This window comes from Ancylobacter sp. Lp-2, assembly GCF_020523795.1.
In the GTDB taxonomy this organism is placed as follows: Bacteria; Pseudomonadota; Alphaproteobacteria; order Rhizobiales; family Xanthobacteraceae; genus Ancylobacter.
In genome coordinates, this window is sequence record NZ_JAJALI010000002.1 from 59690 (window position 1) to 115205 (window position 55516).

The window sequence follows — 55516 nt, forward strand, 5'->3', positions numbered from 1 at the left end:
CGCACGGACTTGCCGCACGGACTTGCCGCACGGACTTGCCGCACGGACTTGCCGCACGGACTTGCCGCACGGACTTGCCGCACGGACTTGGATGCGCGGTTCGGCCGGAGCGGCCATGTCGTGGGCGGGGGTGCCCACGCGGTGGCGCGAGGCGCGGGCAAGCGAACTCGGCATGAGCTGGCAGGTGGCCGTAACAGGCCGACGTCACCCGCGCGGCGCGCGCAGGAGGGCGACGCGACCGACCGCCTGTCACGCAGGCCAAGCCGCCGTCACCTGCGGCCGTCACCCGTCGGCGTCATTTGCCGGCGGAGGCGTCGCACTTGATCGCGATCTGGCGTGCACGTCGCCGGAAACCGCCTGGGAGCCGCCGCGTGCCTTCAGTTCGGTGGACATGCATTTCTTAAACGCCGTCTGCGCCGCCGGCGAGCGGGCCTTGTCGCCCATCGGCTGCACCATGTTGGCGTGAGCGGCGGGGACAAGGGCAAGGCTCGTGAGGACGAGGCTCGAGAACAGTATGGCGGTGCATTCCAGCAGGCGTGAAGCGGGCCGTTCGGGCACTGGACGCATGACATCCTCCCTGGCTGGCGGGTGGCACCAAGCTACCATATCCGCGCGGGCGGCGGAATTTCCCCTTGCCGGCCGCCGCGCGTTCCGGCCGCCGCCGGGGGCCAGGCGCACACCGGGGCCGTGCTTCCGCAGTTGCCCTCGCTTCGCCGCTGTTGCAAAGACTGCGCTGTCGCAAACCCATGCGCGCTGAATGTCCCGCGCCGGCCGAGACGGGCCGGGCGGGGTGAAGGAAAGGCCCATTCGATGAAACGCCGCGATCTTCTCACCGCCGCCGGCCTCGGTGCGCTGGCGCCCGCCGCGCTCGCCGCCCCGGCCCTCGCCCAGAGCGCGCCCACCGTGCGCTGGCGCCTGACCGCCAGCGTGCCCAAGGTGCTGGACGCCATCTTCGGCGCCAACGAGCTGGTGGCGAAATATGTGAGCGAGGCCACGGACGGGCGCTTCACCATCCAGCCCTTCGCCGCCGGCGAGATCGTGCCCGGCCTGCAGGCGCTCGACGCGGTGCAGAACGGCACCGTCGAGGTGGCGCAGACGCCGCTCTATTACTACACCGGCAAGGATCCCACCTTCGCCTGCTTCACCACCATGCCGTTCGGGCTCAATGCCCGCCAGCAGAACGCCTGGTTCTACCATGGCGGCGGGCGCGAGCTGCAGAACGAGTTCCTCGCCGGCTACAACCTCGTCGGCTTCCTCGGCGGCAATACCGGCACCCAGATGGGCGGCTGGTTCCGCAAGGAAGTGAAGACGTTGGAGGACTTCAAGGGGCTGAAGTTCCGCATCGGCGGCATCGCCGGGCAGGTGGTGGCCAAGCTCGGCGTGGTGCCGCAGCAGATCGCCCCGTCCGACATCTACCCCTCGCTGGAGAAGGGCACCATCGACGCCTGCGAATGGGTCGGCCCCTATGACGACGAGAAGCTCGGCTTCGTGAAGGTGGCGCCGTACTACTACTATCCCGGCTGGTGGGACGGCGGCCCGACGATGAACGTCGTTGTCAACAAGGCGAAGTGGGACGAACTGCCCAAGGCCTACCAGGCGATCTTCGAGGCCGCCACCGCCTATGCCAATGCCGACATGCTGGCGAAATACGACGCCTTCAACCCGGCGGCGCTGCGCCGGCTGGTGGCGCAGGGCGCGCAGCTGCGTCCGTTCCCGCCGGAATTTCTCGACGCCTCCTACAAGGCGGCGAACGAGCTCTATGCCGAGATCAGCGCCAAGAACGCCATCTTCAAGAAGGTGATGGATGCGCTGATCGCCTTCCGCAACGACGAGTATCTGTGGTGGCAGGTCGGCGAATATCCCTATGACAGCTACATGATCCGCGCCCGCCAGCGCGGCTGATCCGTGCCCGTCCCGCGAGCCACATGTCGCGGGGCGGCCCCCGAACCCAAGGATTGACGACGATGACCCGCTCCCTCGAGCGCCGCACCCTTCTCAAGGGCGCCGGCATCGCCACCGCGACCGCCGCCGCGTCGGTAGCCGCCGCATCTCTTGCTTCCCCGGCGATCGCCCAGACCGCGCCGACCGTGCGCTGGCGCCTGACCACCAGCTACTCCAAGGCGCTGCCGACGCTGTTCGGCGCCAGTGAGCTGCTGGCCAAATATGTGAAGGAGGCCACCGACGGCGCCTTCCAGATCGACGTCTTCGCCCCCGGCGAATTGGTGCCCGGTCTGCAGGCCTTCGACGCGGTGCAGAACGGCACGGTCGAGCTCGCCCAGACGGCGCTCTACTACTACATCGGCAAGGATCCGGCCTTCGCGCCGTTCACCACCATGCCGTTCGGGCTGAACGCCCGCATGCAGACCGCCTGGATGTATCATGGCGGCGGGCAGGAGCTGCAGGACAAGTTCCTCGCCAAATACGGCGTGGTCGGCTTCGTCGGCGGCAATACCGGCGCGCAGATGGGTGGCTGGTTCCGCAAGGAGATCAAGTCGGTCACCGATGTCAGCGGGCTGAAGATGCGCCTGCCGGGCCTCGCCGGGCAGGTGATGGCCAAGCTCGGCCTGGTGCCGCAGAACATCGCCTCCGGCGACATCTATGCCGCGCTGGAGAAGGGCACCATCGACGCCGCCGAGTTCGTCGGCCCGGTGGACGACGAGAAGCTCGGCTTCGTGCGGGTGGCGCCCTATTATTACTATCCCGGCTGGTGGGAAGGCGGACCGACCATCCACTTCATCGCCAACGACAAGGCGTGGGCGAAGCTGCCGGCGAACTACCAGGCGGTGTTCAAGGCGGCGAGCGCCTATGCCAATGCCGACATGCTGGCGAAATACGACGCCGGCAACCCGGCGGCGTTGCGCCGGCTGGTGGCGGCCGGGGCGCAGCTGCGCGCCTTCCCCATTGAGGTGATGGACGCCGCCTACAAGATCAACACCGAGCTGATGGCGGAGATCTCCGGGAAGAACGAGGCGTTCAAGGAGATCTACGGCTCGATGATCGCCTTCCGCAACGAGGGATACCTCTGGTGGCAGGTCGGCGAATATCCCTATGACGGCTACATGATCCGCGCCCGCCAGCGCGGCTAGAGGACGTCCGGTGAACTCCGGTTCACCGGACGTCCTCCAGGGTTTTGTTCGGGCGCGTTTTCTTCACGCGAACCGGACTCCACTTCGCTCGAAAAAGCTCTAGGCACGGCCTCTCGCGGGACACTCCCGAAAGCGGCGCCTCAGGCGGCGCCGCTTTCCACCTCGGCGGCGCCGGCCCGGCGCGGCGGATCGAGGCGCGGGCGGTCATTGTCGCGCACCGTGTAGATGCCGGCGGCGACGATCAGCGCCATGCCGGCCACCGAGACGAGATCCGGCACCATGCCGAACAGGGTGGCGCTGAGGAACACCGCGCACACCACCGCGGCGTAGCGGAACGGCGCGATCACCGCCGGATCGGTGCCGCGGAAGGCGGCGATGGTCAGACCGTTGCCGAGGATCAGCGTGCAGCTGCCGCCGAGAATCAGAAGCAGCGTGTGCAGGTCGAGCGGCTTCCATTCCTCGAAGCCGGCACCGGCAAAGCCGAGCGCCATGCCGCACAGCGCGGTGCCGAAGGTGACGACGAGGCTCGGCACGTGGCGCCCGATGCGCCCGGTGACGAAGTCGCGCAGCGTCATCAGCATCGCGGTGATCACCGGCAGCACCGCGACCGGCGCGAAGCTGGAGGCGCCCGGCTTGATGATCAGCCCGACGCCGACCAGCCCGACCGCCACGGCGATCCAGCGCTGCCAGCCGAACTTGGAGCCGAGCAGCATCACCGCCGCCGCCACGGTGAGCAGCGGCGCGATCTGCACGATGGCGGCGGCATCGGCGATCGACATGACGGCGAGGGCGGTCATGAAGATGTAGGTGCCGGTCGCCTCGGCCCAGGAGCGCACCATGGTGCGCCCGTCCACCACGTGGCGCAGCTGGCGCAGCTCGCCCCGCCACGCCATCAGCGTGATCAGCATCAGCGCCGCGATGAGCCCGCGCAGCGCCATCATCTGCGAGGGTGGCAGGCCCTGGCCGGTCAGCACCAGCTTGGAGAAGGCGTCGTTGCCGGAGAAGAAGGCGGAGCCGCCGATCATCAGGAGGATGCCGCGACGGTTGGTCTTGTGATCGTGCATGGGACGGGCGGGGAGCGAGGGACGCGGACGGAGGGAGGCGGACGGGGATAGACTAGCGGGGAGGTGGCAACAAAGCGTTGCTCAGCGCTCCTCGCAGGCGACTTCGGCGAGGGTAACGTCGGATGTGGCGGCGCCATGGCCGGCGCCGGCCGGCGCTGCGCCCATATGGGCGACCGGCTCGCCGCGCCGCTCCAGATCGCGCGAATAGACGCACAGGCCGAGCGCGCCGAGCGCCAGCGCCGCCCCGACCCAGGGTAGCGACGCATAGTCGACGCCGAAGGTAAGCGCCGCGCCGCCGATCCAGGCGCCGGCGGCGTTGCCGAGGTTGAAGGCGCCCTGGTTCAGCGTCGAGGCGAGGTTGGGCGCGCCGACGGCGGCGTCGACCACCCGCACCTGGATCGGCGCCACCACGGCGAAGACCAGGATGCCCCAGATGAACACGTTGACCACCGCCGGCAGTTCGTGGCCGATGGTGAACACCAGCGCCACCAGCACGAGGGCGAGGCCGACGAAGATGCCCATCAGCGAGGGCATAAGCTTCCAGTCGGCGAGCTTGCCGCCGAGGATGTTGCCGATGGTGATGCCGACGCCGAACAGCAGCAGCACCACGGTGACGGCGTTCGGGGTGAGGCCGGTCACCTCGCGCAGCAGCGGCGCGATATAGGTGAAGACGGTGAACAGGCTGGCCGAGGCCAGCACGCTCATCATCATGGCGAGCAGTACCTGCGGGCGCTTCAGCACCCGGAACTCGCGCAGGATGTTGCCGCTGCTGTGCGGGATCGCCGAGGGCACCCAGACGGCGATGGCGGCGACCGCCGCGAGGCCGATGATCACCACCGCCCAGAAGGTGGAGCGCCAGCCGGCGAACTGGCCGAGCGCGGTGCCGAGCGGCACGCCGAGCACATTGGCCAGCGTCAGGCCGGCGAACATCAGCGCGATGGCACTGGCCCGCTGGTTCTGCGGCACAAGGCTGGCGGCCACCACCGCGCCGATGCCGAAGAAGGCGCCGTGGCAGAAGGCGGTGACGACGCGCGCCGCCATCAGCATCCAGTAGTCCGGCGCGACGGCGCACAGGAAGTTGCCGACGACGAACATGCTGGCGAGGCCGACCAGCGTCGCCTTGCGCGGCAGCGAATTGGTGATGATGGCGACGATCGGCGCGCCGATCACCACGCCCATGGCGTAGCCGGTGACCAGCAGGCCGGCGGCCGGGATGGTCACGCCGAGATCGGCCGCCACCTCGGGCAGTAGCCCCATGATGACGAATTCGGTGGTGCCGATCCCGAAGGAGGCCATGGCCAAGGCCAACAGCGGCAGCTGCATGGGTGACTCGCGCGGTGCTATGAGGTGATTCCGTGCCGCTTCCCTAGCAGTCCGGACCGCTCCCAAAAATGCACAAGCTGTTGCAATGCAGCAAGATCAACTCACGCGCGGCAGCCATGCGGCTTTCGCGCGGGCGGTTAATCGAAGGTGAATCGGGCTGGAATCAGCCGCCGGTCACGCTCATGTGACGGCGCAGCGCCGGCGCCTGGCCGGGGCGGTCGATGACGAAATCGTGCCCCTTCGGCTTGCGGAAGATAGCGTCGTCGAGCGCGGCGTGCAGCTTCTCGTCGCTCTCCGAGGAACGCAGCGGCGCGCGCAGGTCGGCGGCGTCCTCCTGGCCGAGGCACATATAGAGCGTGCCGGTGCAGGTGACGCGCACGCGATTGCAGCCCTCGCAGAAATTATGCGTCAGCGGGGTGATGAAGCCGAGGCGCCCGCCGGTCTCGGCGATCGAGACATAGCGCGCCGGGCCTCCGGTGCGGTAGGCGATGTCGCTCAGCGTCCAGCGCTGCTCCAGCTGTGCCCGCACGGCGGAGAGCGGCAGATACTGGTCGAGCCGCTCGGCGCCGGTATCGCCCAGCGGCATCACCTCGATGAGAGAGACGTCTATGCCGCGGCCATGCGCCCATTCGATGAGCGCGGGGATCTCGTCCTCGTTCTCGCCGCGCAGGGCCACCGCGTTGAGCTTCACCTTGATGCCGGCCTGCTGCGCGGCGTCGATGCCGGCGAGCACCTTGTTGAGGTCGCCCCACCGGGTCAGCGCCCGGAAGCGCTGCGGATCGAGCGTATCCAGCGAGACGTTGATGCGCTTCACCCCGCAATCGGCGAGTTCACCGGCGAAGCGGGCGAGCTGCGAGCCGTTGGTGGTGAGGGTGAGTTCTTCCAGCGCGCCGGATTCGAGGTGGCGGGACAGCGAGCGGAACAGCGTCATCACGTCCCGGCGCACCAGCGGCTCGCCGCCGGTGAGGCGCAGCTTCCTCACGCCCCGGACGACGAAGGCGGAGCACAGACGGTCCAGCTCCTCCAGCGTCAGCAGCTCCGGCTTCGGCAGGAAGGTCATGTGCTCGGCCATGCAGTAGACGCAGCGGAAGTCGCAGCGGTCGGTGACCGAGACGCGCAAATAGGTGACGGCCCGGCCGAACGTATCCACCAGCGGTGCCCGCGGGGTGTCCCATAGGGCACTGTCGATGTGCTTTTCGCTCATCTGGACCAAGGCGTCTGCTCCGCATGCTACCGAACACCGCCCCGTCGGGGCCGGCTCACTACGATATCTAGGGATTCCATGCTGCCATGCCAAGGCGCAGGCTTCTATCGCTTGATCGCTGATATCACTCGATTTTGCTGCATCGCACGTTCAGCATCGCCGCAAGGGGCGGAACCGCGGCGGGGTTGGCGGCGCCCGCGCGCTCGCTTATGTCAGGACCGAGCAACAGAGGAAGCCGACCGTGACCGACGCCTCACCCTGGCCCACCGAACTGAAGGTCCACAAGGACCACCGCACCCTGACCGTCACCTTCGAGGATGGCGCCAGTTTCGCGCTGCCGGCGGAATATCTGCGGGTGGAGAGCCCGTCCGCCGAGGTGCAGGGCCATTCGCCGGCCGACCGCAAGCTGGTCGACGGCAAGCGCGAGGTGCGCATCCAGGAGTTGCTGCCGGTCGGCCACTACGCCGTGCGCATCCTCTTCGACGACGGCCATTCGACCGGCATCTACAGCTGGGAGACGCTGGCGACGCTCGGCCGCGAGCAGGATGAGCGCTGGACGAGCTATCTCCAGCAGCTGGCGGCCAAGAACCTGTCGCGCGACGCGCCGGGCACGCTGCGCCGGCACTGACGGCCGGCGTGGTCTGCGGCGAGGCCGGTTCATCGAACCGGCCCGCGATGTCAGGTCGGCCTTGTCAGTTCAGCACCACCACGCGGGTGCCGACATTGACGCGCTCATAGAGATCGGTCACGTCGTCATTGGTCATGCGGAAGCAGCCCGACGACACCGCCTGGCCGATGGTCTCCGGCTCGTTGGAGCCGTGGATGCGGTACAGCGAGGAGCCGAGATACATGGCGCGGGCGCCGAGCGGGTTGTCGATGCCGCCGGGCATGTAGCTGGGCAGGCCGGGCCGGCGCTTGCGCATCTGCGGCGGCGGCGTCCAGCCGGGCCATTCGGCCTTGCGGGTAATGGTCTTGTTGCCGCCCCAGCGGAATCCGTCGCGGCCGACGCCGATACCGTATTTCAGCGCCGTGCCGTTGGGCTGCACCAGATAGAGCCGGCGCTCGGCGGTGTTGATGATGATCGTGCCCGAGGAATAGGGGCCGGCATAGGAAACCGTCTGCCGGGGAATCGACGAGGCGCCGCGATAGCCGGACTTGGGGCCGACGCCGAAATCGAACGGCTTGGGGAAAATGCCGAGGAGCGGATTGTCCAAGGCCATGGCCGGCGCCGCCGCCAGCATCGCCGAGCCGGCCAGGACGGCCGCGGCGGCAAGTGTCTTCAGTCCCATCATCTGCCCCATGCAACACTCCACCCAAGCGGACGCCTGGCGTCCGCCGTCCCGATCTCGCCGCACGTCTGGCGCGGTGCCACCGGAACATCGGCATGATTATGCCGGCCAATCACAAACGACAGGTTGACGCCCGCATGGTGCGCACGCGAGCGCCGGCTGTGGATGCCCCGGGCGGGGCGCCGGACCGTCAGATGGTGAAGCCGCGCTTCTTCATCTCGGCGCGAACCCGGGTCTCGACTTCCTGGCCGAATTTGGCGCTCCAGGTCTGGATGCCCTTCAGGCCCTCGTCCAGCAGCTCCTGGCGCTGCGCCACCAGCTTGCGGCCGGTGGGCGAGCGGTAGAAGGCCAGCAGCTCGCCGAGTTCGGCCTCGGTGAACTGCGCCGCATAGGTGCGGGCGAGGATGGCGGTGATTTCCGCCTTGCGGGCCTCGTATTCCGGCACCAGCGACTTCGCCACGTCGCGCAGGTCACGGATCAGGTCCGGATTGGCCTGCACGAAGCTGCCGGCGGTCTGCTCGACGATGGTGGGGATGATGGAATCGAAGCTCGACGCCTCGCCATTGGCGACCAGGAGCTCATTGGCGAGCTTCATGCGCTCGGGAGACGGCTGCGCGGCGGCGGCCGGGGCGGCGGACTGGGCGAGCGCCGGAGCGACGGCCAGCGGGCCGAAGGTCAGCATCGCCGCGATGGCCAGCGCGCGCGAGGCGCCGAGGCCGGTCGCTTTGCCACCGGCCGCGCGCCCAGAAAACGGAACGTTCATTCGTAACTCCCTGACGTTCATGCTTCGGCGCGGGTGATGGTGGTTGCGCCGGCGGGATCCGCGAGAATGACGCGGCTCGCCATGTTTATGAAAAGACCGTGCTCGACGACGCCCGGCACGCCCGACAACTGCTCCGCCAGCGCGGCCGGATCCGGGATTGCGCCATAGGCGGCATCGAGGATCAGATTGCCCTGATCGGTGACGAAAACATGACCGTCGGCACGCCGCCGCAGTGTGAGCACACCCTGGCAGCCGGCCGCCTTGGCGGCGCTGGCGATGCCACGGCGGATGGCGGCGAGGCCGAAATCCACCACCTCGATCGGCAGCGGGAAGGCGCCGAGGATCGCCACCTTCTTGGAGGCGTCGGCGATGACGATCATCTCCCGCGAGGCGGCCGCGACGATCTTCTCGCGCAGCAGCGCGCCGCCGCCGCCTTTCACCAGCGCAAGGCCGGGGCCGATCTCGTCGGCGCCGTCGATGGTGATGTCGAGCGCGGGGTGTTCGTCCAGCGTGCCGAGCGGCACGCCGAGCTTTTCGGCGAGGGCGCGGGTCTGCTCGGAGGTGGGGACGCCGACCACTTCGAGCCCCTGCGCCACCCGCTCGGCGAGCAGCTCGACGAAGTGCTTGGCGGTGGAGCCGGTGCCGAGGCCGAGCTTCATGCCGCCACGCACGGATTCCAGCGCCACGGCGGCGGCCTGACGCTTCAGGGTTTCGACATCGGACACGAGAGCGCTCCCGGAGAACTGGACACGCTGCCTAACCCCGAAACGCTGCTCGGACAAGCCCGGGCGCCGGATTTCGCCGACGTCGCGGCGGTCAATGGGCCGGCGCTGTGCACACCACCGAGGCTTCCACGCCTCCGCCTTCCTTCGGCATGTCGCGCACGTAGCAGACGCTCATCGCGCCGGTCTTCACATTGACGCGGAACACGCCGGTCTCGCCGGAATAGCGGGTGGACACCATATCGTAGGTGCCGGGCTCTCCGGGGCCGGCGCTGGCATCGCGCGGGAAGCAGCGGGTAACGCCGACGACGCTGCCTTCCGGCCGCTCGAACTGACAGGCCGATACCTCGCCGGTGTGGGTGTTCACCGAATAGAGCCGGTTGGCCTGCACCGAGGGCGGGGAGCCGAAGACGTAGCCCGCGCCATCGGCCGGCGAGGGCGGTGCCGAGGAGGTGCCGGCCGGGGAGACCGCCGAGGGCGCGGTCGCGCCCTGCGCGAGGGCTACTCCGCCCGTCGCCAACGCCAGCGGCAGGCCGAGCGTGGCGGCCAGCGCGATATGCCGCACGTGGTGAGCCCGGCGCATGAGGGCGGAAAACCGCAAGCACGTCATATGTCTTCTCCCGAATCCGTCGCCCGCCCGGCATTCCGCCATGCGACGCGCACCCGGTGCAAGCTGGACAGGGAAAGCGGCGGGATTGTAGGCAGAATTCATCCGGTTCCGCGTTCTCCGCAACATTCAGGTATCCGCCATGTCCCCTGTTGCCCGCCCGTCCGTCATCGCCTTCGACCTCGACGGCACCCTCGTCGACACCGCGCCGGACCTTCTGAACACGCTCGACGTCATCCTGCGCGAGGCCGGCGTGGAGCCGCTGTCGCATGACGACACGCGCAAGATGATCGGCGCCGGGGCCAAGGCGCTGGTGCAGCGCGGCCTCGACGCCGCCGGCCTCGTGCTGCCGCAGGAGCGGGTGGAGGAGCTCTATCTCAGCTTCCTCGACCATTATGCCGAGCACATCGCCGACGAATCGCGCCCCTTCCCCGGCCTGCTCGACGCGCTCGACCAGCTGGCGGAGCAGGGGCATGTGCTCGCCGTGTGCACCAACAAGCTGGAATGGCTGTCGCGTCGGCTGCTGGAGCGGCTGGAGATGGCCGACCGCTTCGCGGTGATCGCCGGCTCCGACACCTTCGCCGTCCACAAGCCGGATGCCGGGCATCTGATCGGCACCATCGAGGCGGCCGGCGGCGACCGGGCGCTGGCGATCATGGTCGGCGACAGCCTCACCGACGTGACGACGGCCAAGAATGCCCGCGTGCCCTCCATCGTGGTGCCGTTCGGCTATACCGAGACGCCGGCCGCCGAGCTGGGCGGCGACGTGCTGATCGAGCATTTCGACCTGCTGCCGGCGACGGTGGCACGGCTGCTGGCGCGGGGCTGAACTGGGGCGGGGAGCGGGCCGCGCCGGGGTGCGAGACGCCGGCGCGGCGCATCTGAGCCGTGGATGGTGGCGATGCCCGCTTGACACCCATCGGGTGGAGCCAGTAAATCGCGCCACCTTGATGGCGGCGGGCGATTAGCTCAGCGGGAGAGCACTCCCTTCACACGGGAGGGGTCGCAGGTTCAATCCCTGCATCGCCCACCATCAAGCTCTAAGTTCTTCAATCCCTTAAGTTCGATGTTCGCCAGGTGCAGCAAGGCACCGGCGCGCGAACGTTTGCCCGACACAGCGAACGAACTCGTGGAAGATCCGGGGGATCGTTCCACCTGTGTCCTGCCGTAAGCGAAAAAGCGCTGAACGTCTCTCTCCGGAAGAGAGGGGATCAACCCACAGGCATGATGCGGACGCGACGGCGCGGGCGGCGTTCGGTGGTTTGGCGCATGCGATTCTCCTCTGCCGCGGCTGTCAGCTTGACGAGAGATTGGCAGTGCGACGGCCATGTGCAACCTCCACAGCCATAAATCCAACCTCGCCGCGATCATCGATCTGGTCGGGACGCTCCGCTATGGCGCCGGCAACTCGGCGCGGCAGCCGGGCGTCTACCTCGACTATCCGGCGTCCATCGCGTTCCACCGGGCTCGTGGAGATCGAGCCCGGTGGATTTGTCGTCTGCCGCCCCGGGCAAGGCGCGATCGGCGTCTCGTCGGGACGGTTATCGTGGCCGCGTCTGACCCGAAGGCCACGCCGGCGCACCGATGGTCCGCCGGCGCGCAGGCAGGGCAGGGGGAGCCTGCCCTGCTGTCACACCCTGCGGATCGAGGTGGCGCCAGTGATCGGACCGTGCGCGGTCACAGCGCCGAGAACAGCAACCGCCATGCCCCGCCGGAATAGATCATCCCCACGCGGCTGCTCACCGATGTGAGGGTGATGTCGGAGCCGAGCTTTAGGTTGCCGCCCGAGGCGTCGCTATCCAGCGTCACGGGGTAGCTGCCCTGTATCCGCACAGTGAGGATCCTCCCCTCCTGTGCGCCGGTGATCGCGGTGATGGTCTGCGCCGCGCTGGGGTTGGGCTCGGAGATGCGTATCTCGCGCAACGGCACGTCGCCATGCGCCGGGAGGCTGATCACCCCGCTCGCGGCGGTGAGCGTATAGTAGCTGTCGCCGAACTCATTGCCGTAGCGGGAGACGATGAGCCCGCCGCTATCCACCGCCGTGGCCGGTGGCGTGCCGCGCTGACGGTTGTTGACGATCCGCAGCGAGCCGTCGGTCTCCCAGTCCAGGGTGGTGCCGCGCGACAGGCTGACATGGGCGGTCGATATGTCCTCGAAGACGTTGTCGTCGATCTCGATGTCGCTGATTGTCTCCGTCGCCGAGCCTTCGTGCAGGATGCCGTAGGTCCCGTTGGCCAGCCGGTTGCCCCGGATCGTGACATCCGACCCGCTGAGCTTCTGCTGATAGCGGAACCAGATGAGCGGGTTGGTTCCATCGCCTTCGAGGTCGCTGTCCAGCACCGTGACGTGCGACTGGTTCTTGCCGATCAGCTGGATCGGCGTCTTGGCGCGCACCCGGGTATTGACCACTCGAAGGCTCTCGAAGCTTGCGCGGCCCTTGATCGCGTCGCCGAGCTCGCAGTCGACGATGTTGATCCGCCCGGTATAGGGCGTTTCCGGGTACGTGCTGGGATCGGTCGTGATGTAGCCGCCGATGCCGATGCCGCCGCTGCTCATGCGCAGCCCGACGATGTTGTAGTTCTTACCGCGCAGCGTCATCCCTTTGACGTTGCGGGCGATGTGGTTGACGAGCGAGAAGTTCTTGACCTCGTGCCCGCCCGGCGCGTTCTCACACTCGAACGACACGCCGCCGGTGACGACGACATCGCCGCAGATCAGGCCCTCGGCGCTGACCGTCGAGTCCGACAGGTAAGTGACGAGATTGGCGAACCCGCAATCCACCGAGCGCCGGCAATATTTCCCGTCGGGGTCGTTGACGGCTGCCGAGATGCCGCCTTGCAGCACGATCCCGTAGAACCTCTCGCTGACCGGCGTGGTGTTGGTCGGGTCGGTGTAGTCTCGCCCGAACGTCGCGGGCGAATCCACTTTCGCGGACACGTAGATCGCCAGGACGATCGACGATCCCTTGAAGTTCTCGCAGTGCGACTTTTCCACCAGGATTTGCTCGAACCCCGTGATCGACAGCGGGGAAATCGCCGCCGTACGTAGATATTCCTCGTCGCCCTCTTTGATCTCCGATTGGCCATCGCCGGGGCCATAGGCGCGGAAGTTGCGGATCAGGCAAGTGCCGCCGAGCTGCAGCTTGCGCACGTTGACCGGGTCGGCCACCGGGTCGGCGGCCAGGTCATAGTGCTCGAGCAGACCGGAACCCAGCGAAAGCGCGGCGCTGTTCGTGATCTCCCGAATTTGCGCCATCTCTCCAGCATAGGCGATGCCGTAGCCGGCGATGCCGGACACGCCGTTCCAGTACTGGTGCGTGCTGGTCACTGCCAGCCAGTCGCCGATGGAAAAGCCTGTCGTGTCGGCCACGGTGATGTCCGTCGCGCCTTCGGCAACGGCTGCGGTCAGGCGCGTCTTCGTCCCTGCGTAGGTCAGGCCATTGATGCTGAGCCACGGTTCCGCACGCACGATCGAGCCGCCGGAAAGGTCGACGAAACCAGACGTGCCGAAATCGATGGAAATATCCCGGCCCTGAGGAACGAAGAGCTCATGGTAGGCCAACGAGCACTTATAGCGGCCATGGGCTTCGATGACCGGCGCGTAGCCGGCGGCCATGAGGTTGTTGGTGCGCAACACCAGGCGCCGGAAGGCATCGTCGTCGCTGGACGTGGTGCCGGCGCGGAACATCTCCGGCGTCAGTATGCCGGAATTGGGGGTAGCTGCGTCCGCGCGCCAGTCCAGCGGCACCGGCAGATAGGTGTAGCCGAAGAAGCTGGCCTGCCCCTGATCGGTGTATTCGACGAGCCAGAAGTCGTCGATCGTCCGATTGAATGTAGTGCTACCCGAAAGACTCAACCCGTAGTCGCCCTCGCGGATGTAGAAGATAAGCGTGTTGGTTCCCGGATAGCCGACGCTACCCAGCGAGCGGCTCTTTCCCGCATCCAGGTTGAGAACGGTCGCCACCAGGTTCCCCGGATCGCCGGCTGCGCCGATGGTTACCCGCCAGCGCACGGCCTTGCCGGGTGCCGGAAGCGGATTGGTCGCGCCGGCCGCGCGAAAATCATAGGTGATGGTTTCGGACAGGGCCGACCCATTGATCACCCCGCCGCTCCAGGTGCAGTTGACCAGCGTCCATGGGGTGTCCGTGATCGCGGTCGGATCGGTCGTGAAACTCCCATCGACGAGGAGCTGGGAGCCGAGGGTCGGCATCCCGCCCGCCACGATCGGGTTGTTCGACCCGTCGCGGGCCAGCCGGTAGTGCGAGGCGCCGCCGTCGCCGGGGGCGGTGTAGCCGTAGAGGAAGACGTCATCCGGCAACGGGCTCGGCGCGGAAGCTGCCACGGCGTCGGCGAACGTGTCGAAACGTACGGTCGTCATTTTGCTAACCTCGTTGGTTCAGGAAAAACGGCTGGGCACTGCGCCCAACCGCACGGATTTCCGGTACCGGCCTGCGTTCGCGGATGGCACCGGGTAGAAGGGGCTGGCGATAGGGCGGATCGGATCCGCCGACGCGGCAGGCGTCGGGCGGCGCGTTCCTGTCGCCGGAGCGGGAGGGGTTTCGTCCCGGCGAGGCCGCCGGCGTCTCCGACGGGCGCCCGGCGCGAGAGGCGAACCGGTCGATGAAAAGCCGGACAGGGGGCTATCGGGCCGGTTGGAACGCCGGCCGGCGCGCTGCTATGGTCCGCCGCGCTCGGAGGGGGAGTTGATGAGAGAAAACGTGCGGATGGCGGTGATCTGCGGCCTCTGCGTGGTGCTGGGCCTGTGTCTCGGCTTCGCCGTCGCGGCGACGTTCTGGAGCCAGCTGCTGGCGGGCATCAACAGCAACGCGCTGTCGAACTGGCTGGGCTTCACCGGCGCGGTGATCGGGGCGCTGGCCACGGTGACGGCCGGTGCGCTGGCCTATATCGGCGTGGTCTACAGCCATGCGGCGAGCACGCGCGACGCTGCCATTCACCGGATCACCGGCTATCTCGCCACCCTGCGCAACCTCTACGCCAGCTGGATGGAGCTGAAGGACACGCCGGAGACCGATCCGAGCCGCGACCTGAAGGTGCATACGCTGCAGAGCGAATTGCTGCGACCGGAGGTTACCGTCGCGCTGTACGATTCCATCCTGCAGGAGGATCAGGTCGCGATCTTCGTGTTCTGTAACACCCTGCGCGTCGGTCTCACCAACGGGCACCCGCACCAGCACAATGCGGCGGGCCTCGCGCTCTACATCTTCGACGACGTCACCCGCGCCCTGACCATCCGCAAGCGCTTGCTCGAGGAGGGCAATCCGCTGCGCAAGGTGCAGGGCACCAAGTTCCTGGTGCCCGCGCCCTACATCAAGGCGCTGTCGAGCGGCGAGACCGCCGATGTCGCGGCCAAGAAGGCGTGGGTCTACGCCGAGCCGCAGGACCGGCAGCCGGCGGAGCTTCCCGCGCAACTGACCGCCGGCGCCTGATCGGGCCGGTCGCCGGGCGCGACCGCGTCGCCCGCGCTACGGCCGGAACAGATGGGCGCGCAGGCCGGCCCAGATGACGATGAGCGCACCGCCGGTGAGAATGGCGAGGACGGTGTAGCCGATCTTCGCCGCCGCGCCGTCCATTGCCTTGCGCCAGCGCCGCAGGAACCAGAAATCCTTGCGGGCCTCCTCGCGGTCGATCTTGTCATCGAGATAGAGGCCGGCATCCGCCAGCCCCCGCCGCACCGACTTCTCGATCAGTTCGCCGAATTCCTGCCGCGAGACGAAGAGGACGACGGATTCCGCAGGCTCGTTCTCCATGCCCTTCAGCCTCCGAGCGGCTTTCGCGCCCGCCACCGGCCGTAGAGCACGGTGGCCGCCCCGAGGATGGCGGTGAGCTGCGAGGTGAGGGAATCGACGCTCGGCGGCGTGCCGTCGGCGATGTCGAGCGCCAGCGAATAGATGCCGCCGACCAGCGCGACGAGGGCGCCGAGCGTCACCCGCGACTGGTACCAGGGCTCGGCATTGGTGGCGTGGTCGAGCCGCGCGACGGCATCGCGGATCGCCGGCTGGCGGCTGAGCTCCGCCAGCACCTGGCCGGCGATCCGGTCGGCCTCGGCGCCGGAAGCGGCATTCTCGGGTATGCGGATGACGGTTTCCACGGCGCCGTGGACGGCGCGGGTCAAGGCGCGAAGATTGGCGGACATGACGGCCTCCTCAGGCCTCGTTGACGGAGAGCGCTCCGGTGCCCGCGCCTCGCGGCAACGGGCCTGCGGGCGCCGCGAAGGCCGCCGGCCACCGCAGGCCGCCGGGGCGCAACCGGCTCCGGGCGAGGCGGGTGACGGTGACCGCGTCGGACTGGTTGCCGCCGAGCACGTGCCAGGCGCTGCGATCCTGGCCGACGAGAAAGCCGACATGGCCCTGCCAGGATGACGGCGCGCCGTGCCAGAACACCGCGACGCAGCCATAGGCCGGCGTTTTGAGTTCGATGCCGAATTTCAGCCAGTTGATCGAGCCCCAGGGGGCGGGCGGCAGCGTCTCGTGCGGCAGGCCGGCGGCGATGCACCAGCCGGCGAAGGTGCCGCACCAGGCGGCCTCGTCGTCGCGGAAGGGCGCATCGAGCGCCTCCAGCATGCGCAGGATCGCCGGGGCGTGCGTCGGTCCCTTGATCTCGCGAAGGCCGAGATGACGACGGGCTTCCTCGATCCAGGGCAGGGTGGGGGCGGCCCCCGGCGAATTGCCGGGGGCCGAGGGCTGCTTCTGCAGCTTCGATGGGGTCATGGCGAGGCTCCAGAAACGAAAAAGCCGCCCGGAGGGGCGGCGTGGGACGAGCGGGCGGAACGGGTCAGGCGTTGCTGGAGAAGGACAACTGCACCACGTCGGTGTCGTAGCCGACCAGCAGCACGCGGTCGTGCGACGAATCGAGGACGAGATCGCCGCTCAGCCGCAGATTGCCGCCGCTGGCATCGTCCTGGAGCGTCAGCGTGTAGGAACTCGCCTGCTTGCGCAGCAGCAGCATCTGCCCCGCCTGCAGCCCGTTGATGGTGGTGATGGTCGCGGCGGCGGTCGACAGCACATGCGCCACGATGACGTTCGAGCGGGTCTTCGGCAGCGTAAGCACCCCCGAGGCTGGGGTCAGGGCCGTGCTCTGACCGGCGAAGTTGTTGCCGTAGCTGCTCAGCTGCAGCCCACCGATATCGGTCTTCGACGCCGGGAGGGTGCTGCCCATCTCCACATTGTTCGCCAGTTCCAGATCGGCCGGCCCCGACCAGAGCGAGCCGATGCCGCGGGTGAGCGCCAGATGGTTGGTCGAGATGTTCTCCAGCCGGTTGTTGACGATGCGGATGTTCTTCACCTCCTCGATCTTCGCGCCGGCGTGGTAGACGGCGATGGTGCCGTTGGCGAGCCGGTTGTCGCGAATGTTCCAGTTGGAAGCGTCGACCTTGTTGGGCAGGTTGCCCGGCAGCACCTCGGACGGCTGATTGCCGACGATGTAGCCGGCGATGACCGGGTTGGTGCCGGCCACTCCCTCGATGTCGCAATCGGCGATTTCGACATTGCTCTGGTGGCGGCCGTAGAGCTCCACCGGATTGTCGGCGCGGATGGTACAGCCGCGAATGACCAGCTTGTCGAAGGCGTGGCGCACGACGACACCGAACGAGCCGGAATTGGTATTCCGCATCGAGCAGTCGATCAGTTCCAATACGCCGACGGAGGGGTCCACCGTCGGGTACAGCGCCGGATCCTCGAAGTGATCCGCTCCCACGGCGATGCCGGAATTGATGTCGACCCCGATCCAGCGGACGTTCTTGCCGCGGATCTGCCCGGCGACGTTGCGGCCGATATGGCCGATGAGCTCGACATTGTAGGAATAGTGCCCGCCGGGCATGGTTCTGCTTTGGATCGTATGGCCGCCGATCATCGTGATGTTCTGGCTGATCACCGCCTCGCGCGGCTGCTGGTCGCTCGCCAGATGCGTCAGAGTGGCTTCGTGCAGATCGATGGACCGGCGGCAATATTCACCGATCGGGCTCAGGATGCTGGCACGGCTGCATCCATAGATTTCCCGGCCATAGAACCATTCGCTGTCGGTGTTGCAGTGGTCGAAGCGACGGCCGAGGGTGCGCGGCGTGTCCATGCTGATCGAGCCGCACAGCGTGTAGCGCGCCGAGAAGGCGGGAAAGTTCTCCAGTGTGACGTGGTTCTCGGCCACCTGAGCGAAGTGGCGCACATGCAGGAAGCCCTTGCCGACATTGGTGATGCTGGTGGCGTCGGCGGGGCCGACGGCACGCAGTCCCTGCAGCACGAAGCTGCCCGCCATGCCGATGCGGCGGACATTCACCGGATAGGTGGTGGGATCGGTCGCGTGCTGGGCATAGGAATGGGAGAGGCTGCTTCCGAGCGCCATCGGATCGACCGCGGCGTCGCGGATCTGGATCAACTCCCCTTTGTTGATGGGAGCGAAACCCGGAGCGGTCTTGTTGGCCGTGTCGATGATGCCGCTGAAGTACTCCCAGGTCGAGGTGACCGCGACCCAGTCGCCATCGTCGAAGCCGGTATTGCTCGCCACCGGCAGGGTAAGCGCGCCCGCCGCGACGGCGGCGTCGAGCGTGGTCTTGAGGTGCGGTGGAACACTGTAGTCGTAGCCGGGACCGAGGACTTCCAGCCAGAACGGCGTGGTGGCGACCACGCCGGTGATGTCGACCAGACCGGTTCCCTTGCCGTCGATGGTGAGGTCGATGCCCTTCGGCACCGACAGCAGGTAGCCGGTATCGACACAGCTGTACTGGCCGGTCATCTCCAGCCGCACGTTCGGTTCGGTGGCGACCAGGGAGTTGATGCGCAGGAACAGCCGGCGGAATCCGGCATCGTCATTGGCGCCCTCGCCGGTGCCGAACATTTCCGGCCGCAGCACGCCGTCGAGCGGGATCGGCAGATAGGTCGACCCCATGATCGTCTGCTGGCCCTGGTCGGACCGCTCGCGCAGCGAGACGACGCCGATGGTGCCGAGGAAGTAGGTGCTGCCGGTGATCCTGATGCGCGCGTCGCCGGAGTTGGCGGTGAAGGTCACATTGCAATTGCCGCTGCTGCTGGTGGCCAGCAGTACGGCTTTGCCGTCGCCATCGACCACATAGGCGAACCAGTTGCCGCCGCCGCTGTTCACGACATTGAAGGACAGGCGGTAGGCCTTGCCGCGGACAAAGGCGAAGTCCTTTTCGGCGGTCTTGTCGTCGCCGGAGTTCGGGCCGAGGCGGTTGCTCTGGATCGTCCAGACCGCCAGCGTCCAGCCGGTCCAGGTGCCGTCGAGGAGATTGGAGCCCTCCAGCGGCAGGGCCGCGGGCTGTAAATCGTAGAGGGCCGCGCCGCCGTCGCCGAGCTGGGCGCGGCCATCGACGCGCACGCGCTGCGGCGCGGTGTCGGGGGGCGTGGGGGTCGGGGCCGCCAGTGCATCCGCAAGGGTGGGGAAATAGACTTCCATCTTCAGTCTCCAACAAAAAAGCCGCCTTGCGGCGGCGGGGGGATCGTTCATGTGGCGGGTGGCCGGATGGCTACCTTCCGTCGTGGGTGGCCACATCGCTGTGGCATGGCCCCGTCCGCCATCGGTCGGCTCCGGCTGGCATAGATTCTTGGCCGGAGCCCCCGGACGGCGTCCGGCCGCTCGCCGGGTCATGGCGAGGCGCGGAACCGGGAAGCGCCGCCCGGCGGGCGGCGGACGGGGCAGGCAAGGGCGTGGCCGACAAGGGCGTGGCGAGCACGCGCGTGGCGGCGCATCGTCGCGATGCGTCGGCATCGGGCGTTGGTGGGAGCCATTGGCTTCTGGGGGTAATGGCCATCGCTGACGGCGGGCGGCCATGACCGGAAACAGCATCGACGCCGGTAGCCCGAACGCAAAAAGGCCGCCTCGCGGCGGCCTGTAGTTTAGAGCGGGGGCATCAAGCGAATTTCCGTCGTCGATCCGCGAAGGCGAGCCCCGGCGATGGAAGCCTCGAGGACATCGCCCGGCATCGGTGCCGCATCTCGCGGCGGAGCGGCCGGAGGACCGGTCCTTGGCTTCGGACGATAAGCAGAAGGGGCGTCGTTCGCGGGCGAGCCGTATCTCGGCTGCGAAGGACGGCGATCGAAAACAAAAAACCCGGCGAGCTAGCGGCGCGCCGGGACATAAATACTCACAATCTCATTGTGTCCTTAGATTACGCGGCCGATTGTCGGCCGTCAACTGCCGTCATCGTCGAAAAGCAACTCTGCCTCGACCGGAGCCGGTGCGCGCCAGTGACGGATGCGGCCCGGCGAGGTACCGGCGGGCTGGTCGAGGCGCGTCGGAGCGAGCTGCCACAGGGCGGCGAGGGCCGCGAGACCGGCCTTCAAGGCCCTGATGTCGTCGCCGACTGGCGCATCATGCACCGCGACGCGGCCGACCACGGCGGCGATCGTCTGCCCCCGCGGCAGGGCCGCCAGCCTCCCTTTTGCCGCCAGGTACTGGCGTTCGAGCCGAGCGTGGCGCGCGTCCTCGCTGCCGGTGGCGAGGCGAGTGTCGGCGAAGGCGTCGGCGACCAGGCTGCCCAGCGCCGATTGGGCGCCGCGGGGGGCGGAGATCGCCCGGCGATAGGCGCCGACCAGTTGCCGATACGTTTCGCCGGCGGTGAATTCCCGCTCGGAAATGCGGTCTCCCAACCGCAGGCGGCCGAGTTCGCTCTCGGCGAGACGGCTGTGCCGCAAGCCTTTCGGCAAGGCGGCGCGATGCGGCTGGGCGAGCGCTACCGCCAAGGTCTCGGCCTCGGCAGCGCTACGCGCCGCGCGAGAGCGGGAGAGGCGGCCGGAGGTGGTGCGCGGACGATCTTTCAGCTTGCAGCGTGCCATTGATTGTCTCCTGCGTCCTGCCGCGCGGGCGGCCGACGAATGGCATCGAGGTTTGAAGTCCGGAGCGGTGGATGCGTCGAGCGATCAGGTCGTGCGGCCGGTCCGTTGCTCGCCGCGGGCGTAGATGTCCCAATGCGAGGGGCGGATGACCCGGCGGGCGTGCGGCTCGCACCAGGACAGGCCGGCGCGCATCACCGGAGCCCCGCAGCACAGCGCGAAGCCGTCCTCGCCGTCGCCCGCGATCCACGCGCATTGGAAGTCCTCGCGGGCGAGAATGGAGACGGTCGGCCGATGATCGGCTCCGGCGCCCGAGGGCGACGGCCGGTCCGGCGCTGCTTCCGGCGGGGGCAGGGCGGGCACGAGGGTCTCGGGACCGGCGGGCCTCTCCGGCAGGGGCCGGGATGGGCCGGCGCGGCGGCGGCCGCTCGTGGTTTTCGGTGGCGCCGGGGGCCAGCCGGGATCTTCCAGCTCAGCCGCGCCGAAATAAGCGTCGGAGGCCTGCCGGCGTTCCTGCTCCGCCAGCCAGAGGTCGAGAGGGGGGGTGTAACGTGCCATGGTGCTGGTATCCTCATGCGGTCAATTCAAAACGTATCGTATTGGACGATTCGATTTGTATCAATCTATGTGATACGATTTGCACCGATGGTAGGGAGTGCCGACGATGGAAGTGGCGGAGCGGCTGCGCGGCGCGCGCGAGGAGGCCGGCTACAAGAGCGCGGCGGAAGCGGCGCGGGCCTTCGGCTGGAACGAGGTGACCTATCGCGCGCACGAGAACGGCGTGCGCGGGCTGAAGCGCGAGGCGGTCGACAAATATGCCCGCGCCTTCCGCGTGTCGCCGGTGTGGCTATGGTCGGGGGAAGGCGCGCCGGACAAGCGCAATGTCGTGATGGTGCTGGGCTATGTCGGCGCCGGCGCCGAGGTGTTCTCCATCGACGATCTCAGCCGGGGCGACGGGCTGGAGGAAGTCGAGCTGGATTTCCCGGTGCCCTATGGCAGCATCGCGCTGGTGGTGCGCGGCGACAGCCAGTACCCGATCTTCGAGGATGGCGACCTGATCGGCTATCACGAGCACAGCGAGGATCCGAATCTGCTGGTCGGCCGCATGTGCATCGTGCGCCTGCTCGACGGCCGGACCTTCCTGAAGCGTCTGCGCAAGGGCGTGCAGCCCGGCCTGTTCACCCTGGTGAGCGCCAATGCGCCGGATATCGAGGACGTGCCGGTGGAATGGGCGGCGCGCTACACCTTCCACATCCCGTCCTATGCGTGGCGGAAGCCGCGATGATGCGATTCGTGTCGAATTTTACGAACCTGTGCAAAACGAATTGTCGTTCTGAGCGCAGCCGGAAGTACGGTGCGGTGTACGGTCGGATTGATTGACGCCGCCGCAGGGCTAGTCTGGACCGATGTGCAATCTCTACAGCCTGAAGACCAATGCCCAGGCGATCGCCGACCTGGTCGGCACGCTGGACAATTTCGCCGGCAACCTGCCGCAGCAGCCGGCGATCTTTCCCGACCAGCCGGCGCCGGTGGTGCGCGTGGCGGCGGGCGGCGGCCGCGAACTGGTGCGCGCCCGCTGGGGCATGCCGCCGCCACCGCAGGGCGGGGCGCCGGTGACCAACATCCGCAACCTCGCCTCGCCGCACTGGCGGGGATGGCTCGGGCCGGCGCATCGCTGCCTGGTGCCGTTCACCTCCTTCTCCGAATATGCGCCGACGCCGGACCCGGTCAGCGGGCGCCGCGACATCGTGTGGTTCGCCGGCGACGAGCAGCGGCCGCTCGCCTTCTTCGCCGGCCTGTGGACCGCCTGGCAGGGCACGCGCGGCACGAAGGCCGAGCCGGTGGAGGGGCGGCATGAATTGTTCGGCTTCCTCACCTGCGCCCCCAATGCGGTGGTGGCGCCGATCCACCCCAAGGCGATGCCGGTGATCCTGACCACCGCCGAGGAACGGGAGGTGTGGTTGCGCGCGCCGTGGGAGGAGGCGAGGGCGCTTCAGCGCCCGTTGCCGGATGACGGGCTCATCATCGTCGCGCGTGGGGCGGCCAAGGCGGACCCGCCCGAGGACGAGGAGCGCCCGCCGGCCCGGCCGGCCTCCCCGCAGTTGAGCCTGTTCTGACCTCGCCGGCCGTTATCCGGTGCCAAGCAGATGCTCGACGCGATGCAGCTTGTTGTGGAAGCCTTGGAAGCGGACGACCAGCAGATCCGGTTCCAGCGGATGGTAGAGGTCGAGCGTGGCCGCCGAGGTCGACATGTTGTCGAACACGATGAGGTTTTCGCGCCCGACGATCGCTGCGTGATGCCGGATCCAGCACTCCAGGAACGTGGTCTCATCCTTCACCCTTCAGGATGATCTTGAGCGGCGAGGGCTGGCGGGAGATGGCGCGCAGGATGGTGTCGGCATGCCGCTCCCACGACTTCATAGCCCCTTGAACCGCTCCTCGACTGGCTCTTGGCCGCCACGTGCTCAGAATGAGCTGTTGGAAGGCCGGGTCAAGGCGTCGTGCGGCGGCGGCAGGGCGCACACATGAAAAGGCCCGGCGCGTGGCCGGGCCTTTCATGTCGAGCGGGCCTTTCATGTCGAGACGGAGGTAGGCTCAGTCCTCGTCGCCGCCGACCGGCGCCTTGCGGCCGGTGATGAGGAAGAACAGCAGCGGCCCGAACAGAGCGAGCGCGGCCAGCGCGTAGAGCGTCAGCGCCACCGGGCTCTGGAACAGCACCAGCGGGTCGCCGACGCTGATGGCGAGCGCGCGGCGCAGCTGCTGCTCGGCCAGCGGGCCGAGGATGAGGCCGACCACCACCGGCGCGATCGGGTAGTCGTAGCGGCGCAGCACATAGCCGAGCAGGCCGAAGATCAACAGCATGCCGAGCTCGACCAGCGACGGGTTGGCGCCGAGCGTGCCCAGCGTCGCGAAGACCAGGATGCCGCCATAGAGCCACGGGCGCGGGATCGCCAGCAGCCGCACCCACATGCCGACCAGCGGCAGGTTGAGAATGAGCAGCATGATGTTGGCGATGAACAGCGAGGCGATCAGGCCCCAGACGAGGTCCGGGTTGGTGGCGAACAGCAGCGGGCCGGGATTCATGCCGTATTGCTGGAAGCCGGCCAGCATGATCGCCGCCGTCGCCGAGGTCGGCAGGCCGAGGGTGAGGAGCGGCACCAGCACGCCGGCCGCCGCCGCATTGTTGGCCGCCTCCGGCCCGGCGACGCCCTCGATGGCGCCGTTGCCGAACTCGTCCGGCTTCTTGCAGAGCCGCTTTTCCAGCGCATAGGACAGGAAGGTCGGGATCTCCGCGCCGCCGGCCGGCATGGCGCCGATGGGGAAGCCGAGGAAGGTGCCGCGGATCCACGGCCACCAGGAGCGCTTCCAGTCCTCCTTGTTCATGAACACCGAGCCCTTCACCGGCTCGATCACTTCCTCGGCGCGCGAGCCCGCCGCCGCCACCGACAGCGTCTCGCCGATGGCGAACAGCGCGACCGCGAGCGTCGTCACCTCGACGCCGTCCAGAAGGTCCGGCACGCCGAAGGAGACGCGCGCCTGCCCGCTCTGCAGGTCGATGCCGACGAGGCCGAGGGAGAGGCCGATGAACAGCGAGGTGAGCCCGCGCGTCACCGAGGAGCCGAACGCCGCCGACACCGTGGTGAAGGCGAGGATCATCAGCGCGAAATAATCCTCCGGCCCGAAGGAGATGGCGATATCGACCACGGTGGGGGCGATCAGCGCCAGCCCGATGGTGGCGATGGTGCCGGCGACGAAGGAGCCGATGGCGGCGGTGGCGAGCGCCGGCCCGCCGCGCCCGGCGCGGGCCATCTTGTTGCCCTCCAGCGCCGTGACGATGGACGAGCTTTCACCCGGCGTGTTCAGGAGGATCGAGGCAGTGGAGCCGCCATACATGCCGCCATAATAGATGCCGGCGAACATGATCAGCGAGCCGGCCGGGTCGAGCTTGAAGGTGATCGGCAGCAGGAGCGCCACGGTGAGCGCCGGCCCGATGCCGGGCAGCACGCCGACCGCGGTGCCGAGCATGACGCCGAAGAAGGCGAAGACGAGGTTCATCGGTTGCAGCGCAACCATCAGACCCTGTGCGAGAGCGCCGAACGTATCCATGAATGTGCGCTCCTCAGATCAGCCGCTCGAGGGGGCCGGCGGGCAGCGACAGCTGCAGGCCCTTGGCGAAGATGAGATAGATCACGAAGCAGATCGCCGCGCCGGCGAGGAAATGCGCCCAGATCGGCCCGCGCCCGAAGCCCTTGGCGGTGGCGGCGAACAGCCAGCCGGTGGCGATGGAGAAGCCGAGAAAGGGCAGCAGCACGATCTGCCCGACGAGGCCGGCGAGCACCCAGAAGATCGGACGGATCTCGTCGCGCGGCCGCTCCTCCTCGACGCCCTTCATCGCCTCCACCGCATTGGCGATGGCGAGCAGGCCGAGGCCGATGGCGATCAGGGTCGGGAAGGCCGCCGGTCCGACCGACGAATAGGAGGGGATCTGCGCCAGCCGCCAGGCTTCCCAGCCGATGACGGCGGCGAGCACGGCGAGCGCCAGCGCGATGACGAAGCGGGCCTTGTCCGGCTTCGAGCCGGAAGAGAGCGGGGTCGGGTCGGACATGAGGTGCCTCTGGGGTGTCTCGGATGGGACCGGACGGGTCGGGACGCGGGATGGCGCGGTTCGCCGAGGTGCCATTGACGTAAGGGACGGTGGCGTCGCCCTTTAAGGAAACGCCCGGACACTGGCGCGCCCGGGCGATAATGGATGGGAGGGAAGGGCGCCGTCCCCTACGTTAACGGCGCCCCCGGCCTCACTGCACCAGGCCGATTTCCTTCAGCACCGCGGCGGTGCTGGTGATGTCGGCGGCGAGCTGCTTCTCGAAGGCGTCGCCGGCGAGATAGGTGTCGGCCCATCCCTTCTGCTTCAGCATGTCGGTCCAGGCCTTGGACTTCGCCATCTTCTCCACGAGGTCGGAGAGCTCCTTCTTCTGCTCCGGGGTGATGCCGGGGGCAGCGGCGACCATGCGCCAATTCTGGATCTCGACGTCGACGCCGGACTCCTTGAAGGTCGGGACGTCCGGGGCGTCGGGCAGGCGCTGGGCGCTGGACACGCCGAGGATGCGCAGCTTGCCGGCCTTGGCCTGGGCGTCGAACTCGGACAGGCTGGAAATGCCGGCCGTGACCTTGCCGCCGAGGATGGAGGCGAGCGATTCGCCGCCGCCGGAGAAGGCGATGTAGTTGAGCTTCTTCGGGTCGCCGCCGATCGCCTTCAGGATCAGGCCGGCCGCGATGTGATCGGTGCCGCCCGCCGAGCCGCCGGCCCAGGAGACCTTGGCCGGATCGGCCTTCAGCGCCGCGACGAGGTCGGCCATCGACTTCAGCGGCGAATTCGCCGGCACCGCGATGGCCTCGAACTCGCCGGTGAGGCGGGCGATGGGGGTCACCTGATCGAGCGTGACCGGCGACTTGTTGGTGAGGATGGCGCCGACCATCACATAGCCGCCGACGATCAGCGCATGGGGGTCGCCCTTGGAGGCGTTGACGAACTGCGCGAGGCCGATGGTGCCGCCGGCGCCGGGCACGTTCAGCACCTGCACGTTGGACACCAGCTTGTCGGTCTGCAGCACGTGCTGCATCGAGCGCGCGGTCTGGTCCCAACCGCCGCCGGGCGCGGCCGGCGCCATGATCTTGAGTTCCGTCACCTCGGCCTGCGCGCCGACGAACGGGATGCAACTGGCGAGCGCGGCGGCGACGATGGCCCCGCGGAGCATCTTGGTCATTGGTTTCCTCCAGTGGATGGCGACATTGTTGGACCGGATGGCGCCATTGCGTATCGCGTGCAAGCTAGTGCGCAGCTTGAAACCTGTCGAGTTCCACGAAAGAACGAACAAGACACTGATGTTGCACTGCAAAATCATCGGATGCGCTGCGGAAGCGGCGGGCGGACGCCCCGGAAGGCACGTCGTTCCTCTACGGGCGCCGGCGGGGTGATGCGAGGGCGTGCGAGGTGCCCGCGCGGCCGTCGCCGCCCCGTTTCGCGGGTATGGCAGGGCTGCGCCGGGCGCCCAATGGCTTGACGCGGCGCGGGCGCGGGGCGACATGGCGGGCAGGGCACCGCATCGTGCGGTGTCCGCGCCATCAGCCGGGAGCTCCGCCATGTCCAGCTACGACGTCGATCTGTTCGTGATCGGGGCGGGCTCCGGCGGTACGCGCGCGGCCCGCATCGCCGCCGGCTATGGCGCGAAGGTGATGGTCGCCGAGGAATATCGCGTCGGCGGCACCTGCGTGATCCGCGGCTGCGTGCCGAAGAAGCTGTTCGTCTACGCCTCGCGCTTCGCGCACGAATTCGAGGACGCCGCCGGATTCGGCTGGAGCATCGCCGGCACCAGCTTCGACTGGCCGACGCTGGTCGCCAACAAGGACAAGGAAATCGCGCGGCTGGAAGGCGCCTATCGCGCCAATCTCGGCCGCTCCGGGGTCGAGATCGTCGCCCAGCGCGCCACCGTCGAGGGGCCGCACGCGGTGCGGCTCGCCGACGGCACGCGGCTGACGGCGAAGTACATCCTGATCGCCACAGGCGGCCATCCCAATCTCGGCCCGGCCATACCCGGCCGCGAGCTCGCCATCACCTCCAACGAGGCGTTCCATCTGGAGCGGCTGCCGGACAGCATCGTCATTCAGGGCGCCGGCTATATCGCGCTGGAATTCGCCTGCCTGTTCGCCGGCCTCGGCGTGACGGTGACGGTGGTGCATCGCGGCGCGCGCCTGCTGCGCGAATTCGACGAGGAGGTCGCCCAGCGGCTCGAAGCGGAGATGCGGGCGAACGGCATCGCCATCGAGCTCGGCGTCACTATCGACGCTATCCGCGCCGAGGCCGGGGCCAAGCGGGTGAGCCTGTCGGACGGGCGGGAGATCCTCGCCGGCGAGGTGATGCTCGCCATCGGCCGCCAGCCCAACACCGCCGGCCTCGGGCTGGAGAATGCCGACGTCGCGCTCGCCGCCAACGGCGCCATCAAGGTGGATGCCGGCTCGCGCACCAATGTGCCGTCGATCTACGCGGTGGGCGACGTCACCGACCGGCTGCAACTGACTCCGGTGGCGATCCGCGAGGGCCACGCCTTCGCCGACACCGTGTTCGGCGACAAGCCGTGGACGGTGGACCATTCGCTGGTGGCGACGGCGGTGTTCACCGAGCCGGAGATCGGCGTGGTCGGCCTCACCGAGGCGGAAGCGCGGGCGAAGGGCTACCGACTCGACATCTACAAGACCGATTTCCGCCCGATGAAGGCGACGCTGTCCGGCCGCGCCACCCGCACCTTCATGAAGCTGGTGGTCGACCAGAAGACCGACCGGGTGCTCGGCGTGCACCTGATCGGCGAGGCGTCGGCGGAGATGATCCAGATCGTCGGCATCGTGCTCGCCATGGGCGGCACCAAGGCGGATTTTGACCGCACCATCGCGCTGCACCCGAGCGCGGCGGAGGAACTGGTGACGATGCGCACCAAGCACGCCTCCAGCGACGAACCGGAAAGCCAGCTGCCCGAGCAGTCGGCGGAATCGACTCCGGCGATCTGAGGTAGGTCCCTCTCCCTGCACAGGACCCGGCTGGAGCCGGGTTCTGCACTCGCCGCCATTAACATTGGGATTGCCCCGATATTGATGGCGAAGGGTGGGGCGAGGGCTCCGTGCTTCCCAATGTCGCCGCCCCTCACCGACCCGTTGCGCGGGCCGCCTCTCCGCCTTGGCCGGATGCTTCCGGCTAAGCCTTTGCGGGAACAGAACCCGGCAATAGCCGAGGTCTGACGGAGAGAGGGTGGGAAAGGGGATATACTGGCTCTTCCCGTCGGGTGACGGTGGGGAAGAGTTCGCGGGCGCCGCTGCAATCCTGCTGCGGCGCTGGCGCTCTGGCGCTTTCCGCGGCCTTGGGTGTATAAGGCCGGCCTTTTCCGCGCGGGAAGGAGACAACAAGCCGCGCGACGCTGCCGATGAGGAGGCAATCATGTCTGAACGCTGGACGCCGGATAGCTGGAGGGCCAAGCCCATTCAGCAGGTGCCGGACTATCCGAACGCCGAGGCCCTGGCCGCGGTGGAGCGTCAGCTTGCCTCGTTTCCGCCGCTGGTTTTTGCAGGTGAGGCCCGCCGCCTGAAGCGCGAGCTCGGCAAGGTGGCCAAGGGCGAGGCGTTCCTGCTCCAGGGCGGCGACTGCGCCGAGAGCTTCGCCGAGCATTCGGCCGACAACATCCGCGATTTCTTCCGCGTCTTCCTGCAGATGGCGGTGGTGCTGACCTATGCCGGCGCCTCCCCCGTGGTGAAGGTCGGGCGTATCGCCGGTCAGTTCGCCAAGCCGCGCTCGGCGCCGATGGAGACCATCGGGGGCGTGGAGCTGCCGTCCTATCGCGGCGACATCGTGAACGACATCGAGTTCACGCCGGAAGGGCGCATCCCCGATCCGCGTCGTCAGGTCGAGGCGTACCGCCAGTCGGCGGCGACGCTGAACCTGTTGCGCGCCTTCGCGAATGGCGGCTACGCCAACCTCGCCAATGCGCACACCTGGATGCTGGGCTTCGTGAAGGATTCGCCGCAGTCCGGCCGCTACCAGGCGCTGACCGACCGCATCACCGAGGCGCTCGACTTCATGCGCGCCATCGGCATCGACCCGGAAGTGCATCCGGAGATGCGCTCGACCGATTTCTTCACCAGCCACGAGGCGCTGCTGCTCGGCTACGAGCAGGCCCTCACCCGCGTGGATTCCACCACCGGCGACTGGTACGCCACCTCCGGCCACATGATCTGGATCGGCGACCGCACTCGCCAGCCGGATCATGCGCATCTGGAATATGCCCGTGGCGTGAAGAACCCGGTCGGCCTGAAGTGCGGCCCGTCGCTGAAGCCGGATGACCTCATCCGCCTCATCGACCAGCTGAACCCGGACGACGAGGCCGGACGGCTGACGCTGATCGCCCGCTTCGGCGCCGACAAGGTGGGCGACCACCTGCCGGGGCTGGTGCGCGCGGTGCAGCGCGAGGGCCGCACGGTGGTGTGGTCGTGCGATCCCATGCACGGCAACACCGTCAAGGCGGCGTCCGGCTACAAGACGCGCCCGTTCGACCAGATCCTCTCCGAGGTGAAGGACTTCTTCTCCGTGCACGCGGCCGAAGGCACCTATGCCGGCGGCGTGCATCTGGAGATGACCGGCAAGAACGTCACCGAGTGCACCGGCGGCGCCCGGGCGATCTCCGATGCCGACCTGAAGGATCGCTACCACACCTATTGCGATCCGCGGCTCAACGCCGAGCAGGCCATCGAGATGGCCTTCCTCGTCGCCGAGCTGCTGAAGCAGGAGCGTTCCCGCCGCGTCCGCCCGGTCACCCAGGCGGCCGAATAGGGCGCCGGCGCGCATCATTCCCATGCGAGGCCGACGCTGGCCTTGCAGGCGTGATGCGGCGGTACATTGATCCGCCACGTGAAGAGACGATAATCGGACGGCGGACGGGGACCCCCTCGTCCGCCGTCTTGCGTTTCGTTCGCCTGAGCGTCCAGGAGGATCATCGTGCTTCACATCGACCTGCCGAGCCGGAACGACGTCGAGAAACTCGCCCAGTATCAGGGCGCCCCCGCGGTCTCCCTTTATCTGGCGACCACGCCGCTGACGGAACACGTCAAGGGCGACCGCATCGAGCTCAAGAACCTGCTCAAGGAAGCGGTGGCCCAGCTTCAGGCCGCCGGCACCGAGAAGCGGTCGATCTGGCCGATCGAGGAGCACGTCAACGCGCTCATCGAGAACGACGATTTCTGGGTCTACCAGGCGAACAGCCTCGCCATCTTCGCCACGCCGTCGGCGTTCTACAGCTTCCGCCTGCCCAACAAGCTGTCCAACACCGTGGAAGTGTCGGACCGCTTCCACCTGAAGCCGCTGCTGCGGGCGCTGACCTTCCCGCACCATGCCTATGTGCTCGCCCTCAGCGTCGGCGCGGTGCGGCTGATCGAGGTGACCGCCGACCTGCCGCCGCGCGTCGTCTCGGTGCCCGGCCTGCCGCGCGACGCGGCGAGCGCGCTCGGCCGCTCGACCCATCTCGACAAGGACGGCCCGGGGCGCTCGGGCGAGGAGACCAGCGAGCACGCGCTGCTGCTGCGCTACGCCCGCGCCGTCGACCATGCGCTGCGCCCGCTGCTGAAGGGCGAGAGCGCGCCGCTGATCGTCGCCGCCACCGAGCCGATGGCCTCGATCTACCGCAGCGCGTCGAGCTATCCCTATGTCGCCGAACAGGTGCTGGCCGGCAATGCCGACCACATCACCGACGCCGTGCTGGCCGCCGAGGCCCGCAAGGTGCTCGACCAGATCTATGCGCAGGAGATCGCGGCGCTGAAGGAGCTGTTCGAGGCGCGCGCCGTGCAGGGGCGGGCGACCGCCGACATCGCCCAGGCCGCCCGCGCCGCCACCTTCGGCGCCGTCGACACGCTGATCGTCGACATGGACGTGACGGTGTCCGGCCATGTCGATGCCGACGGCAAGGTCGCGTTCGATGCGACGCCGGACGCCGCCAATTACGGCATTGGCGACGAGATCGTCCGCCGGGTGTTGCAGGCCGGCGGGAGGGTGATCGCGGCGCGGCGCGACGACGTCCCGCTCAGCGCCGACGTCGCGGCGATCCTGCGCTACCCGCTCTGATGCTGCCGCGGCGGGCGGCGGGTGGGAGATCGCCTCGCCGTCCGCCGTCCGGCATCGCCGATCCGCGCGGAGGACACGGCCATGAGTGATGGAGCCATGAGCGACACGGCCACGAATGATGGGGCCATGAACGATGCCGTCATCAATGACATCCTGATCGTCGGCGCCGGGCCGGTGGGGTTGACCCTTGCCGCCGTGCTGGCGCGCCACGGCGTGCGGGCGCGGATGGTCGACAAGCTGCCCGCCCCCTCGCCCTATTGCCGCGCGATCGGCATCACCCCGCGCACGCTGGAGGTGATGGACGATCTCGGCCTTGCCGGCGCGCTGGTCGAGGCCGGCATATGGCTCGACGGGCTGCGCACCTATATCCATGGCTCTCCGGCGCGCGAGACCGAGAACGACTTTTCCGATCTGCCCTATGCCCAGCTCGGCGTCCCGCAATACGCGACCGAGCGCCTGCTCGCCGGGCATCTCGCCGATCTCGGCATCCCTATCGAGCGCGGGGTGGAGCTGACCGGGCTGAAGCCGGACGGCGAGGGCGTCGAGGCAAGTTTCGCCGACGGGTCTTCCGCGCGTTTCGCCTATGTCGTCGGCTGTGACGGCGCCCATAGCGCGGCGCGGCGGGCGCTCGGCATCGCCTTCGAGGGCGAGGCCTGGCCGATGGAATTCATGCTCGGCGATGTCCACATCGACTGGGACTTGCCGCCCGGGCGGGGCCTGCCGCGCGGGCGGGCGCTGTTCGCGCTGCGCCCGATTCCCGAGGCGCCGCCGGACCTGTTCGTCGCCATTCCGCTGCCGGAGCGCGGGCGCTACCGCGTCTCGATGGTCGCGCCGGAGCGGCTCGGCGCGCCGGGGCAGGGCACCGGCCACGGCATCCAGATCGACCGGCCGGGTGCGACGCTCGACGATTTGCAGGAAGTGGCCGACCGGCTGCTGCCGGAGCCGCCGACATTGTCCGACCTGCGCTGGTCGTCGATCTTCCGCATCTCCATGCGGCTCGCCGCGCGCTATGGCAGCGGGCGGGTGTTCATCGCCGGCGACGCCTGCCACATCCATCCGCCGACCGGCGGGCAGGGGATGAACACCGGCATCCAGGACGCCTATAATCTCGGCTGGAAGCTGGCGGCGGTGGCGCGCGGCGAGGCCGGGCCGGCTTTGCTCGCCAGCTATGAGGCCGAGCGGCGGCCGGTGGCCGAGGCGGTGATCGCCCGCACCGTCGAGCAGTCGCTGAATTTCGGCCGGCCGCGACCGCCCGAGGATCGGCTGGCCGATACCCAGCTGCTGGTGAACTATCGCGGCGGTCCGCTCAGCGTCGGCGGCGCGGTCGGCCCGGTGGAGCCCGGCGACCGGCTGCCGGAGGTGCAGGGCCTGCGCCGGCACGGGCTCGGCTTCCCGCTGCGCCTCGCCGATGCGGTACGCGGACCGGACATCGTGCTGCTCGTCGCGGTGCGGGGCGGCGAGGTTTTGGCGCTGGAGGCGCTGGCGGCGCGGCTGCGCGTCACGGTGCGGGCGCCGCTCCGGGTGGTGGCGGTGGCGCCCGGCGACGCGGTGCTGGAAGCGCCGCCGGGAGTGAGCCTGTTCTACGACGCGGCCGGCATGTTCGCCGCCGCCTTCGGCCCGGCACCGGCGGCGCTGATCGTCCGGCCAGACAAATATGTCGGCTGGGCGGGTGCGGCGGGCGATGCCGAGGGCATGCTGGACTACCTCACCGGCGTGCTCGGGCTGGTGGCGGAGTGAGAGAGCCGCTGCTGCCTCCGCCGGAGGCAGACGCGTTTTCCTCTCGCCACTGGGATTAGGCGGCCCGCGACGCGTGGCGGCGAAGGGCGACGCTAACGGTCGAAGACCCTTCCCCCTCTCCCTGTCGAGGAGAGGGGGAATCCTCACCTGCTACCGTCAGGCCCGGTCATGAGGGTGTTCCTGACGTGGACGGGTAAGCGGGCGCGCCCTCACCAGCCTTCCAGCACGATCTTGCCGATGGCGCGACCGCTCTCCAGCGCCGCATGGGCGCGCTTGAGGTTCTCCGCCGTGATCGGCCCGTAATTGGCGCCGAGCGTGGTCTTCACCTGCCCGGCGTCGACCAGCCGCGCCACCTCGTCGAGCAGAGCGTGCTGGGCGATCATGTCCGGCGTGCCGAACAGCGGCCGGGCGAACATGAATTCCCAATGCAGCGAGGCGCTCTTCTGCTTCAGCAGGCGGACGTCGATGAGGTCGGGATCGTCGATCAGCGCCACCTGGCCCTGCGGCTTCAGCGCCTTGACGATCTCCGGCCAGTGCGTGTCGGTGCCGGTGAGGCTGAACACGTGGTCGGCGCCGTCGAAGCCAGCTTTCGCCAGTTCCTCGGACAGCGGCCTGGTGTGATCGATCACCGCGTGGGCGCCGAGCTTTTCCAGCCATTCCCGGCTCTCCGGCCGCGAGGCGGTGCCGACTACGGTGAGCCCGGTCAGCTGGCGGGCGAACTGCACGGCGAGCGAGCCGACGCCGCCGGCGGCACCGATGATCAGCAGCGTGCCGGTGCTGTCGCGCGTGAGGCGCAGCCGGTCGAACAGCGCCTCCCAGGCGGTGATGGCGGTGAGCGGCAGCGCCGCCGCCTCGGCAAAGCCGAGCGAGGCCGGCATGTGGCCGACGATGCGCTCGTCGACCAGATGGAACGGCGCGTTGGTGCCGGGCCGGTTGATGGCACCGGCGTAGAACACCTTGTCGCCCGGCTTGAACAGCGTCACCTCGGCGCCGACCGTCTCGACGATTCCGGCGGCGTCCCAGCCGAGGATCACCGGCTCGGCGGCGGTGCCGGTGCGGCGCATCCGCACCTTGGTGTCGACCGGATTGACGGCGATCGCCTTCACCGCAACCTTGAGGTCGCGCGGGCCGGGCGTCGGTTCCGGCGTGTCGAAGGCGAAGAGCGCGCGCTCCTCGGAGATGGGCAGCGAGTCGATGTAGCCGATGGCCTTCATAACGTGTCTCCCGCGCTTTCGCGCCATGATGCGGATCGGCAGCGAATGTCGGCAAGGCGGCGGGATCCTGCAAGAACGCACGAAATTGTCGGCTGGTATCGAAAATGTAAGCCCCTTACGCCGCTCCAAGCCGCACCCTACATTCCGCCGGTCGGACGGAGCGGACCATGGCAAGGCGGCACAGTAATTACACGCGCGGCACCGGCTGCCCGGTTGAGGCGGCGCTGGAGATCATCGGCGCCAAGTGGAAGGGCGGGGTGATCTATCACCTGCTGGAGGGCGAGCTGCGCTTCATGGAAGTGCAGCGGCGCATGCCGACCGTGTCGCCGCGCATCCTCTCCAAGGCGCTGCGCGAGCTGGAGGCTGACGGCGTGATCGACCGCACGGTCTATCCCACCGTGCCGCCGCAGGTCGGCTACCGGCTCACCCCGGAGGGTGAGGCGCTGCGCGCGGCGGTGCTGAGCCTGCGCGAATGGGGTGCGCGGCGCACGCCGCCGGTATGCGCCCTCGCCGCCGAATAGGGCGGGCGGCACTTCGTCCGTCCGCGCGGGGCGGTTCCGGCCATAGCGGGGCCGCGATCCGGTGCTATGGCATTGCCCGGATGGCTTTGTTAGAACGAATCCACGATGTTTCCCGGCCATCGCCCGTCGCGGCGGAAGCGCCGGCGACATGTCGCGTGTGAGGATGTTCCGGGTGGGTTCATGACGGCAGCGGAGCAACCCGGCGGGGCGTGGCAGCCGGCGCGCCGGTCCTATGCGCAGCTCAAGCAACGCAGCAAGGCGAAGAGCTGGGTGAACCGCCTCGCCCGCCGCGCCGGTGGGCTGGTCCGGCCGCTGCTGTTCGATGCCGATGCGCCGCGCGGCCTGTTGCGGGCACTGCTGTTCGACGCCTATCGCCAGCCGCGCGCGCCGTTCGGCAAGGCGGTGTTCGACCGGCATGGCAATCCGCGCCGGGCCTTCGCCGGCTGGATGGCGGGGGCGGATGACGAGTTGCGGCCCCTCGTCGGGGATCTGGCCTTTCCCGAGCTGCCGGCGAACGAGCGCATCATTCTGGTGCTGCTGCCGCCTCGTGAGGTCGCCGCGCGCGCGGCGTTGCTCACCGAGCTGTCCGCGCGGGCGACGCTCCTCGTTTTGCTGACCGAGGCCGGGGTGGCACCCGAGCTGCCGGATGGCGCGGCGGCGATGTGGTTGCCGGCGCCGGCGGTGTCGCGTCGTGTGTTTCTCAAGGCGCTGGCGCAGCGGCTGGCGGCCTATGCGCCGGCCTATGCCGTGGTCGGCGGCGCGGAAGCCGCCGAACTCGCTGCCGCTCTCGAACAGCGCAACGTGCCGGTGGTGGCGCTCGCTGCGGCGGCCGAGGCCTATCGGCGGCAACCGGCTGAACTCGGCACGCTGGTCGGGCAGGCCAGCGCGGTGGTGCTGCCCTCGCCGGCGGAGCGGGCGGCGGCATTGAGCCTGCTGCCGTCGCTGGAGGGTCGCGTGGGCGTCCAGGCGCCGGCGGCGGGAGAGGCGCTGGCGCCGTTGGTCGACCGGCTCGGTTCGGCGGCGGCGGCGCGAGTCGAGGCCGAGATCGCGCTGGTGCGCTCGGCCGATCGCGGCCGGCTCACCCTCGATGCGGCGGCGCTGCGGGAGAGCATCCGCGCCTGGCGGCGCGAGCGGCTGACGCCGGTGGCGCTCGGCGCCAACAAGCCGCGTCGCCCCTATGCCGGCTTCCACCCGCTGATCTATGCCGAGGCGCATGCCGGTGCCTGCCTCGCCGAGCGCCGCTACCCGCTGGCGCACTGGATCGAGCAGGGCCAGCCGGCTGGGCCGTGGGCGCAGCCGGTCATCGGCCCGCCGACGGGTGCCCTGGCGCCGACGGCGCTGAAGGTGATGCTGCACAGCCATTTCCACTATGTCGATCTGGCGCCGGAATTCTTCGGGCGGCTGGCCCGCAACGCCGCCCGGCCCGACCTGTTCCTGACCACCGGCAGCGCCGAGAAGGCCCGGCTGCTGGAACGCGCGGCGGCCGGCTATGCAGGCCGCGTCGAGATCCTGCAGGTGCCCAATCGCGGGCGCGATGCCGGGCCGTTCTTCACCGGGCTTCGGGAGTCGCTGCTGAGCGGCGGCTACGATGTCGCCGTCCACGTCCACGGCAAGAAGAGCGAGACCAGCCGCACCCGGATCGGCGATGGCTGGCGCGACTTCCTGTGGGAGAACACGCTCGGCGGCCAACATGCCATGCTCGACGCCACGCTGGCCGCCTTCGCCGCCGACCCGCGTCTCGGTCTCGCCTATCCCGACGACCCGCATCTGGTCGGATGGGCGCGTAACCGCCGGGCGGCCGAACTTCTGTGCCGCGACATGGGCATTACCGAGGAGCTGACGACTTTCGTCGAGTTCCCGATCGGCAACATGTTCACGGCGCGGCCGGCGGCGCTCGCCCCGATCCTCGACCTCGACCTGCAATGGACGGACTATCCCCCCGAGCCGCTCGCCGATGACGGCACGGTGATTCACGGGCTGGAGCGGTTGATGCCGGCGATCGCCCGCAAGGCCGGCTATGGCGTGGCCAGCATCCATGTGCCGGGTACCAGCTGGGACTGAGGCGCCTCGCTGCGTCAGCAGCATTTCCCAAATGCGGCGGGGCTGCTAAATCAACGCATCATGTCCAGCGCCCCCGTCGACCAGCTTCTCATCGCCTTCGCCCAGCTCAATCCGATCGTCGGCGACGTCGCCGGCAATCTGGAGAAGGCGCGCGCCGCCCGAGCCCTCGCGGCCGAGCAGGGCGCCGACCTGATCCTGTTCACCGAGCTGTTCATTTCCGGTTATCCGCCGGAAGACCTGGTGCTGAAACCCGCTTTCCAGGCCGCCTGCCGCAAGGCGGTGGAGACGCTGGCCGCCGACACCATCGACGGCGGGCCGGCGGTGCTGGTCGGCTCGCCCTGGGTCGAAGGCGGCAAGCTCTACAACGCGGTGGCGCTGCTGGAAGAAGGGCGGATCGCCACGCTGCGCTACAAGGTCGACTTGCCCAATTACGGGACCTTCGACGAGAAGCGCATCTTCGCCGCCGGGCCGATGCCGGGGCCGATTCCGTTCCGGGGCGTGCGGCTCGGCGTGCCGGTGTGCGAGGACATCTGGACGCCGGATGTCGTCGAATGCCTCTCGGAGACCGGCGCCGAGATCCTGCTGGTGCCGAACGGCTCGCCCTATCGCCGTTCCGTCTATGACGAGCGCACGAACATCGCCGTCGCCCGCGTGGTCGAGAGCGGGCTGCCGCTCGCCTATGTCAACCAGCTGGGCGGACAGGACGAACTGGTGTTCGATGGCGGCTCCTTCGTGCTGAATGCCGACCGCTCGCTCGCCATCCAGTTCCCCAATTTCCAGGAGCGGGTGCGCATCACCCGCTGGGAACGCTGGGCCGATGGCTGGCGCTGCGAGGAGGGCGCGCGCGCCCCGCTCGTCACCGGCGACGAGGCGGATTACGCCGCCTGCGTGATGGGCCTGCGCGACTATGTGGAGAAGAACCGCTTCCCCGGCGTCGTGCTCGGCCTGTCGGGCGGCGTCGATTCGGCGCTGGTGGCGGCGATGGCGGTGGACGCGCTCGGCGCCGACAGGGTGCATTGCGTGATGCTGCCCTATCGCTTCACCTCCAACGAGTCGCTGTCCGATGCGTCCGCCGTGGCTGAGGCGCTGGGCTGCCGCTACGACATCGTGCCGATCGCCGAGGCGGTGGAGGGGCTGGAGGCCTGCCTCAAGCCGCTCTTCGCCGGCACCGAGCGCGGCATCACCGAGGAGAACCTCCAGTCGCGCGCCCGCGGCACCATCCTGATGTCGGTGTCGAACAAGTTCGGCTCGATGGTGGTGACCACCGGCAACAAGTCGGAGATGTCGGCCGGCTACGCGACGCTCTATGGCGACATGAACGGCGGCTACAATCCGTTGAAGGATTTGTACAAGACGCAGGTGTTCCGCCTCTGCCACCTGCGCAATGTCTGGAAGCCGGCGGGCGCGCTCGGCCCGGATGGGCGGGTGATGCCGGACAACGTCATCATCAAGCCGCCGACCGCCGAGCTGCGCGAGAACCAGAAGGACCAGGACAGCCTGCCGCCCTATGAGGTGCTGGACGCCATCCTCGAAGGGCTGGTGGAGAAGGAACTGCCGGTCGCCGAGATCGCCGCGCAGGGTTTCGATGCGGCGCTGGTGGCGCGGGTGGAGCGCATGCTGAACCTCGCCGAATACAAGCGCCGGCAGGCGGCGCCGGGGGTGAAGATCACCCCGCGCAATTTCGGCCGCGACCGCCGCTACCCGATCACCAACCGGTTCCGCGAGACCGCGTAGCGCCTCGCGCTGGCCCTTGCCGGCGCAGCGTCTTCTGCCGGTCCTTGCCGCAGTCGTGATGCGCCGGCCCGGTCCGTCGGTGGTATCACTGGCGCAGGCTGTGGTTTGCGAGGGCTGCCGTCGACGTGCGGCGGCCCGGAGCCGGGCGGAGGCGCGCTGTGAAGGCGGCGAGGACGATCGGGTTCGCGATGCTGCTGGCCGGAAGCCTCGGCCTCGCGCCGGCCGCGGCGCAGGACATGCTGCGTCATCTCGACCTGACTTCGCCGCAGATGACGACGGCCGAGATGAGCCGCGCCGACGTCGAGGCGCTGGTCGCGGCGGCACAGCCGGGCAAACCTGTCGATCTCGCGGGGCGGCGGCTCAACGGCCTCGATCTGTCCGGCCTCGACCTGACCGGGGCGAATTTCCGCGCCGCGCTGCTCAACGGCGTCAATCTCTCCGGCGCGCGGCTCGACGGCGCGGTGTTCGATCAGGCGTGGATGCTGAAGGCCGACCTCTCCGGCGCCAGCCTGAAGAAGGCCGGCCTGTTCGGCACGCAGGCGCAGGACAGCCGGCTCGCCGGTGCCGATCTCTCCGGCGCCCGCATCGCCGGCGATCTCTCTCGCGCCGACCTTCGCGGGGCCAATCTCTCCGGTGCCGATTTCAGCGCCGACATGCGCAACCAGTCCATGGGGCTGATGCGCGGCGTGCTGAACTCGGCCAATCTCGAGGGCGCTAGTCTCGCAGGCGCCAATTTGTCCCGCGCCCAGCTCCGCTATGCCAATCTGCGGGGTGCCGATCTGGCGGGGGCCTCGTTGGTCGGCATGGATGCCGCCGGTGCCGACCTCACCGGCGCCAATGTGGCCGGCGCCGACTTCAGCAATGCGGATGTCGATTCGGTGCGGCTGATCGGCCTTGTCGGCCTCGCGGCGGCGAAGAATCTGGATGCCGCCCGTAATCTCGGCCTTTCCATCCGCCAGTGACGGAAAGGCCCGGTTGTAAGCCGGCCCGGCCTCGGCGATAAGCCTGCTCCATGACCCGCGCTCCTGTTCTCCGCTTCGCCCCGTCGCCGACCGGCCTGCTGCATGTCGGCAATGCCCGCAGCGCGCTCTACAACGCGCTGTTCGCCCGGCGAGAGGGCGGCACCTTCATCCTGCGCTACGACGACACCGACACCGCGCGCTCGACGCGCGAATTCGCCGAGGCGATCGCGCAGGACATGGCGTGGTTCGGCATCGCGCCGGATCGCGTCGAGCGGCAGTCGGAACGGCTCGCGCTCTACGACGCCGCCGCCGAGCGACTGCGGGCGGAAGGACGCCTCTACCCGGCCTACGAGACCGAGGAGGAACTGGAGACCCGCCGGCTCTCGCGCCGCCGGCGCGGCCTGCCGCCGGTCTATGACCGTGCGGCGCTGAAGCTCACGGCCGAGGACCGCGCCCGCCTGGAGGCGGAAGGGCGGCGCCCGCACTGGCGCTTCCGGCTGGAGGGGCGCCCGGTGGCGTGGGACGACCTGGTGCGCGGGCGCCAGAGCATCGATTCGTCCGGCCTGTCCGACCCGGTGCTGGTGCGGGCCGACGGTTCCTATCTCTACACCTTCACCTCGGTGGTCGACGACATCGACATGGGGATCACCCATGTCATTCGCGGCGAGGACCACGTCACCAACACCGCGGTGCAGATCGAGATCATCGAGGCGCTGGGCGGCGCGGTGCCGGCCTTCGGCCATCACAATTTGCTCACCCTGCCGAGCGGCGAGGGGCTGTCGAAGCGGCTCGGCCATCTCTCGCTGCAGGCGCTGCGCGAGGATGGGCAGGAGGCGCTGGCGGTGGCGGCACTCGCCTTGTTCACCGGCACTTCGTTGGCGGTGGAGCCGGCGGCCGATCTCGCCGCGCTCGCCGCCCGCATCGACCTCGCCGCGATCTCCCGCGCGCCGGCGCGCTTCGACCCGGCCGATCTCGCGGCGCTCACCGCCGGCACGCTGCATGTGCTGCCCTTCGCGGCGGTGGAGGCGCGGCTCGCCGCGCTCGGCATCGGCGGCGGCGAGGCGTTCTGGCTGGCGGTGCGCGGCAATCTGGCGACGCTGAAGGACGCGGCGCTGTGGTGGCGGGTGGTCGAGGGACCGATCGCGCCGGTCATCGCCGGCGAGGATGCCGGCTTCCTCGCGCAGGCGGCCGAGCTGCTGCCGCCGGGGCCGTGGGGCGAGGAAGTCTATGCCGACTGGCTGGCCGCTCTCAAGCCGGCGTCGGGCCGCAAGGGGCGGGCGCTGTTCCATCCGTTGCGCACGGCGCTGACCGGCGCCGAGAGCGGGCCGGAGCTCAAGGCGCTGCTGCCGCTGATCGGCCGGGAGAGGGCGTCCGCCCGCCTCAGGGGCGAGGCCGCCTGACGGCTTGCCTCCCCCTTGTGGGGATTGTCAGTTCTTTCAGGACCCAGACGGAGCGGCCGGAGCCGCTGCGATTTGGGGCAACAGACGGAGGCGGCCGGAGCCGCTCCGTGATCGTCGACGCGTGGCGGTGAGCGATCCGCGCCGCCCTCGTCCGGCTATTGCGCCGGCACCACCGGCTGCTGCTGCTGTTGCGGCTGCGTCCGGGGACGCGGCGTCGCCGGCGCGGCGGCCGGCGTGGCCGGGCGCGGCTGCGCCATCTCGCGCGAGGCGTCCTCGGTCACCACGATATCGCCCTTGCGCAGCGTCGGATCGGTCTCGCTCGACAGCGCCTGCGCCCAGCTCTGGCCGGCCGGACGGCAGGAGCAGGCCTGCGAGTACTGCTTCTTGTACAGCAGCGCATTGGGCAGCGACATGTAGGTCTGGCCGCTGACGCTGACCGCGTTCTCGATGTCCTCGCCCGAGTTGCGATAAACGTAGAGCCGCGCCTCGGTGCCGGGGCACTGGCGCTGGCACTGGGCCTCGTCCGAGGCGAAATTGTTGGCGTTGGTGCTGTAGGAGATCGGGAAGAAGAACCCGTCGCACGTGCGCACGCAGACGGTGCGGTAGTTCGACGATTTCGGCGTCTCCATCTCCAGCGGCTGGGCATCCATCGACGGCGCCTCGTCGGTTTCCGCGTCTTGGCGCGGAATGCCGAACAGCTGCTCGAAGAAATTGCGCGGCCGCGCCGGCGCCGCCGCGCGCGACTCGCCGAGCGCGGCCTGATATTGCGGGCCGCAATTGTTCTGGGCGAGGGCGGTGATCAGCTGCCGGCGCTGCTGGTCGTTGCCGCTGCGCTGGCTGCGTGCGTCGATCATGGTGCGGTCGAGCGCCGAGCGGGCCTGGGCGAGCCGGCGGTTCAATCCGTCGCATTGCGGCGGCAGCTGCGGCTGGAAGATGAGGAAGCCGCGCTTGTCGCAGCCGAGCTGGCGGACCTGCGCGCTGAGATTGGCGACGTCCTGCTGCTGCTGGGCGATGGCCGGGCCGAGATCGCGCTGGCCGCCGCCGCCGCGGTCGAGCTGGGCGAGCTGCCCCTCCAGCCGGACGCAGATGCCGGCATCCTGCGCCATGGCCGAGCCGGCGCTCAAAATCATGAGGGCGAGCGCGGTGAGGGAGGAGCGCATGGCGGGGGCGCGCGAAAGGCCGGCACTGGCGGTCGTCATTGGTCGGTACTGTCCTGCGCGTTCAGTGCCGCGCGAAACGGGCGCGCGACTCCATAAGGTTCCTGTACCAAGCACGGCGAGATTGGCCAAAGTTTGAACCCGTATCCGACCGACAAGGCAACCCCGCGGTCACAAGTTCCACCTGATGGCCCCTCTACCGGAGCGGGGTACCGGCGCGTTGCATGCGCCGCAACACCCCCCATATCACGCTCGCCCCGTTGTTGGAGACACAAGTCGATGACCATCCGCCGTTTGCGTGCCCTGCTTCCCGTCCTCGCGCTCGGCCTCGCGGCCGTGCTGGCGCCGGGCCTCGGCGGCATCGCGCGGGCCGACGGCCCCGATCTGATTTTCAGGAAGTCGACGGTGTGGAAGTTCCTCACCCCGGACGACAAGCTCGCCACCTATGCCATTGACGATCCGATGGTGGAGGGCGTCGCCTGCTACTACACCGTGCCGGAAAAGGGCGGCGTCTCCGGCATGCTCGGTGTCGCCGAGGAAGTGTCGGACATCTCCATCGCCTGCCGGCAGGTGGGGCCGATCGCCTTCAAGGGCAAGTTCGAGCAGGGCGACGTGGTCTATCGCGAGAGCCGGTCGCTGATCTTCAAGAAGATGCAGATCGTGCGCGGCTGCGACGTGAAGCGCAACGTGCTGGTGTATCTGGTCTATTCCGACAAGCTGATCGACGGCAGCCCGAAGAACTCCACCACCAGCGTGCCCGTGATGCCGTGGGGTGCGCAGACGGAGGCGCCGCGCTGCGCCGACTTCGTGCGCTAGTGGCGCAAAAGCAATAGTCGGAGGAAAAATGTAAAAAGGCCGGTCGATGCCGGCCTTTTTCAGCGGAGAGGCAGAGCCTCTTCAGGGAAGGCGAGGGGGCGTCAGCGGCAGGTGATGGCGACGGTGTCGCGGCAGGAGCCGCCGGTGCAGGTGGTCTGCGCCGTCTTGGCGGCGACGGAGACGCGCAGCGCGTCGCTGGTCACCTTGCCGAAGCTCACCGCGCGCTCATAGTCGTGCACCCGGCACCAGGCGTCGGCGATGGCCTGGCCGCAGGTACCGCCATTGGCGACGCAGGTGTCGACGCCATAGCCGTCGGACATGTCGACGACGAAGATCTTGTCGTCTCCCTGAGCCATGGCAAGCGCCGGCAGAAGCGTCGGGACGGCGGCGGAAAGGGCGGCGGCGAACAGGAGGGGACGGAGCATCGATGCGGCGCGCATGGCAGGGTACTTTTGCGGGAGGCTCGCCGACAGCGAGCAGACGCCGCAGCAGACGACAAAAAGCTTAAGCCGACGCTAAAGTTCCACGGTGGACCGCGCGTCGGCACCGGCGGCTGGATAGACGCGGGGCCTCCGGCTCGTCAACCGGCCATCGCCGCGAAGCGGTACGGCCTTGACGTCGCCGTGCAAACGGAACAAGAGGCGCGGCCTCCGTGCAACAGTGGCCGGGGGATCTGAGGGAAGGCGAACATATGTCGGCAGTTTCGGGAGCGGACATTTCGGGCACAGTGCTGCCCGAGCTCAAGCTCTACAACACGCTCACGCGCCAGCGCGAAGCCTTCGCGCCGCTCGATCCCAAGCTCGTGCGCATGTATGTGTGCGGACCGACCGTCTACGACCTCGCCCATATCGGCAATGCGCGCCCGGTGATCGTGTTCGATCTCGTCTACCGGCTGCTGCGCCACCTCTACGGGCCGTCGCACGTCAAATATGTGCGCAACATCACCGACGTCGACGACAAGATCAACGCGCGCGCGGCGCAGGAATATCCCGGGCTCGACCTCAACGAGGCGATCGCCAAGGTGACCTTCTCCACCGAGGCGCAGTTCCACGACGACCTCGAGGCATTGGGCGTCCTGCACCCGGATGTCGAGCCGCGCGCGACCGAGCACATCGCCGAGATGCGCGACCTCATCGAGCGCCTCGTCGCCTCCGGCCACGCCTATGTCGCCGAGGACCACGTGCTGTTCTCGGTGCCCTCCATGCCCGACTATGGCCGGCTGTCGAACCGCCCGCTGGAGGACATGATCGCCGGCGCCCGCGTCGACGTCGCGCCCTACAAGCGCGACGCGATGGACTTCGTGCTGTGGAAGCCGTCCAAGGCCGGCGAGCCGGGCTGGCCCTCGCCCTCCGGCATCGGTGTGCCCGGCCGTCCCGGCTGGCACATCGAGTGCTCGGCGATGAGCTGGAAGCATCTCGGCGAGACCTTCGACATCCATGGCGGCGGCATCGACCTCGTCTTCCCGCACCATGAGAACGAGCTGGCGCAGTCGCGCTGCGCCTTCCACACCGGCGTGATGGCCAAGCTGTGGATGCATAACGGCTTCCTGCAGGTGGAAGGCGAGAAGATGTCGAAGTCGCTCGGCAACTTCGTCACCATCCGCGACCTGCTGGCCGACTGGCCGGGCGACGTGCTGCGCCTCAACATGCTGAAGACCCATTACCGCCAGCCGATCGACTGGACGGTGAAGGGGCTTGAGGAGAGCGCCCGCACGCTGGAGCAGTGGTTCGACATCGCCACGACGGAGGCGCATCCGCGCCCGGCGCCGGCGGTGCTGGAGGCGCTGTGCGACGACCTCAACACGCCCAAGGCCATCGCCGAGATGCACGCGCTGAAGGACCATGCCGGCAAGAAGGCGCTGGCCGGCACGCTGGCCTTCCTGGGCTTCGAGCCCGCGCGTCTCGCGGCGTGGAGCGCGGCGCACGCGCCGGTTCTGGCGATCTCCGAGCCGGAGATCGAGGCGCGCATCGCCGAGCGGATCGCCGCCCGGCGCAACCGCGACTTCGCCGCCTCCGACCGCATCCGCGACGAATTGCTGGCGCAGGGCGTGGCGCTGAAGGATAATAAGGACGGTTCCACTACTTGGGAGGCCAAGCGTTGAGCGACACGCCTGCCGCTGGCCTGCGGCCTTTCCTGCCCAGCGACACGCCGGCTCTTGCCGCGCTCATCGCCGAGTCGATCTTCGAGCTGACCGGCGACGACTATGACGATGAACAGCAGGAAGCCTGGGCGGCCGCGGCGGCCGACGAGGAGATGCTGGCGCCGCGCCTCGCCCGTGCGCTGACGCTGGTGGCCGAGCGCGACGGCGAGCCGGTGGGCTTCATCGCGCTCGCCGACAACAAGGTGATCGACCTGCTTTATGTGCGCCCGGACGTCGCCGGCGAGGGTGTCGGGGCGCAGCTGCTCGACGCGGCCGAGCGGCTGGCGGCGGCGCGTGGCGCCAAGAGCCTCACGGCGGATGCCAGCGACACCGCGCTCGGCTTCTTCCAGAAGCAGGGCTATGTGCCGACGAGCCGTAACACCGTGCCGCGCGGCACGGTCTGGCTCGGCAATACCACGGTGGAGAAGCAGTTGGCGGGCGGGCCCGCCGGCCGCTGAACGGCGCACCGGTCGATGAGATCGGCCGCGGGCCTGCCGGGCGGCAGGTCTGCTCCTGATATGTTCTGATCCCTATGGGGGGCTGATGAGCAAAGATCAGGATCGCATGGTCTATCGCGACGCCGAGGGCGATTGGGTCGACAAGCGCAGCGATGCGGAGCGAGCATCGAGCGTGCATCGGGCGCAGGCCGAAGCGGAAGCCGCCGCGCGCGGGATGTTCTCCCGACAGGGCGGCGTCGAACTCACCCTGAAGGGAACCGACGGCCTCATCCGCAGCAAGGATACGCTTGCTCCCGGCAAGGATCCCGCTTCCGCCGCGCGACAGCGAGCACTGACTCCGCTGGCGGCGTTCGCGACGCCGGCGGGTCGCCACCCTACATGCGGTCGAGCACCTGTTCGGCGGCCTCGCCGTGCAGTTCGGCTTCCGGCACGTTGGACAGCGCGGTGGCGAGCTTCGGCATCACCGCGCGCACATTATGGGCGACCAGCATGCGGATCGGCCGGCCGACATTGACGAAGCCGCTCGACTGCATGTGATCGAACAGTCGCAGCAGCGGATCCCAGAAGCCGGCGATGTTGAGCACCATCACCGGCTTGCGGTGACGGTTGAGCTGCACCCAGGTGAGCTGCTCGACCAGTTCCTCCAGCGTGCCGATGCCGCCCGGCAGCGCGAGGAAGGCGTCGGCCCGCTCGAACATCAGCCGCTTGCGCTCATGCATGTCGCGGGTGACGATCAGCTCGTGGGCGTATTCGAAGGCCTGTTCCTTGCCGATCAGGAAGTCGGGGATGATGCCGGTGACATGGCCGCCAGCCTCGGCGCAGGCGCGCGCGGTCGCTCCCATCAGCCCGACGCCGCCGCCGCCATAGATGAGGCGGATGTTCTCCTGCGCGAGCAGGCGCCCCAGCTCCAGGGCGGCTTCGAGATAGATGGGTTCGTCCCCGCTGGCCGCCCCGCAATAAACGCATAAGCTCTTGATCTTGGTCATGCCGCCATGATGCAGCGCAGCGCGGGGCCGTCAAGCGGCAGCGCGGGGCGCGGGGACAGGGACGGGACGGCGCCGGGGATCAGAACTCGACGCCGAGCTTTAGCAGCAGCTGGTGCTTCTCGTGGCTGATGAGATCGAGATTGCCCTCGCCCTCCGAGGCGGAGCCGACGATCTGGTAGGAATAGGCCGCCTTGAAGTAGGCCGCCTTGCCGAGCTGGGTGTAGAGGCTGGGGCCGAGATAGAGCGCGCCGCCCTCGAAACTGTCGAGCCCGGCGCCCTCGAAGCCGGCGAGATAGCGCAGTTCGCCGCCGAGGAAGAAGCCGGGCGCCGCCTGCCAGCTCAGCGCGCCGGAGATTTCCAGCCCGCTTTCCTTGTCGCTGCCGGCCCATTCCGGCTCATAGGCGAGGTTGATGGCGCCGAACAGCGTCTCCGACATGATCTCCCGGTCGATCAGCAGCCGGATCGGCAGGCCGAATCCGTCGACGCGCGCGCCGGAATCGTCGTCGAAGCGGCTCCATTCCGGCTCGATGGCGAGGGTGAGGCCGACCGGCGAGTGCTCCCAGCTGAGCAGGCGGTACTTGATCTCCGCCGACAGCCCGTTGAAGCCGCCGCCGCTGGTGTCGTCGAGATCCTCGATATTGCTGATGTCGGCGTTGGCGAAGGAGGCGCTCACCCCGATGGTCAGGTTGCGGGTGAAGCCGTACTCGTATTCCAGCTCACCTTCCCAGGCGTGGTAGGTCGAGGAGGCGTCGCTGTCCTCCGCCGCCCGGTTGAAGCGGCCGACCGCCGAGATCGACAGTTCCTGCTCGCCGCGATCATTGGTGTCCGAGCCCTCGGTGAAGCCGAAGATGTTCTCGGTATCGATCTCGTAACCCGCATCGCCCGCCGAGGCGGGCGGCGTACCCGGCAGGTCCGCCGCCCGCGCCGGAAGCGTCGCCAGCCCGAGAAAGCCGGCGCAGAGGCACGCGGAAGCGAGGAGCGGCGCGCGGTGGGATTTGCGCGCGGTCGGGTGGCGGGATGTGGGCACGACTTCCTCCGGTTTTATGAATTTACCGAAGGATATGAATGAGTCTTCTTTTTGTAAACGGATGAATACTGTATTCGATAGTTTATTATCTTCTTAATCTAATAATAGATTTAGTAACGGCTGTGTATTTAACTTACGTAACGTCATCTGCCTCGATGCGGCGGTGGGAGGCGGCGCGGAATCGTGGCATCGATGTCGCCTTACGTTCGTGCAGTGATTCACGTGGTGTCATGACAACTCGCCCTCTCGTAATGTTCCCGGACCGCCGCCTGAGCGCGGTCGCGGCGCCGGTGACGGCCTTCGACGACGCGCTGCGCACGCTGGCGCTCGACCTCGTCGACACGCTGCGGGCGGCGCCGGGCATCGGCATCACCGCCGCCCATGTCGGCGTGCCGCTGCGGGTGGTGGTGCTGGAGCTGCCGGACGACCCGGAACCGAGCCTCTACGTCAATCCGGAGCTGGTCTGGGTGTCCGAGGAGACCGAGCGCCACGCCGAGGGCAGCGTCTCCATGCCCGGCGCCACCGAGGAGATCGAGCGGCCGGCGCGGGTGCGGCTGCGCTATCAGGATATCGACGGCACCATGCATGAGGAGGAGACCGGCGGGCTGCGCGCCGTGTGTCACCAGCATGAGATCGACCAGCTCGACGGCATCTTCTGGCTGCAGCGTCTGTCGCGGCTCAAGCGGGAGCGGGTGATCAAGCGCTACGGGAAGAGCCGGAGGGCGGGCTAGCCGAGCCATCCGTCCGGGCGCCTTCCGGTGTCGGCCACTTTCGCGTGGCCGGCCGGCTGGGTCGGTCCGGGGGGCTTTTGCGAGCGAACCGTGTTCCGCCGCGAGACGGGAGGCGGAGAGTCCACCGATGCCGGCCGGGCCGAGGATGGCGCCACGCTTGGGCCGGCATCCCAACGCCTGCCCATCCCGACACCCTACTCATCCCGCGTCTCCGATTCCGATGTCTTCCCTTTGCCATCTTCATCGTCTATCGACGATAGGCGATGAATGCTGACGCCCCCAATCCCGACGATCTGCTCGCGTTGCGCCTGCGCGCGCTTGGCCACCCGGCACGCCTCGCCATCCTGCGCGCGCTCGCCGAGCGTGATCGCTGCGTCTGCGGCGAGATCGTGCGCGGCCTGCCGCTGGCGCAGTCGACCGTCTCGCAGCATCTCAAGGTGCTGAAGGAGGCCGGGCTGATCGCCGGCACGGTCGAGGGGCCGCGCTCCTGCTACTGCCTCGACCGCGACGCATTGGCCGGGCTGTCCGCCGAACTGTCCGCCCTGTTCGCCTCGGCCGCCGCGCCTGTCCCGGCCTCGACCACGCCGGGAGCCCTCGCTGCGGAGACCTCCGCCGCGCCGTCCCACGCCCCCGCCGGCTGCAACCCTCCCATGCGGCCGGAGACCGTCTCCACGGCCGTCGGAGGCTTGGCATCCGCGGTCGCACCTCCTATTTCCACAGCGCCTGCCGGCGAATTGCCGGCAGGCTCCTGATCACCCGGAAGCCTCCCATGTCCGCACCCGAGGCCGGCACCGCTCTGTCGCGCCGCTCCGCCAAGCCCGACGAACCCCCGCGCGGCAGCCTGCTCGTCGCGCTGAAGGGGCTCATGCCCTATCTGTGGCCGGCCGAGCGGCTCGATCTGCGCGCCCGCGTGCTCTGGGGGCTTTTGCTGCTGGTCGCCGCCAAGATCACCACCATGGCGACGCCCTTCCTGTTCAAATGGGCGACCGATGCGGTGGCGGCAGGCGAGGGCGCCCATATCGGCACCGACGCCATCAGCCTGATCATCGCCGCGCCGGTGGCGTTGACGATCGGCTACGGCCTGTCGCGCATCGCCATGGCCGGGCTGACCCAGTGGCGTGACGGCCTGTTCGCCAAGGTGGCGATGCACGCGGTGCGCCGCCTAGCGCTCGAGACCTTCCAGCACATGCACGCCCTGTCGCTGCGCTTCCATCTGGAGCGCAAGACCGGCGGCCTGACACGGGTGCTGGAGCGCTCGCGCGAGGGCATCGAGACCATCGTGCGCATGCTGGTGCTGCACCTCGCCCCGACCATCCTCGAATTCGCGATGGTGGTGGTCGTTCTGGCGTGGCAGTTCGACTGGCGCTACGCCGCCGCCGCGGTGGCGATGATCGGCGCCTACACGCTGTTCACCTTCATGATGACCGAATGGCGCATGGGCATCCGCCGCTCGATGAACGAGAGCGACACCGATGCCAATGCCAAGGCGGTCGACAGCCTGCTCAACTACGAGACGGTGAAGTATTTCGGCGCCGAGAAGTGGGAGGCCGAGCGTTACGACCGCTCTATGGCCCGCTATGAGCGCGCCTCCGTCCACACTCACACCTCGCTCGCCTGGCTGAATGCCGGGCAGGCGGCGATCTTCACCGCCGGCCTCACGGCGGTGATGGTGCTGTGCGTGCTCGACATCCGCGCCGGCCACCAGTCGGTCGGCTCCTTCGTCATGGTCAACGCCATGATGATCCAGCTGTACCAGCCGCTGAACTTCCTCGGCATGATCTATCGCGAGATCAAGCAGTCGCTGATCGACATCGAGGCGATGTTCGCCATCCTCGCCCGCAACCCGGAGGTCGAGGACGCGCCGGGCGCGAAGCCGCTGGTATTGAAGGGCGCCGCCATCCGCTTCGAGGATGTGCGCTTCTCCTACGACCCGGAGCGCGAGATCCTCAAGGGCCTGTCCTTCGAGGTGCCGGCCGGGCAGACAGTGGCCATCGTCGGCCCGTCGGGGGCGGGCAAGTCGACCATTTCGCGGCTGCTCTATCGCTTCTACGACGTCGCCTCCGGCCGCATCACCATTGACGGGCAGGACATCCGCAATATCCGGCAGGAGAGCCTGCGCGCCGCCATCGGCATGGTGCCGCAGGACACGGTGCTGTTCAACGACACGCTCGCCTACAATATCCGCTACGGTCGCCCGGGCGCCTCGGACGCCGAGGTGGAGCGCGCCGCCGAGCTCGCCCAGATCGACGGATTCGTGAAGCGTACCCCCAAGGGTTACACCACCGAGGTCGGCGAGCGCGGGCTGAAGCTGTCCGGCGGCGAGAAGCAGCGCGTCGCCATCGCCCGCACCATCCTCAAGGATCCGGCGATCCTGCTGCTCGACGAGGCGACCTCGGCGCTCGATAGCCATACCGAGCGCGAGATCCAGGACGCGCTGGAGCGCGTCTCGCGCGGGCGCACCACGCTGGTGGTGGCGCATAGGCTCTCCACCGTGGTCGGCGCCGACGAGATCATCGTGCTGGAGCACGGCGCCATCGCCGAGCGCGGCACCCATGCCGAGCTGATGGCGCGGCGCGGGCTCTACCACTCGATGTGGCAGCGCCAGCGCGAGGTCGACGAGGCCAAGGCGACGCTGTCGCGCGGCGAGGACGACCTCGAGAACACCAAGGACGCCGACGCTGCCGCCGACGCCGCCGCGGACGCCGCTGCGGACGCCGCCGCCTGAGGCAACGAAAGGTTGCAGGCGCGGCATTCCGCGTCATAATCGCCCGGCGGGAAACCGGGCGGAGCGCGGGGGATGGCGAAGCTCAAGGTAGCGATCGCGTGCCAGGGGGGCGGCAGCCATGCCGCCTTCGCCGCCGGTCTGTTGCGCCGGCTGCTGCTCGACGAGATGGAGCACATCGACATTCGCGGCCTTAGCGGCACCTCGGGCGGCGCCATCTGCGCCGCGCTCGCCTGGGCCGGCCTCATCCAGGGGCGTCCGGAGGAGGGCGCTGACCGGCTGATGCGGTTCTGGGAGATCGCCAAGGCCGATACCCCGGTCGACTATGCCGCCAATCTGTGGGGTCAGTGGCTCGGCCGGGCGCAGCTGCTGCCGGAAACCAGCCCCTACCGCCTGCCGGCGCCGGCCGCCGCGATCATGCGAGACTGGCTGGAGGAAACGCTCGACATTCCCGGCCTGCCGACCGGCAAGGCGCGCGAGGCGGTCAAGCTGCTGGTCGGCGCCACCGACGTGCTGTCGGGCGCGCGCTGTATCTTCACCGGCGAGCACCTCGCTTATGACGATCTCATCGCCTCGGCGGCCATTCCCACCCTCTACGAGGCGGTGGAGACCCGAGGCCGCTTCCATTGGGACGGGCTGTTCAGCGTCAACCCGCCGATCCGCAACCTCGTCTTCCTCGACATCGACGAATTGTGGGTGGTGCAGATCAACCCGACCAACTGCGCCCGGGTGCCGATGACGATGGGCGAGATCATCGACCGGCGCAACGAATTGTCCGGCAATGTCGCGCTGGCGCAGGAGCTGCACCTCGTCGAGACGGTGAACGATGTCGTGCGCAGCAATCCGGGCGTCGCCATCCGCAACCGGCACAACCGGGTGATGCGCGAGATCCCCATCCGCCTCGTCGAGGCTGGCCTCGACGCGTTCGACTACGTCTCCAAGCTCGACCGCACCCCGCAATTCATCGACGACCTCCTGGAGCGCGGCTGGCACAAGGCGCCGCTGTTCCGTACGGAGGAGGCCGTCTGGCCGCGCCGGGGCGCGGTCCAGCCACGCGCCATCACCGTCTCCGGCCCGAGTTCGGCGCAGGATCAGGCGAGCCAGCAGCCCGCTGCCGCCAGCGCGGCCCCGGCCGCGGCGCCCGCCGGCGCCTCGCCGGCTCCTTAGCCCGCTTACCCCTTGGCGTGCGCCATTTGACGCGTCCGCCATTTGACGCGCCTCCCCGGCGGCTCTACCTGTGCCTCAGCTTTGTGCGGGAGACGTCATGTCGGTCATCGATTCCATCCGGGGCGGCCTCGTGCCGATCCACCGCGAGGGTTATCCCTTCATCCTGATCGGGGTCGCCGTCTCCCTGCTGCTGCTGTGGCTGCTGCCGCCGCTCGGCTGGATCGCGGTGCTGATCACGGTGTGGATCTGCTACTTCTTCCGCGATCCCGAGCGGGTGACGCCGCTGCGCGAGGGGCTGGTGGTGTCGCCGGCGGACGGGCGGGTCTGCCTCGTCGGGCCGGCGGTGCCGCCGCCGGAGCTCGGCCTCGGCGTGGAACCCATGTCGCGCATCTGCATTTTCATGAACGTGTTCGACGTGCATGTGAACCGGTCGCCGGTGGCCGGGCGCATCGAGCGCATCGCCTACAAGCCGGGCAAGTTCCTCTCGGCCGATCTCGACAAGGCGAGCGAGGACAATGAGCGCAACGGCCTCGTGCTCGACACCGCGCTGGGACGCATCGGCGTGGTGCAGATCGCCGGGCTGGTGGCGCGGCGGATCGTCGGCTTCAAGCAGGAGGGCGACATGCTGGCGCCCGGCCAGCGCTTCGGCCTCATCCGCTTCGGCTCGCGGGTGGACGTGTATCTGCCCGCCGGCATCGCGCCGCTGGTTGCCGAGGGGCAGCGGGCGGTGGCCGGCGAGACCGTGCTGGCTGACGCGGCGGGCGTCGCCGGTCTGACCTTCCGGGTGGATTGAACGCGGCATAGGGTGTCGCCGAGCTTCCGGCGCCCGCGAGACGATGTGAGCGAGACCGAGCAATGTCGAACATCTTCGTGCCCTTCGAGCCCGATCCCGAGGCGCCGGAGCCACGCCGCCGCCGTTTCCAGGCGGTGCCCGCCCGGCTGCTCATTCCGAATCTGGTGACGCTGCTGGCGCTCTGCGCCGGCCTCACCGGCATCCGCATGGCCATCGAGGGCCGCATGGAGCTGGCGCTCGGCGCCATCGTGCTGGCCGCCGTGCTCGACGGCATGGACGGCCGGCTTGCCCGCATGCTGAAGGGTACCTCGCGCTTCGGTGCCGAGCTGGACAGCCTCTCGGACTTCGTCTGCTTCGGCGTGGCGCCGGGGCTGGTGCTGTATATGTGGGGGCTGGAGACGCTGGGCTCGATCGGCTGGATCGCCTCGCTCGCCTTCGCCATCTGCGCCGCGCTGCGCCTCGCGCGCTTCAACGTGATGCTGGAAGACCCCAACCGTCCGGCCTTCGCCGCCGATTTCTTCACCGGCGTGCCGGCGCCGCTCGGGGCGATCTGCGTGCTGCTGCCGGTTTATGTCGAACTGATCGGCCTGCCGCGCCTCATTGCCTCGCCGGCGGTGGCGGCCTTCTATACGCTGGCCATCGCCCTGCTAATGGTGTCGAAGCTGCCGGCCTATTCCGGCAAGAAGCTCGGCAGCCGCATCCCGCGCGACGCGGTGCTGCCGCTGTTCGTCTGCGTGGTGCTGTTCGTGGCGGTGCTGGTCACCTGGCCGTGGACGGTGCTGTCGGTGCTGTCGGTGGGCTATCTGGCGGCGCTGCCCTTCTCGGCGCTGCGCTATGCGCGGCTATCCCGTGAGCACGAGGCGCGCCTCAAGGCCGGCGCTGCCGAGTTCCCGGCGGCGCATGTCGCCGACACGGCGGAAACCCGGCCGGACCATCTGAACTGATCGTCTGGATTGTTGGCCCCGGCACACAATGGGGCAGGCGAGGCGAGGGCGGGCCGTCGGGGTGTCAGCCGGCGCGATGATCGGCCATGGCGGCGACGCGGGCGGCCAGCGGGGCGGCGGGAAACGCCTGGCGCAGGGTCCGCAACGCCTCGGCGTCGCTGCGCGGCCGCACCTGGTCGAGATGGCTGCGCATCAGCGCGGCGACGGAGGCAGGTTCGGGCGGCCGGCGCGGAAAGGCTGTCGCCGCCACGCGCTCCACCATCCTCGCGTCGCCGATGTCACCACCGTCGCGCGCCATAGCTGCCGGCACCGTTGCCTCGTTTCCGAGCATGACCACCGCCTCCGATCGGAATCGCGAATCAATCAGCTTTGCTCATGCACATCATGAGCCAACGCCGCCGCTAACGCACGAACCAAATGCTGGTTCCCAACTTCGTGAGCATAAGACGTGTCAACACGAACACGTCGGTAATGCCCGAAGACTGGCGCGACCGAAAGCAGAATTATTTCGAATACTGTCGTATTAGTTTCATATTCGCCCGAAGGGCTGGGCGGCGCCGCCGTCAGCTGCGGCTGAGGGAGATCTTCGCGCCATCGCCGGTCGCCACGCCGTCATAATGGCCGTCGCCGGCCGGCTGCAGGCGGGCCGTGACCTTGCCGAGGTGATTCTGCAGCACGATCTCGTTGCCCCACACATCCCAGCCCTTGGTCATGAAGATGTCGTTGGGGCAGCCGACATCGGCATTGGCGGCGAAGCCGGACATGCCGCGTTCGGTGGAGAGGTTGAGCTTGCAGCTTTTGGCGCCGTTGTCCCAGCTATAGCTCCAGTTGCCGGCGAGCTGAGTGCGCGTCGCGCCCGGCTCGGCATAGGCGACGCCGCCGGGAGCGGTGGCGCCGGGCTGGGTGAGCGGCACCGAGGTCGCCGCGGCGTCGGCGGTCTTGCGCGGGGTCACCGCGTCGCCGGCGGTGGTGGCGTTGGCGCCGGTCGGAGCGGGCGAGGGGACAGGCGCGCTTTCCACCGAACCGGTGGGGGCGGGAGTGATGGCATTGGCGTCGACGGCCGCCGTCTTGTGCTCGCCGAAGCCGTCCAGCGCGGTGCTGCATCCGGCGAGCAGCAGAGCGGTGGCGGAGACGGCAGCGAGGGCGGTGATCTTCATCGACGTCTAACTCCTCGCACGCTCGCGCCGGCCATGTACCCGAACACATTACCCTTTTTTGAGGGGCGTGTTCTCGCATCCATTTGATTTCTTGTCGCCGAGGATCGTGGCACCAGCGTGGCCCCGCTGCGGCAACCCGCTGTCGCCGACGCTTCCACGACGGCATGGACAACGGAGTCTTAACGTAGCGAAACCCTTGGCCGGCAAGCGCCTCCCAAGGTGGACGCGGCGCCGGCATCGCGGTATGTGCGGTGCAGCAAGAGGAGGCACCCATGT

Annotated in this window: 52 protein-coding genes, 1 tRNA gene and 1 pseudogene (1 of these 54 only partly in view); 28 read left to right on the plus strand and 26 right to left on the minus strand. The window is 68.7% G+C overall.

The features are described 5' to 3' along the window. Positions 1–282 precede the first annotated feature (282 nt). Positions 283–567 carry a hypothetical protein gene (locus LGR54_RS04940; protein WP_230360868.1) on the minus strand — a complete coding sequence of 95 codons (285 nt, stop codon included), beginning with the start codon at positions 565–567 and terminating at the stop codon, positions 283–285. A 243-nt stretch (positions 568–810) separates the two neighbouring features. Between LGR54_RS04940 and LGR54_RS04945 the strand changes: the two genes are divergently transcribed. Both LGR54_RS04945 and LGR54_RS04950 read left to right on the plus strand, forming a co-directional pair. Then, positions 811–1902, plus strand: coding sequence for a TRAP transporter substrate-binding protein (locus tag LGR54_RS04945; protein WP_230360869.1), 1092 nt, complete (start codon positions 811–813; stop codon positions 1900–1902). Between the two features lie 62 nt (positions 1903–1964). Further along, on the plus strand, positions 1965–3086 hold the full coding sequence (locus tag LGR54_RS04950) for a TRAP transporter substrate-binding protein (RefSeq protein WP_230360870.1): 1122 nt from the start codon (positions 1965–1967) through the stop codon (positions 3084–3086). A 140-nt stretch (positions 3087–3226) separates the two neighbouring features. Here LGR54_RS04950 and LGR54_RS04955 read toward each other — a convergent pair whose 3' ends face one another. The 3 genes from LGR54_RS04955 to moaA form a co-directional block, all read right to left on the minus strand. Further along, entirely contained in the window at positions 3227–4150 is a 924-nt protein-coding gene (locus LGR54_RS04955) for a DMT family transporter (protein WP_230360871.1), read from the minus strand. 81 nt (positions 4151–4231) lie between these two features. After that, positions 4232–5473, minus strand: coding sequence for an MFS transporter (locus LGR54_RS04960; protein ID WP_230360872.1), 1242 nt, complete (start codon positions 5471–5473; stop codon positions 4232–4234). 163 nt (positions 5474–5636) lie between these two features. Further along, positions 5637–6677, minus strand: a complete 1041-nt coding sequence (moaA, locus tag LGR54_RS04965; protein ID WP_230361471.1) for a GTP 3',8-cyclase MoaA — start codon at positions 6675–6677, stop codon at positions 5637–5639. Between the two features lie 241 nt (positions 6678–6918). On the opposite strand from moaA, the gene LGR54_RS04970 reads away from it, so the two are divergent. Continuing rightward, positions 6919–7305, plus strand: a complete 387-nt coding sequence (locus LGR54_RS04970; RefSeq protein ID WP_230360873.1) for a gamma-butyrobetaine hydroxylase-like domain-containing protein — start codon at positions 6919–6921, stop codon at positions 7303–7305. A gap of 64 nt (positions 7306–7369) precedes the next feature. Here the strand turns inward: LGR54_RS04970 and LGR54_RS04975 are convergent, their stop codons facing one another. From LGR54_RS04975 to LGR54_RS04990, 4 genes are all read right to left on the minus strand, one after another. Then, positions 7370–7978 (minus strand): L,D-transpeptidase, encoded by a 609-nt coding sequence (locus LGR54_RS04975; RefSeq protein ID WP_230360874.1) that lies wholly within the window; start codon positions 7976–7978, stop codon positions 7370–7372. Positions 7979–8156: 178 nt separating this feature from the next. Beyond that, positions 8157–8729 (minus strand): DUF2059 domain-containing protein, encoded by a 573-nt coding sequence (locus tag LGR54_RS04980; protein ID WP_230360875.1) that lies wholly within the window; start codon positions 8727–8729, stop codon positions 8157–8159. Between the two features lie 17 nt (positions 8730–8746). After that, positions 8747–9454 carry a ribose-5-phosphate isomerase RpiA gene (gene rpiA, locus LGR54_RS04985; RefSeq protein WP_370638140.1) on the minus strand — a complete coding sequence of 236 codons (708 nt, stop codon included), beginning with the start codon at positions 9452–9454 and terminating at the stop codon, positions 8747–8749. 91 nt (positions 9455–9545) lie between these two features. Beyond that, complete coding sequence (locus tag LGR54_RS04990; RefSeq protein ID WP_230360876.1) at positions 9546–10061, minus strand: hypothetical protein; 516 nt, start codon at positions 10059–10061, stop codon at positions 9546–9548. Between the two features lie 139 nt (positions 10062–10200). On the opposite strand from LGR54_RS04990, the gene LGR54_RS04995 reads away from it, so the two are divergent. Both LGR54_RS04995 and LGR54_RS05000 read left to right on the plus strand, forming a co-directional pair. Further along, positions 10201–10887: an HAD-IA family hydrolase gene (locus LGR54_RS04995; protein WP_230360877.1), complete on the plus strand. Its 687-nt coding sequence runs from the start codon at positions 10201–10203 to the stop codon at positions 10885–10887. A gap of 129 nt (positions 10888–11016) precedes the next feature. Then, positions 11017–11091: transfer RNA gene (locus LGR54_RS05000), tRNA-Val, on the plus strand. 644 nt (positions 11092–11735) lie between these two features. On the opposite strand, the gene LGR54_RS05005 is transcribed toward LGR54_RS05000, so the two are convergent. Continuing rightward, on the minus strand, positions 11736–14435 hold the full coding sequence (locus tag LGR54_RS05005; protein WP_230360878.1) for a hypothetical protein: 2700 nt from the start codon (positions 14433–14435) through the stop codon (positions 11736–11738). Between the two features lie 328 nt (positions 14436–14763). On the opposite strand from LGR54_RS05005, the gene LGR54_RS05010 reads away from it, so the two are divergent. After that, positions 14764–15504, plus strand: a complete 741-nt coding sequence (locus tag LGR54_RS05010) for a hypothetical protein (protein ID WP_230360879.1) — start codon at positions 14764–14766, stop codon at positions 15502–15504. A gap of 36 nt (positions 15505–15540) precedes the next feature. Here the strand turns inward: LGR54_RS05010 and LGR54_RS05015 are convergent, their stop codons facing one another. From LGR54_RS05015 to LGR54_RS05040, 6 genes are all read right to left on the minus strand, one after another. Continuing rightward, the gene (locus LGR54_RS05015) at positions 15541–15825 is read right to left on the minus strand and encodes a hypothetical protein (RefSeq protein WP_230360880.1); all 285 of its coding nucleotides are present in this window, start codon (positions 15823–15825) and stop codon (positions 15541–15543) included. 5 nt (positions 15826–15830) lie between these two features. Continuing rightward, positions 15831–16211 carry a hypothetical protein gene (locus LGR54_RS05020; RefSeq protein ID WP_230360881.1) on the minus strand — a complete coding sequence of 127 codons (381 nt, stop codon included), beginning with the start codon at positions 16209–16211 and terminating at the stop codon, positions 15831–15833. Positions 16212–16221: 10 nt separating this feature from the next. Continuing rightward, positions 16222–16785, minus strand: a complete 564-nt coding sequence (locus LGR54_RS05025) for a TIGR02594 family protein (protein WP_230360882.1) — start codon at positions 16783–16785, stop codon at positions 16222–16224. A 64-nt stretch (positions 16786–16849) separates the two neighbouring features. Next, on the minus strand, positions 16850–19483 hold the full coding sequence (locus LGR54_RS05030) for a right-handed parallel beta-helix repeat-containing protein (RefSeq protein WP_230360883.1): 2634 nt from the start codon (positions 19481–19483) through the stop codon (positions 16850–16852). A gap of 734 nt (positions 19484–20217) precedes the next feature. Further along, positions 20218–20862: a hypothetical protein gene (locus LGR54_RS05035; protein ID WP_230360884.1), complete on the minus strand. Its 645-nt coding sequence runs from the start codon at positions 20860–20862 to the stop codon at positions 20218–20220. An 84-nt stretch (positions 20863–20946) separates the two neighbouring features. After that, the gene (locus tag LGR54_RS05040) at positions 20947–21417 is read right to left on the minus strand and encodes a GcrA family cell cycle regulator (protein ID WP_230360885.1); all 471 of its coding nucleotides are present in this window, start codon (positions 21415–21417) and stop codon (positions 20947–20949) included. Positions 21418–21523: 106 nt separating this feature from the next. On the opposite strand from LGR54_RS05040, the gene LGR54_RS05045 reads away from it, so the two are divergent. Both LGR54_RS05045 and LGR54_RS05050 read left to right on the plus strand, forming a co-directional pair. Then, a complete protein-coding gene (locus tag LGR54_RS05045) occupies positions 21524–22144 on the plus strand; it encodes an XRE family transcriptional regulator (protein WP_230360886.1) in 621 nt (206 codons plus the stop codon). 121 nt (positions 22145–22265) lie between these two features. Next, a complete protein-coding gene (locus LGR54_RS05050) occupies positions 22266–22976 on the plus strand; it encodes an SOS response-associated peptidase (RefSeq protein WP_230360887.1) in 711 nt (236 codons plus the stop codon). A 12-nt stretch (positions 22977–22988) separates the two neighbouring features. On the opposite strand, the gene LGR54_RS05055 is transcribed toward LGR54_RS05050, so the two are convergent. The 4 genes from LGR54_RS05055 to LGR54_RS05070 all read right to left on the minus strand — a co-directional run bounded on the left by LGR54_RS05055 (position 22989) and on the right by LGR54_RS05070 (position 26624). Then, on the minus strand, positions 22989–23198 hold the full coding sequence (locus LGR54_RS05055) for a hypothetical protein (protein ID WP_230360888.1): 210 nt from the start codon (positions 23196–23198) through the stop codon (positions 22989–22991). A gap of 256 nt (positions 23199–23454) precedes the next feature. Then, complete coding sequence (locus tag LGR54_RS05060; RefSeq protein WP_230360889.1) at positions 23455–24966, minus strand: tripartite tricarboxylate transporter permease; 1512 nt, start codon at positions 24964–24966, stop codon at positions 23455–23457. Between the two features lie 13 nt (positions 24967–24979). Continuing rightward, positions 24980–25465 carry a tripartite tricarboxylate transporter TctB family protein gene (locus tag LGR54_RS05065; protein ID WP_230360890.1) on the minus strand — a complete coding sequence of 162 codons (486 nt, stop codon included), beginning with the start codon at positions 25463–25465 and terminating at the stop codon, positions 24980–24982. A gap of 190 nt (positions 25466–25655) precedes the next feature. Beyond that, positions 25656–26624 carry a tripartite tricarboxylate transporter substrate binding protein gene (locus tag LGR54_RS05070; RefSeq protein ID WP_230360891.1) on the minus strand — a complete coding sequence of 323 codons (969 nt, stop codon included), beginning with the start codon at positions 26622–26624 and terminating at the stop codon, positions 25656–25658. Positions 26625–27000: 376 nt separating this feature from the next. Here LGR54_RS05070 and gor point away from each other — a divergent pair, with 376 nt between their 5' ends. The 4 genes from gor (at position 27001) to LGR54_RS05090 (ending at position 33250) form a co-directional block, all read left to right on the plus strand. Continuing rightward, positions 27001–28419, plus strand: a complete 1419-nt coding sequence (gene gor / locus LGR54_RS05075; protein WP_230360892.1) for a glutathione-disulfide reductase — start codon at positions 27001–27003, stop codon at positions 28417–28419. 424 nt (positions 28420–28843) lie between these two features. Further along, the gene (locus tag LGR54_RS05080; RefSeq protein WP_230360893.1) at positions 28844–30229 is read left to right on the plus strand and encodes a class II 3-deoxy-7-phosphoheptulonate synthase; all 1386 of its coding nucleotides are present in this window, start codon (positions 28844–28846) and stop codon (positions 30227–30229) included. Between the two features lie 165 nt (positions 30230–30394). Next, positions 30395–31513: a hypothetical protein gene (locus LGR54_RS05085; RefSeq protein WP_230360894.1), complete on the plus strand. Its 1119-nt coding sequence runs from the start codon at positions 30395–30397 to the stop codon at positions 31511–31513. Between the two features lie 126 nt (positions 31514–31639). After that, positions 31640–33250 carry an FAD-dependent monooxygenase gene (locus LGR54_RS05090; RefSeq protein WP_230360895.1) on the plus strand — a complete coding sequence of 537 codons (1611 nt, stop codon included), beginning with the start codon at positions 31640–31642 and terminating at the stop codon, positions 33248–33250. A 209-nt stretch (positions 33251–33459) separates the two neighbouring features. Here LGR54_RS05090 and LGR54_RS05095 read toward each other — a convergent pair whose 3' ends face one another. Next, a complete protein-coding gene (locus LGR54_RS05095) occupies positions 33460–34464 on the minus strand; it encodes a zinc-binding alcohol dehydrogenase family protein (RefSeq protein ID WP_230360896.1) in 1005 nt (334 codons plus the stop codon). Positions 34465–34631: 167 nt separating this feature from the next. Between LGR54_RS05095 and LGR54_RS05100 the strand changes: the two genes are divergently transcribed. From LGR54_RS05100 to LGR54_RS05120, 5 genes are all read left to right on the plus strand, one after another. Continuing rightward, positions 34632–34985 carry a helix-turn-helix domain-containing protein gene (locus LGR54_RS05100; RefSeq protein ID WP_230360897.1) on the plus strand — a complete coding sequence of 118 codons (354 nt, stop codon included), beginning with the start codon at positions 34632–34634 and terminating at the stop codon, positions 34983–34985. A gap of 180 nt (positions 34986–35165) precedes the next feature. Continuing rightward, entirely contained in the window at positions 35166–37046 is a 1881-nt protein-coding gene (locus tag LGR54_RS05105; protein WP_230360898.1) for a rhamnan synthesis F family protein, read from the plus strand. Positions 37047–37106: 60 nt separating this feature from the next. After that, positions 37107–38780, plus strand: coding sequence for an NAD+ synthase (locus tag LGR54_RS05110; RefSeq protein ID WP_230360899.1), 1674 nt, complete (start codon positions 37107–37109; stop codon positions 38778–38780). A 188-nt stretch (positions 38781–38968) separates the two neighbouring features. After that, positions 38969–39742, plus strand: coding sequence for a pentapeptide repeat-containing protein (locus tag LGR54_RS05115; RefSeq protein WP_230360900.1), 774 nt, complete (start codon positions 38969–38971; stop codon positions 39740–39742). Positions 39743–39792: 50 nt separating this feature from the next. Further along, positions 39793–41142, plus strand: a complete 1350-nt coding sequence (locus LGR54_RS05120; RefSeq protein ID WP_230360901.1) for a glutamate--tRNA ligase — start codon at positions 39793–39795, stop codon at positions 41140–41142. A 155-nt stretch (positions 41143–41297) separates the two neighbouring features. Here the strand turns inward: LGR54_RS05120 and LGR54_RS05125 are convergent, their stop codons facing one another. Then, entirely contained in the window at positions 41298–42341 is a 1044-nt protein-coding gene (locus LGR54_RS05125) for a DUF2865 domain-containing protein (RefSeq protein WP_230360902.1), read from the minus strand. A gap of 237 nt (positions 42342–42578) precedes the next feature. Here LGR54_RS05125 and LGR54_RS05130 point away from each other — a divergent pair, with 237 nt between their 5' ends. Further along, a complete protein-coding gene (locus LGR54_RS05130) occupies positions 42579–43115 on the plus strand; it encodes a CreA family protein (RefSeq protein ID WP_214009311.1) in 537 nt (178 codons plus the stop codon). A gap of 101 nt (positions 43116–43216) precedes the next feature. Here LGR54_RS05130 and LGR54_RS05135 read toward each other — a convergent pair whose 3' ends face one another. After that, complete coding sequence (locus LGR54_RS05135) at positions 43217–43540, minus strand: hypothetical protein (RefSeq protein ID WP_230360903.1); 324 nt, start codon at positions 43538–43540, stop codon at positions 43217–43219. Between the two features lie 266 nt (positions 43541–43806). Between LGR54_RS05135 and cysS the strand changes: the two genes are divergently transcribed. The 3 genes and pseudogenes from cysS to LGR54_RS25975 form a co-directional block, all read left to right on the plus strand. Further along, positions 43807–45216: a cysteine--tRNA ligase gene (gene cysS / locus LGR54_RS05140; protein ID WP_230360904.1), complete on the plus strand. Its 1410-nt coding sequence runs from the start codon at positions 43807–43809 to the stop codon at positions 45214–45216. After that, on the plus strand, positions 45213–45713 hold the full coding sequence (locus LGR54_RS05145) for a GNAT family N-acetyltransferase (protein WP_230360905.1): 501 nt from the start codon (positions 45213–45215) through the stop codon (positions 45711–45713). The genes cysS and LGR54_RS05145 overlap by 4 nt, the downstream gene beginning before the upstream one ends. A gap of 106 nt (positions 45714–45819) precedes the next feature. After that, positions 45820–45987, plus strand: a pseudogene (locus tag LGR54_RS25975) (DUF2188 domain-containing protein); the annotation flags it as partial. Positions 45988–46087: 100 nt separating this feature from the next. Here LGR54_RS25975 and LGR54_RS05150 read toward each other — a convergent pair. Together LGR54_RS05150 and LGR54_RS05155 are read right to left on the minus strand one after the other, a co-directional pair. Beyond that, on the minus strand, positions 46088–46699 hold the full coding sequence (locus LGR54_RS05150; RefSeq protein ID WP_230360906.1) for a TIGR00730 family Rossman fold protein: 612 nt from the start codon (positions 46697–46699) through the stop codon (positions 46088–46090). 79 nt (positions 46700–46778) lie between these two features. Further along, positions 46779–47726 (minus strand): hypothetical protein, encoded by a 948-nt coding sequence (locus LGR54_RS05155; protein ID WP_230360907.1) that lies wholly within the window; start codon positions 47724–47726, stop codon positions 46779–46781. 230 nt (positions 47727–47956) lie between these two features. On the opposite strand from LGR54_RS05155, the gene LGR54_RS05160 reads away from it, so the two are divergent. The 6 genes from LGR54_RS05160 to pssA all read left to right on the plus strand — a co-directional run bounded on the left by LGR54_RS05160 (position 47957) and on the right by pssA (position 54083). Next, a complete protein-coding gene (locus tag LGR54_RS05160; protein ID WP_230360908.1) occupies positions 47957–48457 on the plus strand; it encodes a peptide deformylase in 501 nt (166 codons plus the stop codon). Positions 48458–48720: 263 nt separating this feature from the next. After that, positions 48721–49209 carry an ArsR/SmtB family transcription factor gene (locus LGR54_RS25980; RefSeq protein ID WP_370638141.1) on the plus strand — a complete coding sequence of 163 codons (489 nt, stop codon included), beginning with the start codon at positions 48721–48723 and terminating at the stop codon, positions 49207–49209. A 17-nt stretch (positions 49210–49226) separates the two neighbouring features. Further along, positions 49227–51182 (plus strand): ABC transporter ATP-binding protein/permease, encoded by a 1956-nt coding sequence (locus LGR54_RS05170; protein WP_230360909.1) that lies wholly within the window; start codon positions 49227–49229, stop codon positions 51180–51182. Between the two features lie 72 nt (positions 51183–51254). After that, positions 51255–52346: a patatin-like phospholipase family protein gene (locus LGR54_RS05175; RefSeq protein WP_230360910.1), complete on the plus strand. Its 1092-nt coding sequence runs from the start codon at positions 51255–51257 to the stop codon at positions 52344–52346. A gap of 97 nt (positions 52347–52443) precedes the next feature. Continuing rightward, on the plus strand, positions 52444–53139 hold the full coding sequence (locus tag LGR54_RS05180; RefSeq protein WP_230360911.1) for a phosphatidylserine decarboxylase: 696 nt from the start codon (positions 52444–52446) through the stop codon (positions 53137–53139). A gap of 62 nt (positions 53140–53201) precedes the next feature. Next, positions 53202–54083, plus strand: a complete 882-nt coding sequence (gene pssA / locus LGR54_RS05185) for a CDP-diacylglycerol--serine O-phosphatidyltransferase (RefSeq protein WP_230360912.1) — start codon at positions 53202–53204, stop codon at positions 54081–54083. Positions 54084–54147: 64 nt separating this feature from the next. Here the strand turns inward: pssA and LGR54_RS05190 are convergent, their stop codons facing one another. Both LGR54_RS05190 and LGR54_RS05195 read right to left on the minus strand, forming a co-directional pair. Then, a complete protein-coding gene (locus tag LGR54_RS05190; RefSeq protein WP_230360913.1) occupies positions 54148–54414 on the minus strand; it encodes a hypothetical protein in 267 nt (88 codons plus the stop codon). A 232-nt stretch (positions 54415–54646) separates the two neighbouring features. After that, positions 54647–55240: a protease inhibitor Inh/omp19 family protein gene (locus LGR54_RS05195; RefSeq protein WP_230360914.1), complete on the minus strand. Its 594-nt coding sequence runs from the start codon at positions 55238–55240 to the stop codon at positions 54647–54649. A 272-nt stretch (positions 55241–55512) separates the two neighbouring features. Here LGR54_RS05195 and LGR54_RS05200 point away from each other — a divergent pair, with 272 nt between their 5' ends. Next, positions 55513–55516, plus strand: the beginning of a protein-coding gene (locus LGR54_RS05200) for an SDR family NAD(P)-dependent oxidoreductase (RefSeq protein WP_230360915.1). It continues 770 nt past the right edge of the window; only the first 4 of its 774 coding nucleotides appear in the window; the start codon lies at positions 55513–55515; its stop codon lies off the right edge, out of view.

What these genes read in the sequence shown, in the direction of transcription:
- LGR54_RS04940 (WP_230360868.1), bottom strand. Translation starts at nt 567, where the DNA reads ATGCGTCCAGTGCCCGAACGGCCCGCTTCACGCCTGCTGGAATGCACC.
- LGR54_RS04945 (WP_230360869.1), top strand. Translation starts at nt 811, where the DNA reads ATGAAACGCCGCGATCTTCTCACCGCCGCCGGCCTCGGTGCGCTGGCG.
- LGR54_RS04950 (WP_230360870.1), top strand. Translation starts at nt 1,965, where the DNA reads ATGACCCGCTCCCTCGAGCGCCGCACCCTTCTCAAGGGCGCCGGCATC.
- LGR54_RS04955 (WP_230360871.1), bottom strand. Translation starts at nt 4,150, where the DNA reads ATGCACGATCACAAGACCAACCGTCGCGGCATCCTCCTGATGATCGGC.
- LGR54_RS04960 (WP_230360872.1), bottom strand. Translation starts at nt 5,473, where the DNA reads ATGCAGCTGCCGCTGTTGGCCTTGGCCATGGCCTCCTTCGGGATCGGC.
- moaA (WP_230361471.1), bottom strand. Translation starts at nt 6,677, where the DNA reads ATGAGCGAAAAGCACATCGACAGTGCCCTATGGGACACCCCGCGGGCA.
- LGR54_RS04975 (WP_230360874.1), bottom strand. Translation starts at nt 7,978, where the DNA reads ATGGGGCAGATGATGGGACTGAAGACACTTGCCGCCGCGGCCGTCCTG.
- LGR54_RS04980 (WP_230360875.1), bottom strand. Translation starts at nt 8,729, where the DNA reads ATGAACGTTCCGTTTTCTGGGCGCGCGGCCGGTGGCAAAGCGACCGGC.
- LGR54_RS04990 (WP_230360876.1), bottom strand. Translation starts at nt 10,061, where the DNA reads ATGACGTGCTTGCGGTTTTCCGCCCTCATGCGCCGGGCTCACCACGTG.
- LGR54_RS04995 (WP_230360877.1), top strand. Translation starts at nt 10,201, where the DNA reads ATGTCCCCTGTTGCCCGCCCGTCCGTCATCGCCTTCGACCTCGACGGC.
- LGR54_RS05005 (WP_230360878.1), bottom strand. Translation starts at nt 14,435, where the DNA reads ATGACGACCGTACGTTTCGACACGTTCGCCGACGCCGTGGCAGCTTCC.
- LGR54_RS05010 (WP_230360879.1), top strand. Translation starts at nt 14,764, where the DNA reads ATGAGAGAAAACGTGCGGATGGCGGTGATCTGCGGCCTCTGCGTGGTG.
- LGR54_RS05015 (WP_230360880.1), bottom strand. Translation starts at nt 15,825, where the DNA reads ATGGAGAACGAGCCTGCGGAATCCGTCGTCCTCTTCGTCTCGCGGCAG.
- LGR54_RS05020 (WP_230360881.1), bottom strand. Translation starts at nt 16,211, where the DNA reads ATGTCCGCCAATCTTCGCGCCTTGACCCGCGCCGTCCACGGCGCCGTG.
- LGR54_RS05025 (WP_230360882.1), bottom strand. Translation starts at nt 16,785, where the DNA reads ATGACCCCATCGAAGCTGCAGAAGCAGCCCTCGGCCCCCGGCAATTCG.
- LGR54_RS05030 (WP_230360883.1), bottom strand. Translation starts at nt 19,483, where the DNA reads ATGGAAGTCTATTTCCCCACCCTTGCGGATGCACTGGCGGCCCCGACC.
- LGR54_RS05035 (WP_230360884.1), bottom strand. Translation starts at nt 20,862, where the DNA reads ATGGCACGCTGCAAGCTGAAAGATCGTCCGCGCACCACCTCCGGCCGC.
- LGR54_RS05040 (WP_230360885.1), bottom strand. Translation starts at nt 21,417, where the DNA reads ATGGCACGTTACACCCCCCCTCTCGACCTCTGGCTGGCGGAGCAGGAA.
- LGR54_RS05045 (WP_230360886.1), top strand. Translation starts at nt 21,524, where the DNA reads ATGGAAGTGGCGGAGCGGCTGCGCGGCGCGCGCGAGGAGGCCGGCTAC.
- LGR54_RS05050 (WP_230360887.1), top strand. Translation starts at nt 22,266, where the DNA reads ATGTGCAATCTCTACAGCCTGAAGACCAATGCCCAGGCGATCGCCGAC.
- LGR54_RS05060 (WP_230360889.1), bottom strand. Translation starts at nt 24,966, where the DNA reads ATGGATACGTTCGGCGCTCTCGCACAGGGTCTGATGGTTGCGCTGCAA.
- LGR54_RS05065 (WP_230360890.1), bottom strand. Translation starts at nt 25,465, where the DNA reads ATGTCCGACCCGACCCCGCTCTCTTCCGGCTCGAAGCCGGACAAGGCC.
- LGR54_RS05070 (WP_230360891.1), bottom strand. Translation starts at nt 26,624, where the DNA reads ATGACCAAGATGCTCCGCGGGGCCATCGTCGCCGCCGCGCTCGCCAGT.
- gor (WP_230360892.1), top strand. Translation starts at nt 27,001, where the DNA reads ATGTCCAGCTACGACGTCGATCTGTTCGTGATCGGGGCGGGCTCCGGC.
- LGR54_RS05080 (WP_230360893.1), top strand. Translation starts at nt 28,844, where the DNA reads ATGTCTGAACGCTGGACGCCGGATAGCTGGAGGGCCAAGCCCATTCAG.
- LGR54_RS05090 (WP_230360895.1), top strand. Translation starts at nt 31,640, where the DNA reads ATGAACGATGCCGTCATCAATGACATCCTGATCGTCGGCGCCGGGCCG.
- LGR54_RS05095 (WP_230360896.1), bottom strand. Translation starts at nt 34,464, where the DNA reads ATGAAGGCCATCGGCTACATCGACTCGCTGCCCATCTCCGAGGAGCGC.
- LGR54_RS05100 (WP_230360897.1), top strand. Translation starts at nt 34,632, where the DNA reads ATGGCAAGGCGGCACAGTAATTACACGCGCGGCACCGGCTGCCCGGTT.
- LGR54_RS05105 (WP_230360898.1), top strand. Translation starts at nt 35,166, where the DNA reads ATGACGGCAGCGGAGCAACCCGGCGGGGCGTGGCAGCCGGCGCGCCGG.
- LGR54_RS05110 (WP_230360899.1), top strand. Translation starts at nt 37,107, where the DNA reads ATGTCCAGCGCCCCCGTCGACCAGCTTCTCATCGCCTTCGCCCAGCTC.
- LGR54_RS05115 (WP_230360900.1), top strand. Translation starts at nt 38,969, where the DNA reads ATGCTGCTGGCCGGAAGCCTCGGCCTCGCGCCGGCCGCGGCGCAGGAC.
- LGR54_RS05120 (WP_230360901.1), top strand. Translation starts at nt 39,793, where the DNA reads ATGACCCGCGCTCCTGTTCTCCGCTTCGCCCCGTCGCCGACCGGCCTG.
- LGR54_RS05125 (WP_230360902.1), bottom strand. Translation starts at nt 42,341, where the DNA reads ATGACGACCGCCAGTGCCGGCCTTTCGCGCGCCCCCGCCATGCGCTCC.
- LGR54_RS05130 (WP_214009311.1), top strand. Translation starts at nt 42,579, where the DNA reads ATGACCATCCGCCGTTTGCGTGCCCTGCTTCCCGTCCTCGCGCTCGGC.
- LGR54_RS05135 (WP_230360903.1), bottom strand. Translation starts at nt 43,540, where the DNA reads ATGCTCCGTCCCCTCCTGTTCGCCGCCGCCCTTTCCGCCGCCGTCCCG.
- cysS (WP_230360904.1), top strand. Translation starts at nt 43,807, where the DNA reads ATGTCGGCAGTTTCGGGAGCGGACATTTCGGGCACAGTGCTGCCCGAG.
- LGR54_RS05150 (WP_230360906.1), bottom strand. Translation starts at nt 46,699, where the DNA reads ATGACCAAGATCAAGAGCTTATGCGTTTATTGCGGGGCGGCCAGCGGG.
- LGR54_RS05160 (WP_230360908.1), top strand. Translation starts at nt 47,957, where the DNA reads ATGACAACTCGCCCTCTCGTAATGTTCCCGGACCGCCGCCTGAGCGCG.
- LGR54_RS25980 (WP_370638141.1), top strand. Translation starts at nt 48,721, where the DNA reads ATGAATGCTGACGCCCCCAATCCCGACGATCTGCTCGCGTTGCGCCTG.
- LGR54_RS05170 (WP_230360909.1), top strand. Translation starts at nt 49,227, where the DNA reads ATGTCCGCACCCGAGGCCGGCACCGCTCTGTCGCGCCGCTCCGCCAAG.
- LGR54_RS05175 (WP_230360910.1), top strand. Translation starts at nt 51,255, where the DNA reads ATGGCGAAGCTCAAGGTAGCGATCGCGTGCCAGGGGGGCGGCAGCCAT.
- LGR54_RS05180 (WP_230360911.1), top strand. Translation starts at nt 52,444, where the DNA reads ATGTCGGTCATCGATTCCATCCGGGGCGGCCTCGTGCCGATCCACCGC.
- pssA (WP_230360912.1), top strand. Translation starts at nt 53,202, where the DNA reads ATGTCGAACATCTTCGTGCCCTTCGAGCCCGATCCCGAGGCGCCGGAG.
- LGR54_RS05190 (WP_230360913.1), bottom strand. Translation starts at nt 54,414, where the DNA reads ATGCTCGGAAACGAGGCAACGGTGCCGGCAGCTATGGCGCGCGACGGT.
- LGR54_RS05195 (WP_230360914.1), bottom strand. Translation starts at nt 55,240, where the DNA reads ATGAAGATCACCGCCCTCGCTGCCGTCTCCGCCACCGCTCTGCTGCTC.